43 protein-coding genes and 1 pseudogene (1 of these 44 running past the window's edge) are annotated in these 57,671 nt (G+C 61.1%); 26 read left to right on the plus strand and 18 right to left on the minus strand.

Features of this window, described 5'->3' with window-relative positions; genetic code table 11:
• Positions 1-206: 206 nt before the first annotated feature.
• Positions 207-1,463, plus strand: coding sequence for a 3-phosphoshikimate 1-carboxyvinyltransferase (aroA, locus tag HX823_RS18590; RefSeq protein WP_177075919.1), 1,257 nt, complete (start codon positions 207-209; stop codon positions 1,461-1,463).
• Between the two features lie 32 nt (positions 1,464-1,495).
• The gene (locus HX823_RS18595) at positions 1,496-1,885 is read left to right on the plus strand and encodes a hypothetical protein (RefSeq protein ID WP_177075922.1); all 390 of its coding nucleotides are present in this window, start codon (positions 1,496-1,498) and stop codon (positions 1,883-1,885) included.
• A gap of 1 nt (position 1,886) precedes the next feature.
• Here the strand turns inward: HX823_RS18595 and HX823_RS18600 are convergent, their stop codons facing one another.
• Positions 1,887-2,486, minus strand: a complete 600-nt coding sequence (locus HX823_RS18600) for an NAD(P)H-dependent oxidoreductase (protein WP_177075923.1) — start codon at positions 2,484-2,486, stop codon at positions 1,887-1,889.
• A gap of 69 nt (positions 2,487-2,555) precedes the next feature.
• Between HX823_RS18600 and HX823_RS18605 the strand changes: the two genes are divergently transcribed.
• Both HX823_RS18605 and HX823_RS18610 read left to right on the plus strand, forming a co-directional pair.
• Positions 2,556-3,149, plus strand: coding sequence for a TetR/AcrR family transcriptional regulator (locus HX823_RS18605; RefSeq protein WP_038850161.1), 594 nt, complete (start codon positions 2,556-2,558; stop codon positions 3,147-3,149).
• A gap of 111 nt (positions 3,150-3,260) precedes the next feature.
• Entirely contained in the window at positions 3,261-3,638 is a 378-nt protein-coding gene (locus HX823_RS18610) for a hypothetical protein (protein ID WP_177075925.1), read from the plus strand.
• Between the two features lie 20 nt (positions 3,639-3,658).
• Here HX823_RS18610 and HX823_RS18615 read toward each other — a convergent pair whose 3' ends face one another.
• Both HX823_RS18615 and HX823_RS18620 read right to left on the minus strand, forming a co-directional pair.
• A complete protein-coding gene (locus tag HX823_RS18615; protein ID WP_177075927.1) occupies positions 3,659-4,327 on the minus strand; it encodes a GNAT family N-acetyltransferase in 669 nt (222 codons plus the stop codon).
• A gap of 20 nt (positions 4,328-4,347) precedes the next feature.
• On the minus strand, positions 4,348-5,256 hold the full coding sequence (locus tag HX823_RS18620; protein WP_177075929.1) for a LysR family transcriptional regulator: 909 nt from the start codon (positions 5,254-5,256) through the stop codon (positions 4,348-4,350).
• 112 nt (positions 5,257-5,368) lie between these two features.
• Here HX823_RS18620 and HX823_RS18625 point away from each other — a divergent pair, with 112 nt between their 5' ends.
• From HX823_RS18625 to HX823_RS18635, 3 genes are all read left to right on the plus strand, one after another.
• Positions 5,369-6,583, plus strand: a complete 1,215-nt coding sequence (locus tag HX823_RS18625) for an MFS transporter (protein ID WP_177075931.1) — start codon at positions 5,369-5,371, stop codon at positions 6,581-6,583.
• Positions 6,584-6,665: 82 nt separating this feature from the next.
• Entirely contained in the window at positions 6,666-7,517 is an 852-nt protein-coding gene (locus HX823_RS18630) for a CAP domain-containing protein (protein WP_038850168.1), read from the plus strand.
• Between the two features lie 152 nt (positions 7,518-7,669).
• Complete coding sequence (locus HX823_RS18635; protein ID WP_177075933.1) at positions 7,670-9,859, plus strand: GAF domain-containing protein; 2,190 nt, start codon at positions 7,670-7,672, stop codon at positions 9,857-9,859.
• A gap of 3 nt (positions 9,860-9,862) precedes the next feature.
• Here the strand turns inward: HX823_RS18635 and HX823_RS18640 are convergent, their stop codons facing one another.
• Genes HX823_RS18640 through HX823_RS18655 form a run of 4 tightly spaced genes read right to left on the minus strand, consistent with a single transcriptional unit; the run spans position 9,863 to position 18,672 of the window.
• Positions 9,863-11,029: a diguanylate cyclase gene (locus HX823_RS18640; RefSeq protein ID WP_038850172.1), complete on the minus strand. Its 1,167-nt coding sequence runs from the start codon at positions 11,027-11,029 to the stop codon at positions 9,863-9,865.
• Between the two features lie 51 nt (positions 11,030-11,080).
• Positions 11,081-13,318 (minus strand): 1,4-alpha-glucan branching protein GlgB, encoded by a 2,238-nt coding sequence (gene glgB / locus HX823_RS18645; RefSeq protein ID WP_038850174.1) that lies wholly within the window; start codon positions 13,316-13,318, stop codon positions 11,081-11,083.
• On the minus strand, positions 13,315-16,662 hold the full coding sequence (treS, locus tag HX823_RS18650; protein ID WP_177075935.1) for a maltose alpha-D-glucosyltransferase: 3,348 nt from the start codon (positions 16,660-16,662) through the stop codon (positions 13,315-13,317). The genes glgB and treS overlap by 4 nt, the downstream gene beginning before the upstream one ends.
• Positions 16,663-16,692: 30 nt before the next feature.
• On the minus strand, positions 16,693-18,672 hold the full coding sequence (locus tag HX823_RS18655) for an alpha-1,4-glucan--maltose-1-phosphate maltosyltransferase (RefSeq protein WP_177075937.1): 1,980 nt from the start codon (positions 18,670-18,672) through the stop codon (positions 16,693-16,695).
• A 204-nt stretch (positions 18,673-18,876) separates the two neighbouring features.
• Here HX823_RS18655 and HX823_RS18660 point away from each other — a divergent pair, with 204 nt between their 5' ends.
• Complete coding sequence (locus HX823_RS18660; RefSeq protein ID WP_177075939.1) at positions 18,877-19,053, plus strand: hypothetical protein; 177 nt, start codon at positions 18,877-18,879, stop codon at positions 19,051-19,053.
• On the opposite strand, the gene HX823_RS18665 is transcribed toward HX823_RS18660, so the two are convergent.
• Complete coding sequence (locus HX823_RS18665) at positions 19,031-19,522, minus strand: MgtC/SapB family protein (protein ID WP_012723945.1); 492 nt, start codon at positions 19,520-19,522, stop codon at positions 19,031-19,033. The two genes, HX823_RS18660 and HX823_RS18665, sit on opposite strands and share 23 nt — an antisense overlap.
• Positions 19,523-19,657: 135 nt before the next feature.
• On the opposite strand from HX823_RS18665, the gene HX823_RS18670 reads away from it, so the two are divergent.
• The 4 genes from HX823_RS18670 (at position 19,658) to HX823_RS18685 (ending at position 23,482) form a co-directional block, all read left to right on the plus strand.
• Complete coding sequence (locus tag HX823_RS18670) at positions 19,658-19,897, plus strand: DUF3203 family protein (RefSeq protein ID WP_033901481.1); 240 nt, start codon at positions 19,658-19,660, stop codon at positions 19,895-19,897.
• Between the two features lie 184 nt (positions 19,898-20,081).
• The gene (gene ccoG / locus HX823_RS18675; RefSeq protein WP_038850182.1) at positions 20,082-21,491 is read left to right on the plus strand and encodes a cytochrome c oxidase accessory protein CcoG; all 1,410 of its coding nucleotides are present in this window, start codon (positions 20,082-20,084) and stop codon (positions 21,489-21,491) included.
• A 25-nt stretch (positions 21,492-21,516) separates the two neighbouring features.
• The gene (gene mapR, locus HX823_RS18680; RefSeq protein ID WP_177075941.1) at positions 21,517-22,926 is read left to right on the plus strand and encodes a GntR family transcriptional regulator MpaR; all 1,410 of its coding nucleotides are present in this window, start codon (positions 21,517-21,519) and stop codon (positions 22,924-22,926) included.
• A 91-nt stretch (positions 22,927-23,017) separates the two neighbouring features.
• Positions 23,018-23,482: a hypothetical protein gene (locus tag HX823_RS18685; RefSeq protein WP_256350163.1), complete on the plus strand. Its 465-nt coding sequence runs from the start codon at positions 23,018-23,020 to the stop codon at positions 23,480-23,482.
• A gap of 11 nt (positions 23,483-23,493) precedes the next feature.
• Here HX823_RS18685 and HX823_RS18690 read toward each other — a convergent pair whose 3' ends face one another.
• The 8 genes from HX823_RS18690 to HX823_RS18725 all read right to left on the minus strand — a co-directional run bounded on the left by HX823_RS18690 (position 23,494) and on the right by HX823_RS18725 (position 36,786).
• Entirely contained in the window at positions 23,494-24,240 is a 747-nt protein-coding gene (locus tag HX823_RS18690; protein ID WP_177075943.1) for an SDR family oxidoreductase, read from the minus strand.
• Positions 24,241-24,294: 54 nt separating this feature from the next.
• Positions 24,295-26,391, minus strand: a complete 2,097-nt coding sequence (locus HX823_RS18695) for a bifunctional diguanylate cyclase/phosphodiesterase (protein WP_177075945.1) — start codon at positions 26,389-26,391, stop codon at positions 24,295-24,297.
• Between the two features lie 152 nt (positions 26,392-26,543).
• Positions 26,544-28,013 carry an efflux transporter outer membrane subunit gene (locus HX823_RS18700; RefSeq protein ID WP_038850191.1) on the minus strand — a complete coding sequence of 490 codons (1,470 nt, stop codon included), beginning with the start codon at positions 28,011-28,013 and terminating at the stop codon, positions 26,544-26,546.
• On the minus strand, positions 28,010-31,117 hold the full coding sequence (locus tag HX823_RS18705) for an efflux RND transporter permease subunit (protein ID WP_177075947.1): 3,108 nt from the start codon (positions 31,115-31,117) through the stop codon (positions 28,010-28,012). The genes HX823_RS18700 and HX823_RS18705 overlap by 4 nt, the downstream gene beginning before the upstream one ends.
• Entirely contained in the window at positions 31,114-34,215 is a 3,102-nt protein-coding gene (locus tag HX823_RS18710; RefSeq protein WP_177075949.1) for an MdtB/MuxB family multidrug efflux RND transporter permease subunit, read from the minus strand. Before HX823_RS18710 ends, HX823_RS18705 begins: the two co-directional genes overlap by 4 nt.
• On the minus strand, positions 34,212-35,513 hold the full coding sequence (locus tag HX823_RS18715) for an MdtA/MuxA family multidrug efflux RND transporter periplasmic adaptor subunit (protein ID WP_061436701.1): 1,302 nt from the start codon (positions 35,511-35,513) through the stop codon (positions 34,212-34,214). Before HX823_RS18715 ends, HX823_RS18710 begins: the two co-directional genes overlap by 4 nt.
• Positions 35,514-35,744: 231 nt before the next feature.
• Positions 35,745-36,245 (minus strand): thiol peroxidase, encoded by a 501-nt coding sequence (gene tpx, locus HX823_RS18720; protein ID WP_016980349.1) that lies wholly within the window; start codon positions 36,243-36,245, stop codon positions 35,745-35,747.
• Between the two features lie 145 nt (positions 36,246-36,390).
• A complete protein-coding gene (locus HX823_RS18725; RefSeq protein WP_177075951.1) occupies positions 36,391-36,786 on the minus strand; it encodes a hypothetical protein in 396 nt (131 codons plus the stop codon).
• 246 nt (positions 36,787-37,032) lie between these two features.
• Between HX823_RS18725 and HX823_RS18730 the strand changes: the two genes are divergently transcribed.
• The 14 genes from HX823_RS18730 to HX823_RS18800 all read left to right on the plus strand — a co-directional run bounded on the left by HX823_RS18730 (position 37,033) and on the right by HX823_RS18800 (position 56,219).
• The gene (locus HX823_RS18730) at positions 37,033-38,322 is read left to right on the plus strand and encodes a glycosyltransferase (RefSeq protein WP_177075953.1); all 1,290 of its coding nucleotides are present in this window, start codon (positions 37,033-37,035) and stop codon (positions 38,320-38,322) included.
• 72 nt (positions 38,323-38,394) lie between these two features.
• The gene (locus HX823_RS18735; RefSeq protein ID WP_177075955.1) at positions 38,395-39,300 is read left to right on the plus strand and encodes an AraC family transcriptional regulator; all 906 of its coding nucleotides are present in this window, start codon (positions 38,395-38,397) and stop codon (positions 39,298-39,300) included.
• Positions 39,301-39,399: 99 nt separating this feature from the next.
• Positions 39,400-43,149, plus strand: coding sequence for a hypothetical protein (locus HX823_RS18740; protein ID WP_177075957.1), 3,750 nt, complete (start codon positions 39,400-39,402; stop codon positions 43,147-43,149).
• A 671-nt stretch (positions 43,150-43,820) separates the two neighbouring features.
• Positions 43,821-45,092 (plus strand): sugar ABC transporter substrate-binding protein, encoded by a 1,272-nt coding sequence (locus HX823_RS18750; RefSeq protein ID WP_371317970.1) that lies wholly within the window; start codon positions 43,821-43,823, stop codon positions 45,090-45,092.
• A gap of 154 nt (positions 45,093-45,246) precedes the next feature.
• The gene (locus HX823_RS18755) at positions 45,247-46,137 is read left to right on the plus strand and encodes a carbohydrate ABC transporter permease (RefSeq protein WP_032864136.1); all 891 of its coding nucleotides are present in this window, start codon (positions 45,247-45,249) and stop codon (positions 46,135-46,137) included.
• Positions 46,138-46,147: 10 nt separating this feature from the next.
• On the plus strand, positions 46,148-46,978 hold the full coding sequence (locus HX823_RS18760; protein ID WP_177075959.1) for a carbohydrate ABC transporter permease: 831 nt from the start codon (positions 46,148-46,150) through the stop codon (positions 46,976-46,978).
• A 22-nt stretch (positions 46,979-47,000) separates the two neighbouring features.
• Positions 47,001-48,104 carry an ABC transporter ATP-binding protein gene (locus tag HX823_RS18765; RefSeq protein WP_177075961.1) on the plus strand — a complete coding sequence of 368 codons (1,104 nt, stop codon included), beginning with the start codon at positions 47,001-47,003 and terminating at the stop codon, positions 48,102-48,104.
• 18 nt (positions 48,105-48,122) lie between these two features.
• Positions 48,123-49,604 carry a mannitol dehydrogenase family protein gene (locus tag HX823_RS18770; protein ID WP_177075963.1) on the plus strand — a complete coding sequence of 494 codons (1,482 nt, stop codon included), beginning with the start codon at positions 48,123-48,125 and terminating at the stop codon, positions 49,602-49,604.
• Positions 49,605-49,745: 141 nt separating this feature from the next.
• Positions 49,746-51,227, plus strand: a complete 1,482-nt coding sequence (gene xylB / locus HX823_RS18775; RefSeq protein ID WP_177075965.1) for a xylulokinase — start codon at positions 49,746-49,748, stop codon at positions 51,225-51,227.
• 12 nt (positions 51,228-51,239) lie between these two features.
• A complete protein-coding gene (locus HX823_RS18780; protein ID WP_177075967.1) occupies positions 51,240-52,178 on the plus strand; it encodes a carbohydrate kinase in 939 nt (312 codons plus the stop codon).
• A 142-nt stretch (positions 52,179-52,320) separates the two neighbouring features.
• Positions 52,321-54,924 carry an autotransporter outer membrane beta-barrel domain-containing protein gene (locus HX823_RS18785; protein ID WP_177075969.1) on the plus strand — a complete coding sequence of 868 codons (2,604 nt, stop codon included), beginning with the start codon at positions 52,321-52,323 and terminating at the stop codon, positions 54,922-54,924.
• A gap of 93 nt (positions 54,925-55,017) precedes the next feature.
• Entirely contained in the window at positions 55,018-55,287 is a 270-nt protein-coding gene (locus HX823_RS18790; RefSeq protein ID WP_038850212.1) for a DUF2790 domain-containing protein, read from the plus strand.
• A gap of 193 nt (positions 55,288-55,480) precedes the next feature.
• Positions 55,481-55,738 (plus strand): DUF2790 domain-containing protein, encoded by a 258-nt coding sequence (locus HX823_RS18795; RefSeq protein WP_177075971.1) that lies wholly within the window; start codon positions 55,481-55,483, stop codon positions 55,736-55,738.
• A gap of 82 nt (positions 55,739-55,820) precedes the next feature.
• Positions 55,821-56,219 (plus strand): hypothetical protein, encoded by a 399-nt coding sequence (locus HX823_RS18800; RefSeq protein WP_038850213.1) that lies wholly within the window; start codon positions 55,821-55,823, stop codon positions 56,217-56,219.
• Here HX823_RS18800 and HX823_RS18805 read toward each other — a convergent pair.
• The gene (locus tag HX823_RS18805; RefSeq protein ID WP_033901501.1) at positions 56,216-56,485 is read right to left on the minus strand and encodes a DUF1652 domain-containing protein; all 270 of its coding nucleotides are present in this window, start codon (positions 56,483-56,485) and stop codon (positions 56,216-56,218) included. The genes HX823_RS18800 and HX823_RS18805 overlap by 4 nt on opposite strands.
• 258 nt (positions 56,486-56,743) lie before the next feature.
• Positions 56,744-57,671, minus strand: a pseudogene (ilvA, locus tag HX823_RS18810) (threonine ammonia-lyase, biosynthetic); its annotated part runs 65 nt beyond the window's last position; the annotation flags it as partial.

Here is a 57,671-nt window from a genome sequence, read left to right on the forward strand (position 1 = left end):
CGAGTGTTGGGGCAAGAGCCCTTTGCTTACTTTGGGGCTTTTCCAAAGTGAGCCGCCGTAAGGGCGGAACCCTAAGCAGCCGTTACCGAAGAAACGGATATGTACCCCAACCCCCACATTCCACCCCAAGCTCGACAAGCACCACCCCTATACCCGATTATTCAACTCCGCCCGCCGCCCGTGCCATGAATCAGGAGCCCTGTACCTTGAGTTCGCAGAAAACCGTGACCGTCACCCCGCCCAACGTCCCCCTCAATGGCAAGGTCGCGCCCCCCGGCTCCAAATCCATTACCAACCGCGCCCTGCTGCTCGCCGCCCTGGCCAAAGGCACCAGCCGCCTCAGCGGCGCGCTCAAGAGCGACGACACCCGCCACATGTCCGTGGCCCTGCGCCAAATGGGCGTGACCATCGACGAACCCGACGACACCACCTTCGTCGTCACCGGCCAAGGCAAACTGCAACTGCCGCCACAGCCACTGTTCCTCGGCAACGCCGGCACCGCCATGCGCTTCCTCACCGCTGCCGTGGCCACCGTGGAAGGCATCGTGGTGCTGGACGGCGATGACTACATGCAAAAACGCCCGATCGCCCCGCTGCTGGCAACCCTCGGCCAGAACGGCATCCCGGTCGACAGCCCCACCGGTTGCCCGCCGGTCACCGTACACGGCGTCGGCAAGATTAAGGCCAAGCGTTTCGAAATCGACGGCGGCCTGTCCAGCCAGTACGTATCGGCCCTGCTGATGCTCGCCGCCTGCGGCGAAGCGCCGATTGAAGTGGCGCTGACCGGCAAGGACATCGGTGCCCGTGGCTACGTGGACCTGACCCTGGACTGCATGCGCGCCTTCGGTGCTCAGGTCGAGGCGGTTGACGACACCACCTGGCGCGTGGCCCCCACCGGCTACACCGCCCACGACTACCTGATCGAACCCGACGCCTCCGCCGCCACCTACCTGTGGGCCGCTGAGGTGTTGACCGGTGGCCGCATCGACATCGGTGTAGCCGCGCAGGATTTCACCCAGCCGGACGCCAAGGCCCAGGCCGTGATCGCGCAGTTCCCCAACATGCAGGCCACGGTGGTCGGCTCGCAGATGCAGGACGCCATCCCGACCTTGGCGGTGCTTGCGGCGTTCAACAACACCCCAGTGCGTTTCACCGAACTGGCCAACCTGCGGGTCAAGGAATGTGATCGCGTACAGGCCCTGCACGACGGCCTCAACGAGATCCGCCCTGGCCTGGCGACCATCGAAGGCGACGACCTGCTGGTAGCCAGCGACCCGGCCCTGGCCGGCACGGCCTGCAACGCGTTGATCGACACCCACGCCGACCACCGCATCGCCATGTGCTTTGCCCTGGCCGGGCTGAAAGTCTCGGGGATACGCATCCAGGACCCCGACTGCGTGGCCAAGACCTATCCTGACTACTGGAAGGCCCTGGGCAGTCTTGGGGTTCAGTTGAGCTACTGAGGGCTCGGCGTCGGAATGGGGAGGCAAAGCACATGACCATCCGCCAACCCTGCCCACCCGGCGCCTGCGTCTGCGATCGCGAACAACTGCTGCAAGCGCCGGGCGCCGACCTGCGTATCCTCAACCTCTCGCGGCAAGAAGAAAAGAAACTGCTCGACCGCCTTGAACACCTCAAGAGCCTGCAAGACCTGGAGCGCATGCAGCAGCTGATGTACCAGCAATTGGGCATCCGTGTGCATGTCGCGCCCGGCCACACCGAGGTCAAGAGCATGCGGGGAATCCAGATCGTCATCGACGAGCTGCCGGGCCTGTGCCGCAAGACCCGCCAATCGATCCCGGCCGCGATCCGTCGAGGCCTGGAGAATCAGCCGGAAATCGCTTACCGCCTGTTGGACGCCCACGATTTGTTTCGCGAAGGTTGAATCAACCGGCGACTGTTTGCGTTTCGAACAGCCCCTCGCCCAAGGCCCTGGCCTTTTCCAGGTGCGCCTGCGCCCCGCCGCTTTCCGAATCCAGCAACAGCGCTGACGTGACCACTTGTGCGCCGCAGTAATCGAAGATTCCGTAGTCAATTTGCGTGCGCATGGACTTGGCGTAGCCATGTCGATCAAACGCGTCGTCATCGGCAGCGCCCAGGGCCAGCAGATGGACCTGCAAGTGGCGCAATTTCTTCACCACCGGAGTATCGGGGCCGTAATCGATGGCCCAACCGTTGATGAACACGCGGTCGATCCAGCCCTTGAGCAGGCCGGGCATGGACCACCAGTAGATCGGGAATACCAGCACCAGCGCGTCGGCACGGTCGATACGGGCCTGTTCAGCCAGTACGTCGGCTGGCGGCGTGGCGCGCGTGTGGTGTACCCGATGGTCGGCGGCGTTGTAGCGCGGGTCGAACCCTTCGGCAGCGAGGTCGGCGATTTCGAAGGTGTGGCCCGACGCAGCGAGGCCGGCGGCGACCTGGGCGGCCACGCTGTGGGTGAGGGATTGCGGGTCGTGATGAGCAACAACGATGTGTGCGTGCATGACATTGACTCCCTGAGAGGTTACGCTGGACTTAAGTTACGATTAGTAAGTTACTTTTGGTATATAAGCATGTCAAGCACAGCGTCCCCAGCTCCTCGTCGTCGCCTGTCCCGCGAAGATCGCCTGCGTCAACTGCTGGACGTGGCCTGGCAACTGGTGCGCGATGAGGGTACCGAAGCCCTGACCCTAGGCCGCCTGGCCGAGTTAGCGGGCGTGACCAAGCCGGTGGTCTATGACCATTTCGTCACCCGCGCCGGGTTGCTGGCCGCGTTGTATGAGGACTTCGATGCGCGTCAGGACCAGGTCTTTGCCAGCGCCATCGCAGCCAGCAGCGCAACCCTTGATGACCGGGCCTGGGTGATCGCCTCTTCCTATGTGGATTGCGTGTTGTTGCAGGGTCGGGAAATCCCGGGGGTGATTGCAGCCCTCAGCAGTTCGCCGGAACTGGAGGCCCTCAAGCGCCAGTACGAGGCGATCTTCCTCGACAAATGCCGTGACGCGCTGTCGCCCTTTGGCCGCCTCTCCCAGGCAGGGCTGCGCGGCATGCTGGGGGCGGCGGAGGCACTGTCCCAGGCCGCAGCCAGTGGCGAGATCAGTCGCGAAGAGGCACAGCAGGAGTTGCTGGCGACCATCCTGGCGATGGTCAATCGCGGCCGCGTTTAAATAATTTCTGACAGGGCAGGAATAAACCGGCGCGGCGGGTGTTTACCTGAGTACGGCGTGTGAATACAGCACAACGCCAGTACTCAAACCTATAAATACCAGGAGTTCGTCATGCTGAAAAAATTCTCCCTCGCGGCTGCCGTCGTCATCGCCTGCGCCTCCTCCATGGCCTTCGCTGCCCCGGCCAAGGTGGCCGACAGTGCCAAGGGTAAAGTGCTGGTGGACAGCAAGGGCATGACCCTCTACACCTTCGCCAAAGACAGCACCGGCAAATCCGCGTGCAACGGCCAGTGCCTGGCCAACTGGCCGGCGTTTACCGCCTCGGCGGCAGCGAAGGATGCGGACGGCTACACCGTGATCACCCGTGACGACGGCAGCAAACAATGGGCCTACAAGGGCCAGGCGCTGTACACCTGGGTCAAGGACAGCAAGCCGGGCGACATCACCGGTGACGGCGTTGGCGGTAACTGGAACCTGGCCAAGCCATAAGGTCAGTGCGGGGCTGCCGTTCAGCCCCGCTTCTGTACGAACATCTGCACCTTGCGCGCCAGTTGATCAAGGTGCCGATCCCGTTGCTTCTCGGCATCCACCATGGCGCGCTTGCCGTGCTTTTGCAGCAAGTAGGTATGAATCTGCCGCACCTCCAATGAGCGGTAGATCGCCGCCACATCCAGCACGCCCATCAAACCCTCCGTTCCGTAATCCCGCGTATTCATCAGTACCTGGGTGCCGCGCGCGCCGCGCACTTGGAAGCCCATGCCTTCGAACGCCGGCACCTTCTCCACTGAACACGCCAACTCCGCATGGGGATAACGACTCAGTACGTCGCCCATCATTGCGCGTGCCACACCCTGGCGCCGGTAGCCGACCTGCACCGCCATGAACGCGATACCGCAGGCTTCGGGATCGTCCTTCACCGGCAGGTACAGGCAAAAGCCGATCAGCTTGTCCTCTTCCATCGCCACCACCAACTCGACGGCAATGCCCTTGGCGCCATTCAGCGCTTCCAGGTACAGGTGCACCTCAAAGCCAATGGCGTACTGGTAGATGTTGTACAGCAGGTTGCTCGGCGGTAGCGCCACGCTGCTGATGTAGGTGAGGTTGTCGACCACCATCTGCAGGATCTGAGCGTTGATGGGCTCGGGGCACGGCGTGGTGTAGCGGGTAAGGCTGAACATGCAAATTCCTGGGTTTAGCGTCAAGGCAGCGGCGATTGTACCTGTTGCAGCGCGCACACCTCACGCAAACATCCGCGCAACCAGCGATGGGCCAGGTCGGCATCCAGCCTGGGGTGCCAGAGCATCGACACGCTGAAGGTGGGCAATGCCAACGGCAATGCAAAGCTGTGCAGGCCCGCGCGTTGGTGGGTCGTGTAGCGTTCGGGCACGCTGGCGATCAGGTCGGTATTGCGGGCCAAGGCGATGGCGGTGGCGAAACCGGCGACCACGGTATTGATCTGTCGCGTGAGGCCCTGAGCTTGAAGTAAGTCATCGATCTGGCCCCGGTCCTGGCCGCGCCGGGACACGTAGACGTGCTGGCCTGCGGCGTAACGTTCAACGCTGACCTCACCCTGGCTGAGGGGATGGCCACTGCGCACCACACCGACCAGGCGATCGCGAAACAGCGCCTGGGTCAGCACTTCCGGGCTGGCGGTGGGGTCGACCACGCCGGTTTCCAGGTCGACGCTGCCCTCACGCAGCAAGGTGCTGTCCTTATCGTTTTTATTGATGAAACGCAGGCGCACGCCGGGTGCGTCCTCAGCGATGCGGGCCAGCAGCGCCGGGCCGAAGTTTTCGACGAACTCTTCGCTGGTGCGCAGGGTGAAGGTACGCGCCACCTGGGCCATGTCCAGGGATTGCGCGGGACGCAGCACCGCATTGGCCTCCTGCACCAAGCGGCTGACCTGCTCACGCAACGCCACCGCCCTGGGGGTGGGCACCAGGCCGCGACCGGCGCGCACCAGCAAGGGATCGCCGGTGGTCTCGCGCAATCGGGCCAGCGCACGGCTCATGGCCGAAGGGCTCAGGCGCAGGCGTTTGGCCGCAGCCGCGACACTGCCTTCGGCGAGCAGCACATCCAGGGTGATCAGCAGATTGAGATCGGGCATCAGCACTCCTTATAAGGCGTTGCATGCATCTATTAACTGCAACTCATGCGTCTTCCGCCATGTTAGGCGACGCCGTAGATTTGTGACAATTGCCTTTACTCAAGGAGTGTCCATGTCTACCCCTTCACGCGGCAGCCTCATCAGCCTGTCCCTGTCCATGCTGCTCGCCTCGCTGGGCACCAGCATTGCCAACGTCGGCCTGCCCAGCCTGGCGCAGGCGTTTGATGCGTCTTTCCACGCGGTACAGTGGGTGGTGCTGGCTTACCTGTTGGCGATCACAGCAGTGATTGTGAGTGCCGGACGCCTGGGCGACCGGTTCGGACGGCGGCGGTTGTTGCTCGCCGGGTTGCTGTTGTTCTCCGTGGCATGCGGGCTGTGCGGCATGGCGCCGTCTCTGGCATGGCTGGTTGCAGCACGCGTCCTGCAAGGCCTGGGTGCGGCCGTGATGATGGCGATGGCCCTGGGCATGGTCGGTGACACCGTCACTCAAGAGCGTACCGGCCGCGTGATGGGTTTGTTGGGCACGATGTCGGCCGTCGGTACCGCGATGGGCCCCAGTGTCGGCGGTGTATTGCTGAGTATGTGGGGCTGGCGCGCGATTTTCCTGATTGGCATGCCATTGGGAGGGGTGGCCATCGCCCTTGCCTACCGCTACCTACCCGTTGATCGGCCCCACGTGGCATCCGCCGCCGACTCGAGTGTCTGGACATCATTAAAAAATACGTCGTTGCGCACCGGCCTGGTCATGAGTGCCCTGGTCGCCGCCGTGATCATGGCCACTTTTGTGGTGGGGCCGTTCTATTTGTCGCGAGGACTGGGGCTCGATCCCGAGTGGATGGGCCTGGTCATGGCGGTCGGGCCCTGCGTCGCGGCCATCAGCGGTGTACCGGCCGGCAGGCTCACCGACCGCCTCGGCAGCCAACGCATGACCCTCTCCGGCCTGGGCCTGATGGCCGGTGGCGCGCTGCTGTTGGCCTTCGCTTCAGGCCTGTTCGCCTACCTGGGTGCTCTGGTGATCCTGACCACCGGCTACAGCCTGTTCCAGGCCGCCAACAACACCGCCGTGATGAGCGATGTGGCGAGTGCGCGACGTGGCACGGTTTCGGGCCTGTTGAACCTGTCACGCAACCTCGGGCTGATTGTCGGCGCCTGGGCATTGGGGGCGGTATTCGCCTGGGCCAGCCCGGATGTCACCCGCGCCCTCCCCCAATCCATTGCCTATGGCCTGCACGCAACGTTCGGCGTCGCACTGGCCATGATCCTGCTGGCATGCGTGATGGCATGGCGCCGCTTCAGTGCCTTCACCCCCCTGCAGAACACCCATTGAGGCAAAAAAACAAAAAAAGGCGTTGCACCAGACCGGGTTACATCGCGCATCATGGGCACTTTCAAGCTCAAGGGTAACGTCCATGCGCGTTCTGTCATTGATGATGGGTCTTACGACGCTGGCCGCCACTACGGTGTTCTGCGCCAGCGCGATGGCGAATGAAGAAAGTCAGTTGGTACAACAGATCAACCAATACCGCAGCCAGGTGCAACGTTGCGGCGACCAGGGGTCCCAGGAACTGCCGCCATTGGCCAGCGATACGCGGCTGGTGCTGCCGGCCACCAACGTTGGCGACCTGCAGCAGGCGCTGGCGCGGGCTGCGTACCCGATGGTCAACGTGCAGGCCATCAGCCTGTCCGGGCCCAAGGATGCCGGGGCGGCCATGAAGGCCGTGCGTGAAAGCTTCTGCCGCGTGGTGCTGGACCCGCAATTTGTCGATATCGGCGTGAGTAACAGCGGCCAGGACTGGCGCATCGTGCTTGCCCGCCCGCTACTCACCAGTGGCCTGGGCGATTGGCAGACCGAAGGCAAGCAACTGCTCAACCTGATCAACACCGCGCGTTCACAGCCGCGCCAGTGCGGCACCCAGGCATTCACGGCTACTACGCCTTTGTCCTGGAATGACGACCTGGCCGGCGCAGCCAACAGCCACACGCGCAACATGGCCAACGGCAACTTCTTCGATCACCTCGACCACGACGGCCGCACCCCTGGGGATCGCGCCGAACTGGCCGGGTATATCGCGAAGAACATCGGCGAAAACATCGCCGCCGGCCTGGACACGCCACGCAAGGTTGTCGACGGTTGGCTTGCCAGTCCGGGCCATTGCGCCAACTTGATGAACCCGCAATTTCGTGAGCTGGGCGCGGCGTATGCCATGGACCCGAAGAGCGATGCCGGGATTTATTGGACAGGGGTTTTCGGCGCGCAATAAAAGAATCTGCAAATCTATCCAAATGGATAGTGCAGCTAATTGCTATCACCGCGATAATCCCGCTGAACTGCCAGCGGGCATTCCGGTCTGTTGCTTGTTGGGCCGCCCCTTTCAGGCGTTAAACAGACCGTTGCAAACAAGGTGTTTTGGCAATGATGAATTGGCTGCAAAGCAGCAGCGACATGGCTGAGCGGGTTCGCCAGCATGATTGGGCAAGTACGCCCCTGGGGCCGCTGGAGCAGTGGCCGGATGTGCTCAAGACCACCGTCGCCTTGTGTTTTGCGTCGAGCTTCCCACAATCAATCATTTGGGGGCCTCACCTGACCACGTTGTACAACGACGCGTTCATTCCGATCCTGGGAGACAAGCCCTTTGCATTGGGTCGTCCATTCAGTGAGGTGTGGCGTGAAGTCTGGGACGACGTGAGCCCCATCGCCAATGCGGCGTTTGAGGGGCATGCCACTTATATCGAGAATTTTCCCCTGCTGATCGAGCGCGGCGCTGGCCTCGAACAAGCCTATTTCACCTTTTGCTATAGCCCTATCCGCGACCCCGAGGGTAAGGTCGTGGGCATGCTGGACACCGTCACCGAAACCACCGCCACCGTGTTCCTCAACCGCCGCCTGGCGGTGCTGGACGCGGTGGGCAGCGCCGTGGCCAATGCCACTGACGCCGAAAGCATCATGTCCACCACCACGCGCCTGCTGGCCGAACACTTGCAGGTATCCAATTGCGCCTATGCCGACATGGATGCCGATGAAGATGGCTTTACCATTCGCGGCAACTGGGCGGCGCCGGGCTCGCCGAGCATCGTCGGGCACTACAGCCTGGCGTCGTTCGGCGCGCGGGCCGTGCAGCAGCTACGTGCCGGAGAACCGCTGGTGGTGCAGGACAACCGCGTCGAGTTCCCACCGCAGGAAGCCGCCAGTTATCAGGCCTTGGGCGCCTTGGCGACCGTGTGCTTTCCGCTGATCAAGGACGGTCGCCTCACCGCCTTGATGGCGGTGCACCACAAGACAGCGCGAATCTGGTCGCCCTATGACCTGGCCTTGGTCGGGGAAGTCACCGAGCGTTCCTGGGCGCATATCGAGCGGGTCCGCGCCGACGCCGCCGTACGCGAGGGCCTGGCCGCCTTCACGGAGCTGAACGCCACCCTGGAACAGCGGGTGCAGGAGCGCACCCATGCCCTCACCCAGGCCGAGGCCGCGCTGCGCCAGTCCCAGAAGCTCGAAGCCATCGGCCAATTGACCGGCGGCGTGGCCCATGACTTCAACAACCTGTTGACCATCATCCGCTCGTCGGTTGACTTCCTGCGCCAACCGGGGCTGTCCGAAGAGCGTCGTCAACGCTATATGAGCGCGGTGTCCGACACCGTCGAGCGCGCGAGCAAACTCACCAGCCAACTGCTCGCCTTCGCCCGACGCCAACCGCTCAACCCGGAAGTCTTCGATGCAGGCCTGCGGGTCAAGAACATCGGCGAGATGCTCGAAAGCGTCACCGGCGCGCGCATCCGCGTGCAGGTGCAATTGCCCGACCGTCCATGCCATATACGCGTCGACGCCAGCCAGTTTGAAACCGCGCTGATCAATATCGCCCTGAATGCCCGAGACGCCATGGACGGGCAAGGCACCCTAAGCTTGCGCGTGGCCACGGTGGACGCGATGCCGCGCATCCGTGGCGATGAGGAAAGCCGCCAGCCCTTTGTCAGCATCGCCCTGGCCGATACCGGCAGTGGCATTCCCGGCGAGACGTTCGAACGCATTTTCGAGCCGTTCTTTACCACCAAAGCCGTGGGCAAAGGTACTGGGCTGGGGTTATCCCAGGTATTTGGCTTTGCCAAGCAGTCTGGTGGCAACGTCGATGTGGCCAGCGCACTGGAACGAGGCACTGTATTTACCTTGTACCTGCCGGAGGTGGCGGCGCAGGTAATAGCCCAAGAACAAAGCCTGCAAGATCCCTTGCCGGTCCAGGACATAGCGCTGCGCCATATCCTGATCGTGGAAGACAACCTCGAAGTGGGCCGCTTCGCCAACCAGATCCTGCAGGACCTGGGATACCGCACCACTTGGGCCACCGATGCGGAACAGGCGCTCGCATTAGCCGGCGCGGATGCCATGGCGTTTGACGGGGTGTTTTCCGATGTGGTGATGCCCGGCATGACCGGCATGACCGGCGTGGCCATGGCCAAGGTGCTGCGCCAACGGCGCTCGGATTTGCCGGTGGTGCTCACCTCCGGCTACAGCGAGGAACTGGCCGAGAGTGGTTATGAAGGGTTCGAGTTCCTGCCCAAGCCCTACTCCGCCGACCAGGTCGCACGGGCACTCGCCAGAGCGATGCCCTGAGTCCTACTCCGCCACCGCCACCTGATTGCGCCCCTGGGCCTTGGCCCGGTACAGCGCCTTGTCGGCGGTGTTCATCAGGCCATGCAGGTCTTGGTCCTGAGTATGGGTGGACGCCACGCCAAGGCTGGCGGTCAAGCCATGCACCGGCTCGGCGGCCAGGCCCGAGATGGCCTTGATCAACTGCTCGGCAATGTCCCGTGCGGTTTCCAGTGACGTATTGGGCAGCAACACCGCAAACTCCTCGCCGCCCAGGCGCCCATACACGTCGGCCTGACGGAACGAGGCACTGATCACCCCGCCAATCTGGCGCAGCACCTGGTCACCGGCCTGGTGGCCATAGGTGTCGTTGATTTCCTTGAAGTGATCCATGTCCATCATCAGCGCACACAAAGGTTGCTGATTGTGACGGCACTGCGCGTACAGCAACTGGGCATGTTCGAAGAAGGCACGGCGGTTCATCAGGCCGGTGAGTTCGTCGGTCTGTGCGGCGCGGGTGGAAATATTGTGGGCACGTTCCATCTGGCGAGTCAGGCGGAAGGCCTTTTCCAAGGCATCCGACAGTTTGCGCGTGGCACTCACCACAAAAGTGGAAAACACCAGGACCGCAATGGCCACGCCCACTTGCATCGAGGACGGCTGGAACAGCAGCCACAACGTGCACGGCAACAGCACCACGGCCATGGAGGCCAGCGTCATGTAGCGATAAGCCGAGTAGCAGGACACCGCGCTGACCGACATGCCCACGGTAAACAGCATGACCAACACCTGAGACAACCGATCATCGGTGGGCATGACCGCCAAGGCGCCCAGCCCCCAGGTTGCGGCAGACAGCATCAACGTGACCCAGTAGCGGCGCTCCCACCGATCTGGCGTGCGCTCGGCATTGGGGCAGCGGAACCACTCCATGAACATCTTGATGCGAAACAGGGACGTCGCTGCCAATACCACCAGCCAGACCAGAATGACCTGATGGTCGAACCGGTCCCAGCACAGCCAGCACAGCATCACCGCGGCCAGGTAACTACCGAAAATCGCGGCAAATGACTGTCGGAACAGCTGGTGCAAACGATCGGTTCGCACCTGCTCCTCTATAAAGCAATCCTGGTCCTGCCCACGCCCAAGGCCATTCATGAAATTCGCCTGATCCGACTGCCACGACAAAGGCGCCATTGTGGCACCCTGCCACTAGCGCGGACAACAGAATCCAGCACGGTAGAGCCTTTAAAGCGGTTCCGGTCGTAAAATCAGCACGCCAAGCGGCGGCAAATTCAACGACAGCGACACGGCCTGTCCATGATGTGGCTCATCCTGGGTAAACACCTCGCCCCCGTTACCGTAATTGGAACCTGCATACATATCGGCATCACTGTTGATCACTTCGCTCCAACGCCCGCTGAAAGGCACACCGACTTTATAGCCCTCACGCGGCACCGGAGTGAAATTGGCGACCACCAGAACCGGCTTGCCGTCTTTGCTCCAACGTAGCCAAGCGTAGACGCTGTTGATCGCATCGTCACCGATCAGCCACTGGAAGCCTTGGGGCGCGTCGTCCTGTTCATGCAGGGCCGGTTCTTCGCGGTATAGACGGTTCAGGTCACCTACCAGCTTCTGCACGCCTTTGTGCTCGGCGTACTGCAGCAGGTACCAATCCAGTTGCTGATCATGGTTCCACTCGCGCCATTGGCCGAATTCGCAGCCCATGAACAACAGTTTTTTGCCGGGATGCATCCACATGAACGCCAGGTAAGCCCGCAGGTTGGCAAACTTCTGCCAACGGTCGCCAGGCATCTTGTCGATCAGCGAATGTTTGCCGTGCACCACTTCATCATGGGAGATCGGCAGGATGAAACGCTCGGACCAGGCATACACCAGGCCAAAACTCAGCTCGTTGTGGTGATGGGCGCGGTACACCGGGTCCTGCTGGATGTAATGCAGGGAATCGTGCATCCAGCCCATGTTCCATTTGTAGTTGAAACCCAGGCCGCCCTGCTGGGTCGGCTGGCTGACGCCGGGCCAGGCGGTGGATTCTTCGGCGATCACCAGCGCGCCGGGCGCCTCGATGGCGACCACATCGTTGAGGTGACGCAAAAAGTCGATGGCTTCGAGGTTTTCTCGGCCGCCATGGCGATTGGGCACCCATTCGCCGGCTTTGCGTGAATAGTCGCGGTAGAGCATCGAGGCCACGGCATCCACGCGCAGGCCGTCGATGTGGAAGTGTTTGAGCCAGTGCAAGGCCGAGGCCAGCATGAAGCCATGCACTTCGGTGCGGCCCAGGTTGTAGATCAGCGTGTCCCAATCCTGATGGAAACCTTCCAGCGGGTTGGCGTACTCGTACAGCGCCGTGCCGTCGAATTGCGCCAGGCCGTGGGTGTCGGTAGGGAAATGCGCCGGCACCCAGTCGAGGATCACGCCGATATCCGCCTGGTGCAGCGCGTTTACGAAATAGGCGAAATCCTGCGGCGAACCGAAGCGTGCCGTCGGGGCGAATTGTGACAAGGCCTGATAGCCCCAGGAGCCGCCGAACGGGTGTTCCATGATCGGCATCAGTTCAATGTGAGTGAAGCCCAGCTGCTGCACGTAAGGAATCAGGCGCTCGGCCAATTCGCGCCAGTTGTACTGACGCGCTACTTCGCCCGCCTCGTCCAGCTCGGCCTGCCAGGAACCCACGTGCAGTTCATAGATCGACAGCGGCGCGGTGGTCTTCTGCTTCTCGACCCGCGACTGCATCCATTCGTGGTCTTGCCAATCCACCTGCAACGGCTCGGCAACCTTCGAAGCCGTGTCCGGCGGCAATTGAGTCGCCAGCGCCACTGGGTCAGCCTTGAGCGGCAGGATCCCATTGGCGCCGAGCACTTCGTATTTGTAGGCCGCGCCCGGTTGCAGGCGTGGGATAAAGATCTCCCACACGCCAGAAGGATGGCGCAGGCGCATCGGATGCCGGCGCCCGTCCCAGATATTGAAATCGCCCACCACCGACACGCGTCGCGCATTCGGTGCCCATACGGCAAAGCGCACACCTTGCACGCCGTCGACGCTGGTCACCTGGGCACCCAGGCAACTGCCGAGGTCGCGGTGATTGCCTTCGGCGAACAGGTACAGGTCCATTTCACCCAGCAACAGTTGCTGGAAGCTGTAAGGGTCTTCGGTGATCTGCTCGCCCCCGGCCCACTGGATTTTCAGCAGGTACGCCTGGCGCGTGTGGAAGTGCCCGACAAACAGGCCCGGCACCTGGCTCGCCTCGAGGCTGCCGATCTGTTCGCCGCTGTCGCGCGCCAACACCTGGACACTCAAGGCCTCCGGCAGAAATGCACGGATAAACTGGCCGCCGTGATCATCATCGTGTGGCCCAAGAATCGAGAAAGGGTCGTGATGTTCGGCGCGTACCAGCGCTTCGACGTCCTTGGACGCCGGCAATGCAGTCAGTTTCGCTTGCAGCGGTTCTTTATGTGTAAAGCTCATGACGTCTCCCCACCGCGTGCAGTTTTAGATATAGGTGCAAGCCCACTCAACAGTCCGTGCAACCCTTGCAGGGGCACCGGCAACCAAGTCGGACGGTTCTCTGCTTCGTAGGCCACTTCGTACGCGGCCTTCTCCAGGCTGAACAACGTCAGCGCAGCGTCCTGGCCTTTGGCATCCTGCCAGTCATGCGCCAGTGTAGACGTAGCTGACTGATAAGCCTGGATAAATGCCTGGCGTGCTTCTTTCAGATAACGATCGGTTACACGTTTACGGGATACCGCCGCTTCGGGCGAGTGATCCACCCCTTGCACATTCAAGGCCATGGCCGCTGCGTAGTCGAAGGAGCGCAACACGCCGCTCACATCTTTATACGGGCTGTGCTTGCCCCGTCGTTCGTGCAAGGGCCGCGCAGGTTCGCCTTCAAAATCGATCAAGTAGGCGTCGCCTTTCACCACCAGCACCTGGCCCAGGTGCAAGTCACCATGCACCCGAATGCGCAACCCGCCCGCCGTGGCTTTTGCCAAGGCCTGTACATGACTGGCGATGGCTTTTTTCTGCGCCAGCAAATCACTGACCAGCGCTTGATCGGCCGGGTTCAATTGGCTTTGATGAAGTTTGAGCAACTGCAACGCGCGGTCCAGCTGCGCGCCGACGTCCTTGGCCCAGGCCTGGGTGTCCTTGGCGCTGGTGACCTCCGGTTTGAAGTCGTTGTTGGTGGTCTTGGCGCCGAGCACCCGGTGCATTTCGCCCAGGCGCTGGCCGAGCAGACCGGCAAAGTCCGCCAGCTCGCCAAGGGCATTGTAATGCTGCTCCTGCTCGGAGATGGCTTCAGCCAGCTCGTCGCGGATCGCGCGTTCCAGGTTGTTCTGGGTCCAGCTCCAGGCGTCTCCCTGGTTGCTCAAATAGCCTTGGGCAATCATCAGCAGGTTGTCCTGCCCTTCGGCGTCGTGGCGCACCATCGAGCCCAGCAGCGGCGAGATGTTGGGATAGCCGGCTTCCGTCAGGTAGGCGCTCATTTCCAGTTCCGGGTGCACGCCGGAAGCGACTTTGCGGATCAGTTTGAGCACCAGACTTTCACCCACCACCACCGAGCTGTTGGACTGCTCGGCCGACAGGTAGCGCACTTCGGACTCATCCGTCAGTTGCAGCTTGGTCAGGTGCGGCGTGGCGGCAAAGCGCAGCTCGCCTTCGTTGGTGCTGAGCACGGTGCCCGCCTGCAAACCCTGAATGACCGCGCGGATAAAGTGTTCGAGGCTGAAGGCATCGGTGACCAACCCCACCTGGCGCACCCGCCTTACGCGGGCCAACGCCAGCTGTTGCGGCAAGGCACTGGTGAACTGGTCTTCACCGAGAAAACCCAACGGCAGCTGATAACGGCTGACCTGACCACCGGCTGTCACTTCAAGCTCGCTGAGCAACACCGGATGCTGGGGATCGCCAAAGCGCGCGCCGTAGGCGATCCGTACGCTGTCGATGGCAGTGTCCTTGCCGGCGAACCAGCGCCGCTTGGGCAGCCAGGCCGGCAGCACCGTCTGTTCCAGGGAGGTGCGGCACGGTTCGTCCAGCAGTTCTTCCATGCGCTTTTTCAAAACCAATGTGGTGAAGTCCGGCATGCTCTGGGCGGGCTCCACGTGCCAGCTGGGCATCTGGTTTTCCGCCGCCAGCACAAACCAATAAAAGCCATAAGGCGCCAGGGTCAGCAGGAAATTCAGCTGGCCGATAGGTGGGAAAGCATTACCGCCCAACATCTCCACCGGCACCATGCCGGCGAATGCCGACAGGTCCAGCTCGGCCGCCTGGGCACTGCGCGACACGTTGGCCACGCAGAGGATGATCTCGCTGCGCCCATCTTCGCCGGTGAATTCACGGGTATAGGCCAGGATGCGGCGGTTGCTCGGTGAGAGCATTTTCAAGCTGCCACGGCCAAACGCCTTGGATTGCTTGCGCACCGCCAGCATGCGCCGGGTCCAGTTCAGCAGCGAATGCGGGTCCTGGGCCTGGGTTTCGACATTCACCGATTGATAGCCGTATTGCGGGTCCATGATCGGCGGCAGTACCAGGCTGGCCGGATCGGCGCGGGAAAAGCCGCCGTTGCGGTCGATGGACCATTGCATAGGGGTACGCACGCCATCGCGGTCGCCGAGGTAGATGTTATCGCCCATGCCGATCTCATCGCCGTAGTACAGGGTCGGCGTGCCAGGCATCGACAGCAACAGGCTGTTGAGCAACTCCACACGACGACGATCACGCTCCATCAACGGCGCAAGACGGCGACGAATGCCCAGATTGATCCGCGCGCGACGGTCAGCGGCGTAGTAGTTCCACAGGTAGTCGCGCTCCTTGTCGGTGACCATTTCCAGGGTCAGTTCATCGTGGTTGCGCAGGAAGATCGCCCATTGGCAGTTGGCCGGAATCTCCGGGGTCTGCCGTAGGATATCGGTGATCGGGAAGCGATCTTCCTGGGCCAGGGCCATGTACATGCGCGGCATCAGCGGGAAGTGGAAGGCCATGTGGCACTCATCGCCGTCGTCGCCCTTTTTGTCACCAAAGTAGAGCTGGGTGTCTTCCGGCCACTGGTTGGCTTCGGCCAATAGCATGCGGTCCGGGTAATGCGCGTCGATCTCGGCGCGGATCTGCTTGAGCACGTCGTGGGTTTCAGGCAGGTTTTCGTTGTTGGTGCCGTCGCGCTCGATCAGGTACGGGATGGCGTCGAGGCGCAGGCCGTCGATGCCCATGTCCAGCCAGTAGCGCATCACCGACAACACGGCTTTCATCACCTGGGGGTTGTCGAAGTTGAGGTCGGGCTGGTGGGAATAGAAACGGTGCCAGAAGTATTGGCCGGCGACCGGGTCCCAGGTCCAGTTGGACTTTTCGGTGTCGAGAAAGATGATGCGCGTGCCGTCGTATTTCTGGTCATCATCCGACCATACGTAGAAATCCCGCGCCGCCGAGCCGGGCTTGGCCTTGCGCGCGCGCTGGAACCAGGGGTGCTGGTCAGAGGTGTGGTTGATCACCAGCTCGGTGATCACCCGCAGCCCGCGCTTGTGCGCCTCGGCAATAAAGCGCTTGGCGTCGGCCAGGGTCCCGTAGTCGCTGTGTACACCACGGTATTCGGCAATGTCATAGCCGTCGTCGCGACGTGGCGAGGGGTAGAACGGCAATAGCCAAATGGTGTTTACACCCAGGTCCGCGATGTAGTCGAGCTTGGCGATCAGGCCGGGAAAATCACCGATGCCGTCGTTATTGGAGTCGAAATAGGATTTGACGTGAACCTGGTAAATCACCGCGTCCTTGTACCAGAGCGGGTCTTTGATGAAGGTGGCAGCGTTGGGTTTCTTCGCCATTGGAAACTCCTGGAAAATGCATCGGAAGGTTCAAGACGATGGGGTGATGCGCCAAATGCCAAACGGCATCTGCGGCTCCAGCCGTGTCCACTGGGTCTTGCCGTACCAGGTCCAGCGATGGCCGTTCATCAGGTCTTCACCTTGGGTCTGGGCATCGTCCGGCAGCCCCAATTCCCACAATGGCAACTCAAAGTTGGCTTCCTGAGCGTTATAAGGATCCAGGTTCACCGCCACCAGAATGAAGTTGCTGCCATCTTCGCTGCGCTTGCCGAAATACAGGATGTTGTCGTTCCAGGCGTTGTACAGCTTGAGCCCAAGATGTGTTTGCAGCGCCGGGTTCTGCCGGCGGATGCGGTTGAGCTGGGCGATCTCGGCAATGATGTTGCCGGGCGCAGTGAAGTCCCGTGGGCGGATCTCGTATTTCTCCGAGTCCAGGTATTCCTCTTTGCCCGGCACCGGCGCCGACTCGCAGAGTTCGAAGCCTGAATACATGCCCCACAGGCCCGAGCCCATGGTGGCCAGCGCGGCACGGATCAAGAAGCCAGGGCGGCCGGAGTCGTGCAGGAAGGCCGGGTTGATGTCCGGCGTATTGACGAAGAAATTCGGCCGGTAGCATTCGCGCCACGGCGACTCGTTCAGCTGGGTCAGGTATTCGCTCAACTCAGCCTTGGTATTGCGCCAAGTGAAATAGGTGTAGCTCTGTGAATAGCCGACCTTGCCCAGGCGCGCCATCATCGCCGGTGTGGTGAAGGCCTCGGCCAGGAAGATCACGTCCGGGTACTTGGACCGCACATCGCTGATCAGCCATTGCCAGAACGGCAGCGGCTTGGTGTGGGGGTTGTCGACGCGAAAGGTCTTCACGCCCTCTTCCACCCAACCCACGACGATGTCGCGCAACTCGGTCCACAGGCTGGGGATGGCGTCCGCCGCATAGAAGTCGACGTTGACGATGTCCTGGTACTTCTTCGGCGGGTTCTCCGCGTATTTGATCGTGCCGTCCGGGCGCCAGTTGAACCAGCCCGGATGCTCCTTGAGCCATGGATGGTCCTGGGAACACTGGATGGCGAAGTCCAGGGCGATTTCCAGGCCATGCTCGGCGGCGGCCTGGACTAGGCGGCGGAAATCATCGCGGCTGCCCAGTTGCGGGTGAATCGCTTCATGGCCGCCGTCCTCGCTGCCGATGGCATAGGGGCTGCCCGGATCATCGGGGCCGGCGGTCAGGGAATTGTTCTTGCCTTTGCGGTGGCTGCGGCCGATGGGGTGGATCGGCGGGAAGTACAGCACGTCAAAACCCATGTCATGGATCATCGACAAGCGTGAATGCACGTCATTAAAGGTGCCGTGACGCGCCGGATCTTCAGTGATCGAGCGCGGGAACAGCTCATACCAGCTGGCAAACAGCGCCGCCTCGCGCTCCACATCAATCGGGTAGACGGTGCTGATGCTCAGGTAGGCGCGGTGATCGGCCTGGGTCATCAGGTGTGCACTGTCTTCGTGCAAAAACAGCGCAACCTGCTCGGTTTCCAGCAGGCCGGAGAGTTCATGGTGCAACAACATGAGGCGGTCACGCAGCTCGTTGTCACTGCGCTCGGCGGCCAGTAGCACCAGGCTGCGGCCTTCCTGCAATTCCAGGCTGACCGGCACGCCGGCCTCATGCTTCTTGCGCAACTCATAGCAAAAGCTGGCGAAGGTATCGATCCAGGCTTCGATGCAGTATTCGTGAGGGCCTTGCTGGGCCACAGTAAACGCGCCTTCCCAGCCGTTGTTGCCCACGTCGGTCATGACCACGCTGTGCCAGCTTTCGTCTTGCAGCGGGCGCCAGCGGATCAGCACGGCGAGCTTGTCATGGCCGTCGGCAAACACTTTGCTGGTGACATTGACCCGCTGGCCGACCACGGCCTTGACGGCAAATTCGCCGCCATCAATCACGGGGGTGGTGCTTTCGATTGCGATCCTGGGCAGCAACAGTGCCTGGGACAGTGGTAACAAGGAGTCTGTTTCAGCAGTCATCGAGCATCTTCCCCTTACGCCCTGTGGACGCTCTTTGCTTGATCCGAATTCTGAGGCGGCCGGGCTCTTCCTGAGCAAAGCCGTAATAGGTCCGAGCCTGGGCTCCGGTTAAAAGTTCAGCTGGATGTGCCGCCATCGGGCGGGGAATCAATTCGCCTCGGCGGCTGTCCACCGATAGAGCAAAGCACAAAGGAGGCCACACCGATGAATATCCCGATCCCGGCGGAAACGCCGGACCCGAATATCGATAAACCCACCCTGCCGCCGACCGAACCGGAACCGATTCCGGAAAAAGAACCGCCTGAAAACGAACCGCCACCGGTGGAAGAACCGCCGACGACCATGCCGCCCGTGATCGTCAGTCCTTCTCAAAACGCTTGACGATCTTTGGCATCACGCTGAACACCGCCAGCGCCAGCAAGGTACTCAGCACCGCTGTCGATTCCCGGCCCAACCCGGCCGAGACCCCAATCGCAGCGGTCATCCACAAGCCGGCGGCGGTGGTCAGGCCTTTGACGTGGCCCTCTTCATCATCCTTGCCCTTGATAATCGTACCGGCGCCCAAGAAGCCGATCCCGGCAATCACGCCCTGCACCACCCGGCTCATGGCGTCCGCCTGATTACCGGACATTTGCGGCACCATCACAAACAAGGCAGCGCCCAGCGCCACCAGCATATGGGTGCGCACCCCGGCGGCCTTGCCCTTGCTCTCTCGCTCAAAGCCGAGAATGCCGCCCAGGATCGCGGCGATCAGCAGGCGCACGGTAATCTGGGTGAGCTGCTTGGCGTCGCCAATGTCGGCGAATTCAGCCTGCAGGGTTTGCCACACTTCATGCCACCACGCGTCCATCTGGGCTGTCCTTTATCTGGGTTGGTAAAGGGTGGACAGCGACGACCGCCAGTCAGTTGCCTGGAACCCTGTCACATCGCTACCCCCTAACGCTCATAGCCCTAGAACTCTTAGCCTATAAATCAGGAGAACGGCATGCCCATTCGTATCGAAAACCAACTGTGCTACTTCATGCTCGATGACAACGGACAGGAACAGAGCGTGCCAGCGACCCGGGTCAATATTGTTACCGACCTCGACAAGTCCATGTCCTACGTGGAGTTGGCCGCTGAACGGATCTATATCACCGAGGCCGAGGCCGACGCCCTGACAGTGGCCGGTGCCCACGACGGGCGCCAGCATGTGAAGGCCGAAGAACCTGGTTCGCTGATTTAATTGATCTGTGTCAGCGCCCTCGAAATAACGCTGCACCCCTGGCGCCATGGGGTGCAGCACATTGTCGCAGCGGGCACTCACCGCCCCATCTGATCCGCTTTTTATCGTCATACCTGAGTCTGTTATGCAAACAGCGCGACGCGCATAGTTCATCCGCCTGATGGAGGCTGATGAGCGAACGACCATGAGCGAACACATTCCAACCGTGGAAATCTTTGAGCCCACACACCCAAAGAAGGTGAAGGCGAAATCCAGCGACAACCTGATTCATACCCGCAGTTTCACCGGCCTGTTCCGTACCTTACGCGTGAGCGGTGCAGCCTTCCTGTTCCTGGCGTTTTTCGGCACCGTGTGGCTGAACTGGGACGATCGGCAGGCCGTACTGTGGGACCTGGCTGAAAGCAAATTCCATATCTTTGGCGCAACCTTCTGGCCGCAGGACTTCATCCTGTTGTCGGCGCTGTTGATCATCTGCGCCTTCGGCCTGTTTGCGATCACCGTGTTTGCCGGCCGTGTGTGGTGCGGCTACACCTGCCCGCAAAGCTCGTTTACCTGGCTGTTCATGTGGTGCGAAAAAGTCACCGAAGGCGAACGCAACCAGCGCATCAAGCTGCAAGCGGCGCCCTGGAGCCTGAACAAACTGGCGCGACGCTCGGCCAAGCACACCTTGTGGCTGGGCATCAGCGTGCTGACGGGGCTGACCTTTGTCGGTTATTTCACGCCGATCCGCCCCTTGGCGGCTGAACTGTTGACCTGGCAGATGGGCGGCGTCAGTTTGTTCTGGGTGCTGTTTTTTACCGGCGCCACCTACATCAACGCCGGCTGGCTGCGCGAAGCGGTGTGCATGCACATGTGCCCGTATGCGCGGTTCCAGAGCGTGATGTTCGACAAGGACACCCTGACCATTTCCTACGACGTGGCCCGTGGCGAAAGCCGTGGCCCGCGCAAACGTGACGTCAAACCCGCCGACGTCGGCCTGGGTGACTGCATCGACTGCCAGCTGTGCGTGCAGGTCTGCCCCACCGGCATCGACATCCGCGATGGCCTGCAAATGGAGTGCATCGGCTGCGCAGCGTGCATCGACGCCTGCGATTCGATCATGGACAAAATGGGCTACCCGCGTGGCCTGGTGAGCTACACCAGCGAACATCAACTGCAAGGCGGCAAGACGCACCTGCTAAGGCCGCGCCTGATCGGCTACAGTGCCGTGCTGCTGGTGATGATTGCTGCGTTGGTGGTGGCGCTGGTGGAACGGCCGATGGTGTCGCTGGACGTAACCAAGGACCGTGGCATGTTCCGCGAGAATGCCCAGGGTTTGATCGAAAACATCTACAGCCTCAAAGTGATCAACAAGACCCAGCAGCGCCAAGACTATCGCCTGGAACTGGTGGACGCCGACGGCTTCCAGTTGCAAGGCAAGACCGAGATCAGCCTGGCGCCGGGGGAAATCAGCGATGTGCCGGTGTCGGTGGCATTGCTGGCGGATAAACCGGCGAGCAGTTCGCAGACCTTGCGTTTCAAAGTCTCGGACGTGGATGAGCCGGGGATCTACAGCATTGCCGACAGCCGCTTTGTGGCGCCGTTGAACCGATAAAAACACTCACACTGACTGAGCCCCCATGAAACGCTACGAAAAATTCGCCGACGACATTGCAGAACTGATCCGCTCCGGCGTCCTCGGCCCCGGCCAGCGGGTGCCATCGGTACGCTATGCCAGCCAGACCTACGGCGTCAGCCCGTCCACGGTATTCCAGGCCTACTACCTGCTGGAGCGCCGTGGCCTGATCCGCGCGCGGCCGCGTTCGGGCTACTTCGTCAACACCCATGCGCCCAGCCCGTTTTCCGAGCCGGTGGTGAGCGAGCAGGTGCATGAGTCCACCGAGGTGGACGTTAGCGAACTGGTGTTCTCGGTACTCGACTCGATCAAAGACCCTAACACCGTACCGTTCGGCTCGGCGTTCCCCAGCCCCATGCTGTTCCCGCTACCGCGCCTGGCCCGCTCCCTGGCCAGCGCCAGCCGCGAAATGGACCCGCGCCTGGTGGTCACCGACATGTCGCCGGGCAACCCGCAACTGCGTCGGCAAATCGCCCTGCGCTACATGGTCGGCGGCCTGATGCTGCCCATGGAAGAACTGCTGATCACCAACGGCGCCTTGGAGGCGTTGAACCTTTGCCTGCAAGCCGTCACCGAACCGGGTGACCTGGTGGCCATCGAGGCCCCGGCGTTCTACGCCTGCCTGCAAGTGCTGGAGCGCTTGAAACTCAAGGCCGTGGAAATCCCCGTGCACCCGCGCGATGGCATCGACCTCAACGCCCTCGCGCAAACCCTGGAGCGCTACCCGATCAAGGCCTGCTGGACCATGACCAGCTTCCAGAACCCCATGGGCGCGACCCTGCCGGAAGCCAAGAAACAGGCGCTGGTGGAACTGCTGCGCGGACATCAGGTGCCGCTGATCGAAGACGATGTGTACGCCGAACTGTATTACAGCCAACAGGCGCCGAAACCCGCCAAGGCCTTCGACACCGAAGGCCTGGTGATGCATTGCGGCTCCTTCGCCAAAAGCCTGGCCCCCGGCTATCGCGTGGGTTGGGTGGCGGCCGGACGTTTTGCGCAGAAGGTTGAACGCCTGAAGCTGATGACCTCGCTCTGCCCGTCAATGCCGGCCCAGGCGGCGATTGCCGATTACTTGCAGCACGGCGGCTATGACCGGCACCTGCGCAAACTGCGCTATGCCCTGGAGGAACAGCAAAGCGCGATGCTGGCCGCTATCGCCCGCTATTTCCCGGCACAAACGCGGGTCAGCCAACCGGCCGGCGGGTATTTCCTGTGGCTGGAACTGCCGGAGCAGACAGATTCGTTGAAGTTGTTCCAGATGGCGTTGGCGCAAGGCATCAGCATCGCGCCGGGGCCGATCTTCTCGGCCACCCAGCGCTTTCGGAACTGCATTCGCTTGAACTACGGCAGCCCGTGGACTGAGGCGTCGGAGAAAGCCATGGAAACATTGGGGCGCATTGTTCGCTCGTTTTAAGCCGGAACCCCACGCCACCAGGCGCCACACAAAAAAGCGCATGCATCACGCCTGAACATGCGCCTTACCGAATTCTGCCTGGAGATTTCTTATGCACATGCCCGCCTCTATCACTCCTGGACAGCTACCTGTTCCACCCCACTACATGCGTGCAGCCGAACAGCAACAGGTGCGCGAGATGACAGGCCCCATGGGCCGCCCCGCTGGCGATCACCGATCGGCAGACAGAATCATCGAGCAAAGCCCTGTACTGCAGCACTTTCTCGATAACCGCAATCATGACCACCTACTGGATGAGCTGAAGATGCAGGTCGGTGACTGGACCACCGCCAAACCGGAACCGGACGCCAGGGCCAATGCGGCCTTCGACCTGAACAAGGTATTGCGTTTTCTGGACAACCTGGACGACCGCCACTTGAATGCCAGCCATAGCCGTAACGGACAGGTCGACGGCGTCGCCAGTGATGGCTACAGCACCCTCGACAATTCGGAAGCCAGCCTGCTACAGGCATTTTCCCGCAAAGGGTATGACGTGCTGCGCCATCTACGGACCTGAAAGGCGGGTGCTTAACGTCCACCGCCCAGATCGAGGAACGTCCCGGTCGCGTACGAAGCCTTATCCGACAGCAGCCAGATAATCGCCTCTGCCACCTCATCCGGGCGCCCGCCTCGGGCCATGGGAATACCGGACTCCAACTTGCTGACCCGGTCCGGATCGCCGCTCAGGGCATGAAAGTCGGTGAAGATATAGCCAGGACGCACGGCGTTGACACGAATGCCTTCGCCCGCCACTTCCTTCGACAGCCCAATGGTGAAGGTGTCGAGTGCGCCTTTGGACGCGGCGTAGTCGACATACTCACCCGGCGACCCCAGACGCGCGGCCACTGACGAAACGTTGACGATACTGCCACCCTGCCCGCCATGCTTGGGCGACATGCGCAGCACCGCATGCTTGGCGCACAGGATCGGGCCGAGCACGTTGGTCTTGATGATTTTCAGGATGCGGAATTCGGACATCTCGTCAACGCGGGACTTGTGCCCCACCGTGCCCGCATTGTTGACCAGTGCGGTGACACGGCCCAGTTCGGCGTCCACCCGGTGGAACAGCGCGATCACTTCGTCCTCGATACTCACATCCGCCCGCACGGCAATGGCTTGGGCGCCCAGTGCACGCACCTGTTCGAGCACACGGTGGGCCGCCTCTTCGTCGGACTGGTAGTTGATGCAGATGCGATAGCCCTGGCGAGCAGCCAGCAAGGCCGTCTCGGCGCCAATCCCACGACTGCCCCCGGTGATGATGACGACTCTGTCCATGCGTGCGGTCTCCTGATTCAACCTGATGTTTAGGGTTGGATCCAAGAATACCTGTCACGCACGGCTTTTGTCAGGCGCAACGGCCTCTTCGGCGCGCTGGATATCCGCCATGAAGCCCTCTGCCGGCAACGGGTGACCCAGCAGGTAACCCTGTAGGGAATTGCACCCAAGCCGTGTCAGGAAATTCTGCTGCACATCCGTCTCGACACCTTCGGCAACAATCCGTAATCCCAAGGCCTGGCCAAGGGCGACGATGGCCGAGACGATGGCCGCGTCGTCGCTGTCGTGTTCCAGGTCACGCACAAAGCCACGGTCGATCTTCAGCTCGTTGGCCGGCAGGCGCTTGAGGTACATCAGACTGGAGTAGCCGGTGCCAAAGTCGTCGATGGACAAATCGACGCCCATGTCCGACAGCTGCTGCAACACCGTCATGCTCGCGTCGGCGTCGCTCATGGCCGTGGTTTCGGTGATTTCCAGGGTCAGGCTGTTGGCCGGCAGTTGGTGCCGTTCCAGCGCCACCGCCACACTTTTGACCAGCCCGGCGTGGCAGAACTGCAAGGCCGAGAGGTTCACGGCGATGCGCCAGTCTTCATAACCCTGGGCATACCACAGGCTCATTTGACGGCAGGCTTCGTTGAGTACCCATTCGCCGATGGGAATGATCAACCCGGTTTTTTCCGCCAACTCGATAAACATCGCCGGCAGCAGCAGCCCCTGTTGCGGGTGCTCCCAGCGCAGCAGGGCTTCGGCACCGACCGGAATACCGCTGACCGCGTCGAACTTGGGTTGGTAGTACAGGCGAAACTGTTCCTGTTCCACGGCATTGCGCAGGTCCTGCAACAACTGCAATTGCTTGCGCGCGTTGGTATTCATCGACGCATCAAAGAAGCTGTAGCCGTTCTTGCCCATGCCCTTGGCGTGGTACATCGCGGCGTCGGCGTTCATCAACAGTTCCTGAGGGTTGTTGCCGTTGCCCGGGAACATCGCGATGCCGACACTGGCGGAGATCTTCAGCTCATGCTCGGCCACCTGGAAGGCGCGGTTGATCAGGATCACCTGGCGTTCGGCAAGGCCCAGGGCATCGTCCGGCTGGGTCAGTTGCACCAGCAACACAAACTCGTCGCCGCCGATACGCGCCAAGGTGTCCTGGCTGCGCAAGTCTTCGCGCAGGCGCAGGCCCACTTCGCGCAGCAACTGGTCACCCATATGGTGACCAAACGCATCGTTGACTGGCTTGAAGCCATCGAGGTCGATAAACATCAGCGCGAAGCAACCGCCCTGCTCTTTAACGGCCTGCATGGCTTGCTGAATGCGGTCCGCAAGCAACGTACGGTTGGGCAGGCCGGTGAGCATGTCGTGCAGGGCCAGATGGGTCAGTTCCTGGTTGGCTTGGGTGAGGGAATCGGCCAGCACCGCCGTACGCGCTTCCAGGCGCGCATCGAGCAACGAGGTGAGCAAGGCGATGGCCAGTACCGCCAGGGTCGTGACCAATACCAGGTTATCCAGGCCCTTGCCGCTCAAGCCGTTCAATGCAGCCCCGCAGAAACTCTCATCGGCAAAACGTGCGGCGGCCATGCCGGTGTAATGCATGCCGACGATGGCAAAGCCCATCACCACCGCTGCGCCCCCCCGTAAAAGGCGCACGTACGGTGTGTTACGGCGCAGATTGTGGGCGATCCACAGCGCCGCGCCAGACGCGACCACCGCGATCAGCAACGATGCGCCAAACAAGGCGGGGTCATAGTCGATGCCTGGGGTCATACGCATGGCGGCCATGCCGGTGTAATGCATGCACGCAATGCCGGTGCCCATGACCAGCGCGCCAAACCCCAGTTGCCAGGCGGGCAAACGCGGCTGGCTGATCAGCCACAAGGCAAAGCCGCTGGACAACACCGCGATCAATAACGACAACGCCGTGATGCCCAAATCGAAGCCCAGGGCAAACGGCAAGCGCAGTGCCAGCATGCCGATGAAGTGCATCGACCAGACGCCGATCCCCATGGCGATTGCCCCACCGGCAATCCACAAATACACGGCGCGCCCCTTGGCGGTGGCAATGCGGCCGGAAAGGTCCAACGCGGTGTAGGAAGCCAGGATCGCAACGAACAGCGAAATCACGACCAGTGAGGGGGAATAACTACCGATGAGCATGGGACTTCTCGTGCGCAGCGGGCCTGAGAAGCCCGTGCCAGGTGGCAAAGCGGGCGATTGTAGCGAGAATAATTCTTGAGCAGTTGATTAATTATCAGAGGGCCATTAGTGGCATTTTGACGTCAATCAACTGGCTGCACACCCCGCCAAAATCAATCCTTCTCGGCAATCGGTGTCTGCCCGTCCCAACCACCGCCCAATGCCGCGATCAATTGCACACTGGCCACCAGGCGCGTCTGCAAAAGGGTCAGTACCGTGCGTTCGTTGCTCAGTGCGGTCGCTTGCGTGGTGACCACATCCAGGTAAGCAATCAGCCCCGCCTTGTACTGGTTCTGGGTCAGGCGCAACGACTCACGGGCGGCGTCGAGTGCTTCATTGCTGACCACCGCCTCGTCTTCCAGCACTTTGAGTTGCACCATGTAGTTTTCCACTTCACGGAACCCATCCAGCACGGTCTGGCGGTACTTGGCGACAGTCTCGTCGTAGCTGGCCACGGTGCGGTCGACTTCCGCCGAACGCTGGCCGCCGTCAAACAGCGTCATGGCCAGCTTTGGCCCCACCGACCAGAAGCGATTCGGCAGGCTGATCCAGTCGGCATAGGTGCTGCTGGAGTAACCACCGGCCAGGCTCAGGCTCAGGTCCGGGTAGTAGGCAGCCTTGGCCACGCCGATATTGGCATTGGCGGCGATCACCGAGCGTTCGGCCGAGGCAATGTCCGGGCGGCGCTCCAGCAGTTGCGACGGCAGGCTCACGGGAATCTGCGGCAATGCCGGGATGTCCTTGCTCACCGCCAGGTTGAAATTGGCCGGCGCCTCGCCGATCAACACGGCAATCGCGTTTTCCAGCTGGGCGCGCTGCCAGATCAGGTCGATCAGGCTGGCCTGGGTGGTCTTGAGCTGGGTTTGTGCCTGGGCTACCGCATCCTTGCCGGAAACCCCGGCGCGGTACTGGTTTTCGGTCATTTGCAGGGAGCGCTGGTAGGTCTCCAGCGTGGCTTGCAGCAAGCGCGTCTGTTCATCCATGACCCGCAGTTGGAGGTAGCTTTGCACCAGTTCGGACTGCTGGCTCAGACGCATCGCCGCCAGGTCCGCCGAGCTGGCTTCAGCGCTGGCTTCGTTGGCTTCCAGGCCCCGGCGCAATTTGCCCCAGATATCCGCTTCCCAGCTCACGCCCAACTGGGCATTGAGGGTGTCGCGGATACCGCTGCTGGAACTGCTCAGGCTGGCGTTACTGCTACCGGTGCCCTGGCTGGCGCGGGTTTTCCCTGCGCTCAGGTCAACGGTGGGGTAAAACGCGCCACGGGAGCTGCGCACCAGCGCCTGGGCCTGGCGAAAGCGCGCTTCGGCCTGCGCCACGGTTTGGTTGGACGTGTTCAGGCGCACCACCAGGTCATTGAGCTGACGGTCGCCGTAAAGCTCCCACCAGGCGCCACGGGCCAGGGAATCGCTGGGAGTGGCCTGGCGCCAGCCCTGGGCTTCCTTGAATTGCGCCGGTTCAATGACTTCAGGGCGCTTGTAGTCAGGGCCGACGGCGCAAGCGCTGAGCAGCACGCCGCACAGCACCAGGCTCGCCACACGGGAGCCACGGAACAGGGCCAGTCGGGCAAAGGTTGAATCGGTCATAGCGCAGTGTCCAGGGCAGCATCGGTACGCACGCCGCGCCATTTATTGAAGCGATGGCGCGCGCGGTCGAGATAGAGGTAGACCACCGGAGTGGTGTAAAGGGTCAGGACCTGGCTGAACACCAGACCGCCGATAATCGTCAGGCCCAACGGACGGCGCATTTCAGCACCATCGCCCGCACCCAGCAGCAACGGCAAGGCACCGAGGATGGCGGCCAGGGTGGTCATCAGAATCGGGCGCAAACGCAACAGGCAGGCGCTGCGGATCGATTCCAGCGGGCCCAAGCCGTCGTGGCGCTCCAGCTGCAAGGCCAGGTCGATCATCAGGATCGCGTTTTTCTTCACCACGCCGATCAGCAGGAACAGGCCCAGCAAGGAGATCAGGCTGAACTCGCCCCCGGTCAGGTAGATCGCGAGCATCGCGCCGACACCGGCCGACGGCAAGGTCGAGAGGATGGTCAGCGGGTGAATGTAGCTCTCATACAGAATGCCCAGCACCAGGTAAACCGCCACCAGCGCGCCGAGGATCATGAACGGCTGGCCCTTCTGCGTGGCGGCGAAGGCATCCGCGGTGCCGGCCATCTTGGCGATCACGTCTTCCGGCAGGCCAACCTTGGCAATCGCCCGTTCGATGGCGGCCGTGCCCTGCTCCACCGTCACGCCGGGCGCCATGTCGAAGGCGATGTTTTCCGAGGCGAACTGGCCTTCGTGGCTGACGCGGTCGTCGGCCAGGCTGTTCTCATAATGGGCGATGGTCGACAGCGGCACCCGCGCCCCCGTGGAGGTGATCACCTGCATCTGGTTGAGGGTGATCGGGTCCTGGGCGTATTTGGGATTGACCTCCATCACCACCTGGTACTGGTTGAGGCTGTCATAGATGGTGGAAATCTGCCGCTGGCTGTAGGCGTTGTTGAGCACCGCCGTGACCATGTCCATGTCGATGCCCAGGCGCTTGGCCTGGTCGCGGTCGACAATCAGTGTGACCTGCGCCGCGCCCCGCCCTTCACGGGCATCGATGGCGGTGAGTTCCGGCAGCTCGCGCAAGGCCGCCACCACTTTCGGGTACCACAGGCGCAAGGCCGCCAGGTCGCCGCTTTGCAGGATGTAGGAATACTGCGCGCTGGTCTGGTCGCGGCTGCCGCCAAATTGCAGGTCCTGGTCAGCCATCAGGAACAACCGCCCGCCGGGCACCAGCGGCACGTCCTTGCGCAGGCGCTCGATCACCGCCTGGGCGGAAACCTTGCGCTCGCTGATGGGCTTAAGGCGCACCAGCATCACCGCATTGTTGGTGCCGTTGTTGCCGCCGATGAAGCCAGCCACGCTGAGTACCGCCGGGTCCTTGAGCACCGCTTTGCGGAAGGTTTCCATCTTCGGCTGCATCACGCTGAACGACAGGCCGTCATCACCGCGCACAAAACCAATCAACTGGCCGGTGTCCTGCTGGGGCATGAAGGTCTTGGGCACCACCACATAAAGCGCGACGTTCATGCCGATGGTCAGCAACAGGCTGAGCAAGGTCAGGCGTCGATGGCGCAGCACCCAGTCCAGGCTGGTGGCGTAGCCGGCGACCATGCGGTCGTTGACCTTCTGGCTCCAGCGCTGCAAACCGGTCATTTCACCCTTTACATGCGGTTTGAGCCAGCGCGCACAGAGCATCGGGGTCAGGGTCAGCGAAACAATCAGCGACACAATGATCGCCGCCGACAAGGTGATGGAAAACTCGCGGAACAGGTTGGTGACGATCCCGCCCATGAACAGGATCGACAGGAACACCGCCACCAGCGACACGTTCATCGACAGCAAGGTAAAGCCGACTTCCTGGGCGCCCAGGTACGCCGCTTTCATTGGCGGCACGCCTTCGTCGATATGCCGGGAAATGTTCTCCAGCACCACGATGGCATCGTCCACCACCAACCCGGTGGCCAGGATCAACGCCATCAACGAGAAGTTGTTCAGCGAGAACCCATACAGGTACATCACCGCAAAGGTGCCCACCAGTGACACCGGCACCGCCAGGGTCGGGATCAGCGAGGCGCGGAAGTTACCCAGGAACAGGTACACCACCAGGATCACCAGGCCCACGGCAATCAGCAAGGTCATCTCGGCTTCATGCAAGGTCGCGGTGATCACCGGCGAACGGTCCATGGCCAGGCTCAGCTTGACGCTGGACGGCAGCACCGCCTGCAACGCCGGCAACTGCGCCTTGATTTGCCGGACAGTTTCGATGATGTTGGCGCCAGACTGGCGGTTGATCACCAGCAGCACCGCCGGCTCGTTGTTGAAGAACCCGCTGTTGTAGCGGTCTTCCACGCCGTCACTGATCTTGGCCACATCGCCCAGGCGCAGGGCCGCGCCGTTCTGGTAGCGGATCAGCAGCGGCTCGTAGTCCTTGGCCTTTTCCAACTGGTCGTTGGCCTGGATCTGCCAGTTGCGCTGGCTGTCTTCCAGGGAACCCTTGGGCCGACGCTGGTTGGCGTTGGCGATGGTGTTGCGCACATCGTCGAGGGCCACGCCGTACTGGTCGAGGGCCTTGGGTTCGAGTTCGATGCGCACCGCCGGCAAGGAACTGCCGCCGATCTGCACTTCACCGACGCCAGGCACCTGGGACAGGCTCTGCGACAGAATAGTCGAGGCCAAATCGTACAACTGGCCCTTCTGCAACACGTCCGAGGTCAGCGACAGCACCATGATCGGCGCCTGGGACGGGTTGATCTTCTTGTAGGTCGGCATGCTGCGCATACCACTGGGCAGCAGGTTGCGCGAGGCGTTGATCGCAGCCTGCACTTCCCGCGCCGCGCCGTTGATATCGCGGTCGGAGTCAAACGCCAGAATCACCCGCGTAGAACCCTGGCTCGACGAACTGCTCATGGTGGTGATGCCGGCAATCGCGCCGAACGAGCGCTCCAGCGGCGTCGCCACCGTGGATGCCATCACCTCGGGGCTGGCGCCGGGCAAGCTGGCCGACACCACGATCACCGGGAAGTCGATCTGCGGCAGCGGCGACACCGGCAACAGGTTGAAGCTCACGCCGCCCAGCAACAGGATCGCCAGGCTCAACAGCATGGTCGCGACCGGCCGGCGGATGAATGGTCCGGACAGGTTCATGACTCAACCGGCTCCAGGCTTTGCGGCTCTTTGCGCCAGCGACGGCCCAGGCGATCGAAGTACAGGTAGATGACCGGCGTGGTGAACAGGGTGAGCACCTGGCTCACCAGCAGACCACCGACCATCACCAGGCCCAGGGGCTGGCGCAGTTCCGCGCCGGAACCCGTGGCCAGCATCAACGGCACCGCGCCGAACAGTGCGGCCAGCGTGGTCATCAGGATCGGCCGGAAGCGCAGCAGCGCCGCCTGGTAGATCGCGGTCTGCGGGTCGAGGCCCTGGTTGCGTTCGGCGTCGAGGGCGAAGTCGATCATCATGATCGCGTTCTTCTTGACGATACCGATCAACAAGATGATGCCGATGATCGCGATCATGCCCAGGTCATTGCCACTGAGCAGCAACGCCAACAACGCTCCGACGGCTGCCGACGGCAAGGTCGAGAGAATGGTGATCGGGTGGATATAGCTCTCATAGAGCACACCCAGAATGATGTACATGGTGACCACCGCCGCCAGGATCAGCAGCAAAGTGCTCGACAGCGAGGCTTCGAAGGCCTGGGCCGCGCCCTGGAACTGAGTCTGCACGCCCACCGGCATGCCGATGTCTTTCTGGGTCTGGTTGATCAGCTCCACACCTTTGCCCAGCGCAACGCCGGGGGCCAGGTTGAACGACATCATCACTGCCGGGAACTGGCCGATGTGCGCAATCGCCAATTGCGCCTGGCGCTGCTCCACACGGGCCAGGCTGGACAAACGCACCTGGCCGCCGTCGGTGGTTTTCACGTGGATCTGGTTCAGCGCATCCGGGCCGAGGGTTTCGCCGGACTGGGCCTGCAGCACCACGCGGTACTGGCTGGCTTGGGTGTAGATCGTGGAAATCTGCCGCTGGCCGAACGCGTCATACAGTGCGTCGGTGATGGTCGACACGCTGACGCCCAGGCGCGACGCCGCGTCGCGGTCGATCACCAGGTACACCTGCAAGCCCTTGTCCTGCAGGTCGCTGGCGACGTCGGTGAGTTCGGGCAACTGGCTCAACGCGTGGACCAGTTTGTCGCTCCACAGCGCCAGCAACTCGGCATCCGGCGACGACATGCTGAACTGGTACTGGGTACGGCTCACACGGTCTTCGATGGTCAGGTCCTGCACCGGCTGCATAAACAGGCGGATCCCCACCAGCTTGTCGATTTCCGGCTGCAAACGCGTGATCACCTGGGCCGCGCTGAGGTCACGCTGGCCGTGGGCCTTGAGGTTGATCAGCAAACGCCCGCTGTTGAGGGTGGCGTTGTCTCCGTCCACACCAATGTAGGAAGACAGGCTTTCCACCGACGGATCGGCCAGGATGATCTTGGCCAGTTCCTGCTGGCGCTGGCTCATGGCCGCGAAGGAGATCGACTGCGGCGCTTCGGAAATGCCCTGGATCACACCGGTGTCCTGCACCGGGAAGAAGCCCTTGGGCACGATCAGGTACAGGAACACGGTGAGGCCCAAGGTGGCGATGGCCACCAGCAGGGTCAGCGGCTGGTGCTTGAGTACCCACTGCAACATGCTGGCGTAACGCGCGATCAACCAATCGATCCAGGCGCCGCTGGCCTTGTAAAAGCGGCTTTGTTCCTCTTCCTTCGGCTCACGCTTGAGCAAACGCGCGCACATCATGGGCGTGAGGGTCAGGGAAACCACCAGGGAAATCAGGATCGCCACCGCCAGGGTGATGGCGAACTCTCGGAACAGGCGCCCGACTACGTCGGCCATGAACAGCAGCGGAATCAGTACCGCGATCAGCGACAGCGTCAGGGAAATCAGGGTAAAGCCGATCTGCTTGGCGCCCTTGAGCGCGGCAGCCAGCGGGGTCTCGCCCTCTTCGATGTAACGGGAAATGTTCTCCAGCATCACGATGGCATCGTCCACCACAAACCCGGTGGCGATGGTCAGGGCCATCAGCGTCAGGTTGTTGATGGAGAACCCCGCCAGGTACATCACGCCAAAAGTGCCCACCAGGGACAGCGGCACGGCGATGGACGGAATGATCGTGGCGCTGACCCGGCGCAGGAACAGGAACGTCACCATCACCACCAGGGCAATCGCGATGAGCAATTCGTGTTGCACGTCCTTGACCGAGGCGCGGATGGTCTGGGTGCGGTCGGTGAGTACCGTCACGTCGAGGCCGGCTGGCAAGTTATCAGTGATGCTCGGCAGCAGCGCCTTGATGCGGTCCACCACCTCGATCACGTTGGCCCCCGGCTGGCGCTGGATATTCAGCAGCACGGCCTGGTTTTCGTTGGCCCAGGCGGCAAGGCGTTCGTTTTCGGCGCCGTCCACGATCTGGGCCACGTCTTTGAGGCGCAGCGGCGCGCCATTGTTGTAGGCCAGGATCAGTTCGGCGTATTGCTGGGGCGAGACCAACTGGTCGTTGGCGTCGAGCATCGACACACGGGTGGGGCCGTCGAAGTTGCCCTTGGGCTGGTTGACGTTGGACGCGGCGATCAGGGTGCGCACGTCCGACAGGTTCAAGCCATTGGCCGCCAGGGCCTCGGGGTTGACCTTGATGCGCACGGCCTGGCGCTGGCCGCCGGCGATGCTGACCATGCCGACGCCGCTGATCTGCGCGATCTTCTGCGCCATGCGCGTGTCGACCAGGTCATTGAGCTTGGGCAGCAGCATGGTCTTGGACGTGATTGCCAGGGTCAGCACCGGGGTATCCGCCGGGTTGACCTTGTTGTACACCGGCGGCGCCGGCAGGTCCTTGGGCAACAGGTTGGTCGCGGCGTTGATCGCGGCCTGCACCTGCTGCTCGGCGACATCCATATTGATGTCGAGGTTGAAACGCAGGGTCAGCACCGACGCACCGCCAGAACTGGTGGAGGCCATCTGCGTGAGGCCGGGCATTTGCCCGAATTGGCGCTCCAGCGGCGCGGTGACCGCACTGGTCATTACATCCGGGCTGGCGCCGGGGTACAGGGTCATCACGCGGATGGTCGGGTAATCCACCTGGGGCAACGCCGACACCGGCAACAGGCGATAAGCGATGATGCCGGCCAACACAATGGCCAGCATGCTCAGCGTGGTGGCGACCGGGCGAAGGATAAACAGCCGCGACAGGTTCATGAACCGACCTTTTGCGCCTTGCCGGCGGTGGTGCCGGTCTCCCCTTTCGCCGCTGGCTTGCCTTGCAGGTGTTCAGTCGGGGTGGTCGGCACTTCACTGCTGTCGTTGACCACTTCGATTTCGCTGCCGTCCTTCAAGCGGTCGGTGCCTTCCAGCACCACGCGGTCGCCGGCCTTGAGGCCTTCCTTGATCACGGTGTTGTCGCCGTCGGTATCTCCCACCACCAGCGGCTGCACCTTGACCTTCTTGTCGCCGTCGAGCACGTAGACGAAAGTACCGGTGTTGCCGAACTGGATCGCCGCCGACGGCGCCAGCACCACGTTATGCAGGGTGTCGGCCAGCAGGTGCACATTGACAAACTGGTTGGGGAACAGCGCCTGGTCCTTGTTATCGAAACGCGCCTTGAATTTCAGGGTGCCGGTGGTGACGTCGATCTGGTTGTCCAGGCTCTGCAACACGCCGACGGCCTGTTGCTTCACATCGCCACGGTCCCAGGCTTCCACGGGCAGCTTGTTGCCGGCGTGGTAGCGGGTGAGCACGGTTTCCAGGGTATTTTCCGGCAGGGTGAAGGCCACGCTGATCGGCTGGGTCTGGGTGATCACGGCCAGGAACGTGGTGTCGTTGGCCGCCACCAGGTTGCCCACGTCAACCTGACGCAGGCCGACCCGACCGCTGATTGGCGCGCGGATCTTGGTGAATTCGAGGTTGAGCTTGGCGTCATCCACCGCGCCCTGGTTGGTCTTGACCGTGCCCTGGTATTGCAGGACCAGCGCTTCGGCGGTGTCCAGGGTCTGCTTGGCGATGCTGTCCTGGGCGTACAGGTCGCGGTAACGCTGCACATCGACCTGGGCGTTTTTCAGCTGGGCCTGGTTCTGCATCAGCGTGCCCTGGGCCTGGAGCAAGGCGTTCTGGTAACTGCGTGGGTCGATTTCTGCGAGCAGGTCGCCAGCCTTGACCATCTGCCCTTCTTCAAAGGCGATCTTCACCAGTTCGCCGCCCACCCGGCTGCGCACATTGATGGTGTTGAGCGCGGTCACCGTGCCCAAGGCCTTGTAGTACACAGGGAACTCGCCCAGCACCGCAGGCGCCACACGCACCGGCACCGGGCCGGTGGAGCCACCGAAGCCTGGGCGCATCATCCCCGACTTGCCGGCGCGTCCGGCTGGCGCCTGCGCAGCATCCTTGTGGCTGCCGGGCCAGAATTTCCAGCACAGGCCGGCGACAACCACCAGCACAAGCAGGGCGAACAGCCAGCGGCGGGACTTACGGGGGGAGGATTGCATGGAGTGATCAACCATTGGGCGCGAGAGCTTCTTCTTTGGGAGGCTGAAAGATAAGCACTGGGGCGCATTTAGAAAAGCGCCTTTACCGGCTATTTACCTTGGGCTTACAACTTTTAACTTCTGACCTTAGTTCATCGACCGTTTCGCTAAGCATCTGAACCACAAATAAAAACGGCCTGGACTAGGCCAGGCCGCAATCATGCATCAAGCGTGTTACTGCAAAACGACAGTAACGTACCGAAACAGTTACTTCAAAACAGCCAGGGCTGCTTCGTAGTTCGGCTCTTGGCCGATTTCGGGCACCAGTTCGCTGTGCAGCACGTTGTTGTTCTCGTCCAGCACCACTACGGCGCGGGCGGTCAGGCCTTGCAGAGGGCCGTCGGCCAGCGAAACGCCGTAGTCCACTGCGAAGTCGGCGTTGCGGAAGTCCGACAGGCTCAGCACGTTGTCCAGGCCTTCGGTGCCGCAGAAACGCTTCTGGGCAAACGGCAGGTCAGAGGAGATGCACAGCACCACGGTGTTGCTCAGGTCGTTGGCCTGGGCGTTGAACTTGCGTACCGAAGTGGCGCAGGTCGGGGTGTCAACGCTTGGGAAGATGTTCAGAACCTTGCGCTTGCCAGCGAAAGTTTCCAGGGACGCTTCCGACAGGTCGACAGCAACAAGGCTGAACTCAGGAGCGGTGGAACCGGTTTTCGGCAATTCGCCTTCAACCTGGACAGGGTTACCACGAAGGGTGACTTGAGCCATGAACGGAATCCTTATGCTGGGTTTGATGAAACGAATTCGAGAGGCGGAAGTTAACCACAAAGCTCGAATAGCACCTACCCGCAAACAGATTCTTTTGCGAAAACATGGGCCGTCGATACAGCTCGGCCATACGGCCCATCGCATTTCAAACGTCGAACTCCTTGGTTATCGTGGTCCGGTCATCAATGCCTGGCTGGTCAAAGACAATCACCACTTTGACCGTGATGCGTACTGCACTGCCAAGATCGAGTGTCCCGTAAGCGTCCCAATCTTGAAACGTTCCATCCTGGATACAGTTGTTTTTATTTAGCTTCCATTCCTTTCCGTAGTGGGCATGTACGATGATATTGATGTTGCCGCTCTTACGACTGCCATCGCCACTGATCTTGTAACGCAATACGTTAATATCCAACGTACTCCCCGAACGCCGCCAGCGCATCTGCAACTCGCCGGTATCCCCGCTGGCGCTGCCGTTGAAAGTATCTCCTACCCAGTCTGCCGAGGGCTGGGAGTCGGTCGGGTCAGATTTTTGTTTAGTCATTTGAAATGTTCTCCACAGAGACGTGACAGAACTCCCGGCTGAATTTTCATAGGGAGATAGCCGCCAACATAGCAACACGAGCCTCACTTAATAACTGGTACAAATGACAGTGTTATAGGTTTTTTCGCAATCAAACCGCTGAGATTAATCGCTGCAATGCGCCATGGGCTAACCGCCTCCAACCTGTGATTTAATCCTCAGATTTATCGGCATTGCAGCCGATGCCTTCGCAAGGATCTCCCCCTCATGAATCACCCCGCCACCAAAGTCCTGGTCATTGGATACGTCTGGCCGGAACCCCGTTCCTCGGCCGCAGGCGGGCATATGATGCAAGTCCTTGAGAGTTTTCTTACGCAAGGTTGGGACATCACCTTCAGCAGCCCCGCCACTATTGGCGAACACAAGGCCGACTTGCCTGCGCTGGGCATCGCCGAATGCGCCATCGAACTCAATAACAGCAGTTTCGACGACTTTATCCGCGAACTGGCCCCGGACATCGTGCTGTTCGACCGTTTCATGATGGAGGAACAGTTCGGCTGGCGCGTCGAGAAATGCTGCCCCAACGCCCTGCGCGTGCTGGAAACCTCCGACCTGCAGAGCCTGCGCGACGCCCGTCACCAGCGTTTCAAGGATCACCTGAAGGCGCACCCCGACAGCGACGATTTCAGCGCACTGTTCTCCCCCGCGCTGCAGGCCGAGTTCCAGCTGATGGCCGACACCGACCTGGCCAAACGCGAGATCGCGGCGATCTACCGCTGCGATATCAGCCTGATGATCTCGGATGTGGAAATCCGCTTGCTCACCGAACATTTCAAGGTGCCGGCCGCCCTGCTCCACTGGTGCCCACTGATGCTGGAGCCGCCGACCGAACCGTTCGCACCGTTTGAAGACCGCGCGCACTTCCTCAGCATCGGCAACTTCCGCCACGCGCCCAACTGGGATGCGGTGCTCTGGATGAAAAACAGCCTGTGGCCGTTGATCCGCCAGCAATTGCCGGGCGCGCAGCTGCATATCTACGGTGCCTACACCCCGCCCAAAGCCACCGCCTTGCACAACCCGGCCCAAGGCTTTCATGTGATGAACTGGGCCGAAGATGCCCTGCAAGTCATGACCGCCGCGCGTATCTGCCTGGCGCCCCTGCGCTTCGGCGCCGGCATCAAGGGCAAGCTGGCGGACGCGATGCTCTGCGGCACACCGAATATCACCACGCCCATCGGCGCCGAGGCCATGGGCGACGAGCAGCCCTGGCCGGGCGTGATCGAACACAGTGCCCCGGCGCTTGCCGCCGCTGCGGTGGCGCTCTACCAGGACCGCGAACGCTGGACCCAGGCCCAGGAAAACGGCCGCCAGCTGTTGACCCGCCGCTATGACCAGAACATCCATGGCCCTGCGCTGGTGGCCTGCCTGGAACAGTGCCGCAGCACGCTAAATGCCCACCGCCGCGATAACTTCACCGGCAGCATGCTGCGCCATCACGCCCATAAAAGTACGCAGTACATGTCGCAGTGGATCGAGGCGAAAAACCGCATCGTATAAACACCAGCGCTGGCGAGGTGACGCGCGACGGGGCATTATCCTACGTAGCAACCACAATAAAGCGACGGCAGCATGACCCGAGCAACGCGCATTACCGACCCTTCCTACGAGTTGATGGACGACCACAACGGTCTGTCCATCATCTATCGCCAGCACGGTTTTCCCTGCCCGCTGGTGCGCTGGCACTTCCATAAGGAATACGAGCTGCACCTGATCGTCGCCAGTTCCGGCAAGGTGTTTATCGGCGACTACATCGGCAACTTCTACCCGGAAAGTCTGTTTCTCACCGGCCCCAACCTGCCCCATAACTGGATCAGCCAGGTGGAGGAAGACGAGGTGGTGCCCAAGCGCGACATGCTGGTGAACTTCACCGATGATTTGTTCGAGCACGGCAGCCACATCTTCGCTGAACTCAAAACGCTCGCGCCGTTGCTGGAGCGTGCACAGTACGGCATCGAGTTTCGCTGCAAACGCACGATTGCCCAGGCAATGACCCTGATGCAGCGCATCGAGGACGCCCAAGGCATGGCGCGCCTGGGGCATTTCTTTATCCTGCTGGAGGTCCTGAGCGCCTGCGAGGACTACCAGCTACTGTCCGGAGTGACCACGCCACAACTGGCGGACGAACACAGCATTGATCGCACCAACCGCGCGGTGGATTACATCTTTGCCCACTACGCGCGCGAGTTGCCGCTCGAAGAGGTGGCGGATTACCTGGGGATGAAACCCACCTATTTTTCCAGGGTGTTCAAGCAGGCCACCGGGCGTACCTTCGTTGAATTCGTCAACCGCCTGCGCATCAGCAAGTCGTGCGAACTGCTCGCCGATGGCGAAAAACCCGTGACCGATGTGTGTTTCGAGTCGGGCTTCAACAATATTTCCAACTTCAATCGGCGCTTCCAGCAGCTCAAGGGCATGACGCCGTCGCACTACCGTCGGTTGGCAGTGCAGCGCTTGACGGAGCAAAACCTGGCCTGACCATCCGTCGCTACTGTCAACTTTGACAGCTATACGCAGCATCTTGAGCGGTGTGTGATTTCCTTGCCCGGTTTCTTCCCTGCACAAGGAACGCCTCCCATGAAACGAATCACCTCATCCCACACCCCCTGTCCAATCTGTAAACCACATCGCCACCAGCCACCACGCCCGAACACCGTGGACGATCTGCTCCCACCCATCGTCAGCGACGCAATACGCCCGATAACAGGGGCTGAGCGCGGGCTGGGCATTCGAAATATCAAGCCGTGGCTCATTGTTCATCTGCTGCCGTGGGTGCAACTCAAAAAAGGCGACATTTACAAGGTGTACATGGGTAGCTCTACGTTTGCCCTCGCTTCGGACGAAATCAGGGACGGGGATCTGGGCAAAACCAGTTACTCCCTGGTGATCGATGGGGACCTGGTGCCGACAGGTTATGTTTACCCTTGTTTCGCCGAAGTCATTCGGTTTGGTACTGGTACTTCCAGCAGGTCGCCCTGGCAAACCTGGTTTAGCAAAACCACCCGCCCAGGCGGACTTAGCACCAACCCCTACTATCACTCCAGGCTGGTCATCCATCTACCGCCTGATCTGGTGGGGGGTGTACTCGATCCCGAACGGGCTAAGGACGGCGTTGACTTGACGGTTGATCCTTACCCGAACATGACGTTGGGAGACACCCTCGAGGTGTGGTGGAACGGTCACCCAGTGTTCCTGGAGATTGATCAAGACCACCTCGACGGTATCAAGCCGATTGTCGTGCATGTGCCAGAGTCAACCATCATCGACGGGGGCAGTGGCTGGGTGGTGATTTACTTCCGGGCCTTCGACATCGTGTTCAACTATTCGGGGGAAGTGCCGCAGTGGTCGAAGCCCGTGAATGTGGAAGCTGACCTGGACCCCTATGCGCTCGAACAGCCACACTTGGTGGTCAACGGGAATTCAGTGACCGAAGTCAATGTCGACCTTGATGGTGATGGTCCCTATAAAGGGGAGGTCTTCGTTCCCAGGCGGCTACCCAATGGCACGACCACACCTGTCGGCACGCTGATCCACCTGACAGTCGTCGTCTTCGATGATGACGGCGGGAATACCGCCACCCCATTACCCGCGTTTCCCGCTCGAATCGGCCTGTCGGCCACCACTGATATTGACCCTAAATATATTGAAATGGCGGTCAATGGCCACGTCCAATTGTTCTACACACTGACCACCGCCACTGGAAGTCTCCTCGGAACCTCGCGACGCTTGAACGTTCCGGTTTCCGGCACGAAAAAGTCGATGCCTGCAATGACCATCGATAAAAACGAAGGTGGTTTTATTGACCCATCAATCTCCTATTTCCAGGCCTTTTTCCCAAAATTTACACCCTATGACGCTGACTGGAGCGTGACCTTCCGCATGGAAGCCCTGGACTCGACAGGCAGGTTGGTCGAGTACGAAGAAGAATTGCTGGCTGGCGCGAAAGAGCCGCCTCCGCCCCCGCGCACAGTGCTCCAGGAGCAGTTCTCTCCTTTCATCGGACTGGGACTGGTCCGTGTGTTCTACCTCGTCAACGATGGCCGGATGCGGATCATGGGCCCAGGCATTCAGACGGTACGCAAGTCCGAGGTTCTGGAAGTGACCTTCGGCGCAGCCGTACGCTCAATGCCCGCACCAAAACTGCAATATGTAGACCTGTCCAACAATTTGGACCCTGCCAGCATTATCGGCACCACGCTCAACTTGACCTTGACCGAAACGCGTACGGCGCTCGGCGACATTTTTGAATGGTTTTTGAGAGGTTCTGCCAGCAACGGTTCCACCAGTGATGACATAAAACTGAACTCATCGACGGCAGGCAGGCAGGTCGTGGTTCCGGTAGACGCGAAATATGCCATTGCCAATAACGATGGGGAAATTCGTCTCAGCTACACACTGCAACCGGCGGATAACAGCCCGAAACGCTTTTCCGATGTTCTGCTTATCACTGTAGGAAAAGCGCTCACACTGATACGACCGGAGGTCGCAGAAGCAACCCGCTACCCCGACCAACTGGCGGCAGTTGCCGCAACAGGGGGAGCGACCGTCGTGGCCAATATTGCGCAATTGCGGCCCACCGACCAAGTCGAGACCTGCTGGAGCGGAATCCCGGGAATTGGTACCTATTGCGAAACCCAGAATGGCAATACATCGAAGGTCGTGTACACCGCCATCGACCCTGATGTAGTGGGTGCCAACATCCAGGAGAAGGGGCACTTTATCCAGGTGCAGTACTTCGTAATCCGGGGCCTGCACAAAACGCCATCGCCGGTGTTGAACCTGGAGTTGTTACCACCGCCATTCCCCAAACCCTATCTGGAAGGCCATGCGTTGGATGCGGTACTCGACCTCAGCACACTGAAGGGCACGGAACGCGCCCTTGTCGATCGCTGGTTCTTCATCCATCACTTTCAGCGGGTGTGGTTCGAACTGTTCGGCACCTACGCAGACGACAATCAGTTCTACCATGCCTTCAACTATGGTGACCTGGTAGGACTGGACGGCGAGCAGAACGGTCTTCATCCACTGGCACCCATTGCAGAAATACGCAAGCTCAAGGACGGCACGCAATTGAGCATGCGCTGTGCCGTCACCTTCGACCAGAGCCCGGACCTGTCCAACGCCGTAAGGTTCTTGCAACGCGACTACACCGTCAGGGCCTTGCCCGCGCAGTACCCGGTGCCCATCTTGGAAGAAGCAAGCGGGTCCGGCACGTTGGTGACATTGGCGGCGCTGGATGCCCAATACGGTGCAAATCTGCGGGTGAGCTATGGTCCGATGAGCACCACCGACAGGATCGATGTGGAAGTTCTAGGCAGCGCCGGCGCCGGCTCGGCTACGATCGGGCCGATCTATGGGGAAACCGATGGCAGCGTCAATGTGCCCCTGGACGCCGCATTGATTGCTGCCAATATCGGCAGCACCAGGACCCAATTCACGATCAGGTACACGGTAACCAAAGGCGCGGATACCCGGCCCTCTGTCTTGCTCACGGTGAATCTTGATCCGTTGTCTCAAGCCGAGCTGAAAAAAACCGTGCTGCAGATCGATGAAGCCACACCCGCCGGCATAATCGATTTGGATACGGTCGGCAACGCCACAGCTCGGGCAGGGATATGGCCATTCATTGCCAAGCACCAACCCGTGTGGCTCAAGTTGTTCGGTACCGACCGCGACGGTAAGGCGCTCAACTTGACCCTGCTGGACGGTACGGTCAATGGCGAGGTAGACGCTGCCTGGATCAGCCAGCGTTATCACCTGGAAACAGTGTTGAGCAGTTACCTGCACGACCTTGGAAATGGCAGCCTGCTGACCCTGCAGTTGAAGGTGGCGCTCAACGGTATCAGGGATGAGTGGCGGGCGATTGAGTTCCCGCCAACGCGTTACACGGTAAGAAGCGTGATGATCCACGACTGCACGACGTTCACCAGCGACAACATGAATTACTGGGTTAGTGAATACGCTGATGCAGGCATTCGACGCGATCCAGACGGCAACTTCTTCTGGCACGCCTTCCCCAAAACGGGCAGCGGGGTCGGTTTGCAGAAAATCTTTGCGCCCAATGCTGCTGGGTACTACAGGGTCAAACTCAGATATCGCATCAGCAAGTTTGCCGCCATTGGCGCGCCGACCTTTGTCGAGGTTCAACTGGGCACCTTGAAAAAGCGGTTTGATGTGACCGCCATCAATACCTGGCTGAGCGCCGATGTTGTAATGGGTTATCTGAATGGGCCGTTTGAGGCCTCAGTGTCTGTCGGAAATCCTACCACCGGAGGGCTCTATGATCTGGATGATATTTGCATCGTCCAGACGCCCTATCCCATCTGATGTCAATGCAAGCGGGGATCAGTAGAAGTACTGATCCCCGCTCACTTTCTGGTTTACGCCGATAACAATCAGGTCACGACGCAGCCGTCAGGGCTTTATACATGCTTGTGCACGCTCATCGAACTCAAGCCCGCTCGGACAGGTATAAGGGTATTGAATGTAGCGTTGGATATCGGGTTTCCATACGCATCGGTGGAACCCTCCTACGGGTTTGACACTTTTAAAATAGCCCTCTCGCACACAAGCAGGCTCTCTTAATTCCAGAGGTCCTGTGGTACAGGCATTAATCGAAACAGCAATGACCACGCCCAATGCGATCTTATAAAGCGTGTTGTTTTTGAGGTTTACGCGAGAACAGTTCATAAACATCTCCTGGTTGGGTTGTGCCAAACCATTAACCCTCCGAGGCCTTTTAGCGTCTACTGTCAGAACTCACAGGTTGGCGCCCCCTCTGAGTGGTAGTGCCCGCCTTGCAACCCCAGTGCAAAAAAGTATCAGCCGCAGTGTTCCCAAGGATTTGTCACAACGCCATTTGAAGGCTGTAATCAACGCACACTCTTCCAGCTGTCGTGGAAGACACAACAACAATAACTGTCCTTCCGTAGCCCCTGGGCGCGGAGATGGAGTGCGCGATGAAGTTCACAGCAAAAGCACTAATTGCCTTTTCTTGCATGACCCTCAGCGCCGTCAGCCTTGGCGCGCAAACCCTGACCATTGCCACCGTCAATAACAGCGACATGATCCGCATGCAAAAGCTCTCGAAAACCTTTGAGGCCGAGCATCCGGAGATCAAGCTGAACTGGGTGGTGCTCGAAGAAAACGTCCTCCGCCAACGCCTGACCACCGATATCGCCACCCAGGGTGGGCAGTTCGACGTGTTGACCATCGGCATGTACGAAGCTGCACTGTGGGGTGCCAAGGGCTGGCTGGAGCCGATGAAGGACCTGCCGGCGTCCTACGACCTCGATGATGTATTCCCTTCGGTGCGTGACGGTTTGTCCGTCAAGGGCTCGCTGTACGCCCTGCCGTTCTACGCCGAAAGCTCGATCACCTATTACCGTACCGACCTGTTCAAGGACGCCGGCCTGACCATGCCCGAGCATCCGACCTGGACCCAGATCGGCGAATTCGCCAGCAAACTCACCGACAAGACTAAAGAACAATACGGCCTGTGCCTGCGCGGCAAAGCCGGTTGGGGCGAAAACATGGCGCTGATCACCACCCTGGCCAACGGCTACGGTGCGCGCTGGTTCGATGAGAAGTGGCAGCCGGAATTCAACGGTCCAGAATGGAAAGACGCGCTGAATTTCTACGTCGACAACATGAAGAAATCCGGCCCGCCGGGTGCTTCCAGCAACGGTTTCAACGAAAACCTGGCGCTGTTCAACAGCGGCAAGTGCGCGATCTGGGTCGACGCCAGCGTGGCCGGCTCGTTCGTCACCGACAAGACTCAAAGCAAAGTGGCTGACCATGTCGGCTTTACCTTTGCCCCGCACGAGAAGACCGACAAAGGCACTTCGTGGCTGTACTCCTGGAGCCTGGCGATCCCTACCAGCTCCAAGGCCAAAGACGCTGCCAAGGTGTTCACCAGCTGGGCGACTTCCAAGGAATACGGCGCATTGGTCGCCAAGACCGATGGCATTGCCAACGTGCCGCCAGGCACGCGCAAGTCGACCTACAGCGACGAGTACATGAAGGCGGCGCCGTTTGCCAAGGTGACCCTGGAGTCGCTGAAAGTTGCGGACCCGACCAAGCCGACGCTCAAGCCGGTGCCGTATGTCGGTATCCAGTTGGTGACCATTCCTGAGTTCCAGGCGATCGGGACCCAGGTCGGCAAGTTCTTCTCGGGTGCGTTGACCGGTCAGCAGACGGTGGATGCCGCACTGACCGCCGCGCAGACCACCACCGAGCGGGAAATGAAGCGGGCCGGGTATCCCAAATAAGGTGAGCCTTCCACTGTAAATGTGGGAGCGGGCTTGCTCGCGAATGCGGTGTGTCAGTCACGGATGCATCAACTGGAAGACCGCATTCGCGATGCAAGCCCGCACCCACATTTAACCGCACTCCGATTCTTGCTCTGTATTGGCCTTGAATACCATGAATACACCCGCCAAAAACCGCCTGGCCAACCCCGGCTGGTTCCTTGTCAGCCCCTCGGTGGCCTTGCTGCTGCTGTGGATGATCGTGCCGCTGGGCATGACCCTGTACTTTTCGCTGATCCGCTACAACTTGCTGTACCCCGGCGAAAACCAATTCGTCGGGCTGGAAAACTTCACGTATTTCATCACCGATTCGGGCTTCCTGCCCGGCGCCACCAATACCTTGTTGCTGGTGGGCAGTGTGCTGCTGATCAGCGTGGTGTTCGGTGTGCTGATCAGCGCCCTGCTCGAGGCCAGTGAGTTCTTCGGCCGCGGCCTGGTGCGGGTGCTGCTGATTTCGCCGTTCTTCATCATGCCCACCGTGGGCGCGCTGATCTGGAAGAACCTGATTTTCCACCCGGTGTCCGGAATCCTGGCCGCCGTGTGGAAGTTCTTCGGCGCAGAACCCGTGGACTGGCTGGCGCACTACCCGTTGCTGTCGATCATCATCATTGTGTCGTGGCAGTGGCTGCCGTTCGCGATCCTGCTGTTGATGACCGCCATGCAGTCTCTCGACCAGGAACAAAAGGAGGCCGCGCGCCTGGACGGTGCCGGCGCCATCGCGATCTTCTGGCACCTGACCCTGCCGCACCTGGCCCGCCCGATTGCCGTGGTGGTGATGATCGAGACGATCTTTTTGCTCTCGGTATTTGCCGAGATCTTCACCACCACCAACGGTGGCCCCGGCTACGCCTCGACCAACCTCGCCTACCTGATCTACAACCAGGCGCTGGTGCAGTTCGACGTGGGCATGGCCTCGGCCGGCGGCTTGATTGCCGTGGTCATCGCCAATATCGCGGCGATCATCCTGGTGCGGATGATCGGCAAAAACCTGACTGACAAGCCTTGAGGGCCGCGCCATGACGCTTCAACAATCCCGCCGCCTGCAAAGCCTGTTGCTCGGCACGTTGGCCTGGGCCATCGCGATCCTGATCTTCTTCCCGATCTTCTGGATGGTGCTGACCAGCTTCAAGACCGAAATCGATGCGTTCGCCACGCCGCCGCAGTTCATCTTCACGCCGACGCTGGAGAACTACCTGCACATCAACGAGCGCAGCAATTACTTCAGCTATGCGTGGAACTCGGTGCTGATTTCCTTCAGCGCAACGGCGCTGTGCCTACTGATTTCGGTACCGGCCGCCTACTCCATGGCGTTCTACGAAACCAAACGCACCAAAGGCACGCTGCTGTGGATGCTGTCCACCAAAATGCTGCCGCCGGTGGGCGTGCTGATGCCGATTTACCTGCTAGCCAAGAGCATGGGCCTGCTGGATACGCGCATTGCGCTGATCATTATCTACACCCTGATCAACCTGCCGATTGTGGTGTGGATGGTTTACACCTACTTCAAGGACATCCCCAAGGACATCCTCGAAGCCGCCCGCCTGGATGGCGCCACCCTCTGGCAGGAAATGGTCCGCGTGCTGCTGCCGATTGCCAAGGGCGGCCTGGCCTCTACCGTGTTGCTGTCGCTGATCCTGTGCTGGAACGAGGCGTTCTGGTCGCTGAACCTGACCTCGTCCGCCGCTGCGCCGTTGACCGCGTTGATCGCCTCCTACTCCAGCCCCGAAGGCTTGTTCTGGGCCAAATTGTCCGCCGTGTCGACCCTGGCCTGCGCGCCGATCCTGATCTTTGGCTGGATCAGCCAGAAACAGCTGGTGCGCGGTTTGTCCTTCGGCGCCGTCAAATAATAATTCCTAGCGGAGGCCCATCATGGCCAACCTGAAAATCAAGAATCTGCAAAAAGGTTTCGAAGGCTTTTCCATCATCAAGGGCATCGACCTGGAAGTGAACGACAAGGAGTTCGTGGTGTTTGTCGGCCCGTCGGGCTGCGGTAAATCCACCCTGCTGCGCCTGATCGCCGGCCTGGAAGAAGTCAGCGAAGGCACTATCGAACTGGACGGTCGCGACATCACCGAAGTGACCCCGGCCAAGCGTGACCTGGCGATGGTGTTCCAGACCTACGCGCTGTACCCACACATGAGCGTGCGCAAGAACATGTCGTTTGCGCTGGACCTGGCCGGTGTCGACAAGAAGCTGGTGGAGAGCAAGGTCAGCGAAGCGGCGCGCATCCTGGAGCTGGGCCCGTTGCTGGAGCGCAAGCCCAAGCAGCTGTCCGGCGGCCAGCGCCAGCGTGTGGCTATCGGCCGCGCGATTGTGCGCAACCCGAAGATCTTCCTGTTCGACGAACCGCTGTCCAACCTCGACGCCGCCCTGCGCGTGCAGATGCGCCTGGAACTGGCGCGCCTGCATAAAGAGCTGCAAGCGACCATGATCTACGTGACCCACGACCAGGTGGAGGCGATGACCCTGGCCGACAAGGTCGTGGTGCTGAACAGCGGCCGTATCGAGCAAGTCGGCTCGCCGCTGGAGCTTTACCACCAGCCGGCCAACCTGTTCGTGGCGGGTTTCCTCGGCACACCGAAGATGGGTTTCCTCAAGGGCACCGTCACCCGTGTTGAAAGCCAAAGCTGCGAAGTGCAGTTGGACGCGGGCACGTTGATCAACCTGCCGCTGAGTGGCGCCACCTTGAGCGTGGGCAGTGCAGTGACCCTGGGCATTCGTCCGGAACATCTGGAAATTGCTTCCCCGGGCCAAACCACCCTGACCGTCACCGCCGACGTCGGCGAGCGCCTGGGCAGCGACACCTTCTGCCACGTCAACACCGCCAACGGCGAGCCGCTGACCATGCGGATCCGTGGCGACATGGCCAGCCAGTACGGCGAGACGCTGCACCTGCACCTGGACCCGGCGCACTGCCATCTGTTCGACACCGACGGTGTTGCCGTGGCCCGCCCACTGCGCGCTGCCGCCTGATTTCGCGAGACTTTGCTGATGAAACTGAATAAACAGAACCTCACCCAGTTGGCGCCGCACGTGAAACTGCCCGCCTACGCGATTGCCAGCACCACGCAAGGCATCGCCCATATCGGCGTCGGCGGTTTCCATCGCGCGCATCAGGCCTATTACACCGACGCGTTGATGAACACCGGCGTTGGCCTGGACTGGAGCATCTGCGGTGTCGGCCTGCGTGCCGAAGACCGCAAGGCCCGCGACGACCTGGCCGGCCAGGACTACCTGTTCACCCTGTATGAGCTGGGCGATACCGACGACACCGAAGTGCGCGTGATCGGCTCGATCAGTGACATGCTGCTGGCCGAAGACGGCGCCCAGGCGCTGATCGACAAACTGGCCGACCCGGCGATCCGTATCGTCTCGCTGACCATCACCGAAGGCGGCTACTGCATCGACGACAGCAACGGCGAGTTCATGGCCCACCTGCCGCAGATCCAGCATGATCTGGCGCACCCGAGCGCACCCAAGACCGTGTTTGGCTTTATCTGCGCCGCCCTGACCCAGCGTCGCGCTGCGGGCATACCGGCGTTTACCGTAATGTCCTGCGATAACCTGCCGCATAACGGCGCAGTGACGCGCAAGGCACTGCTGGCCTTCGCTGCCTTGCACAATGCCGAGCTGCACGACTGGATCAAGGCCAACGTGAGCTTTCCGAACGCCATGGTCGACCGCATCACACCGATGACCAGCACCGCGCACCGCCTGCAACTGCATGATGACCACGGTATCGACGATGCCTGGCCAGTGGTATGCGAACCCTTCGTGCAGTGGGTGCTGGAAGACAAGTTCGTCAACGGTCGCCCGGCCTGGGAACAGGTCGGTGTGCAGTTCACCGATGACGTCACGCCCTATGAAGAAATGAAGATCGGCCTGCTCAACGGCAGCCACCTGGCGCTGACCTACCTGGGGTTTCTCAAGGGTTATCGGTTTGTGCACGAGACCATGAACGACCCGGTGTTTGTCGCCTACATGCGCGCCTACATGGACCTGGACGTCACGCCAAACCTGGCGCCGGTGCCAGGCATCGACCTGACGGACTACAAGCAGACGCTGGTGGACCGCTTCTCCAACCAGGCGATTGCCGACCAGTTGGAGCGCGTTTGCTCGGATGGCTCGTCGAAGTTTCCCAAGTTCACCGTGCCGACCATCAACCGCCTGATTGCCGATGGGCGCGAGACTGAGCGCGCGGCGTTGGTCGTTGCGGCGTGGGCGTTATATTTGAAGGGCCTGGACGAGAATGGGGTGAGCTACACCATCCCGGATCCGCGTGCAGCATTTTGCCAGGGGCTGGTGAGTGATGATGCGTTGATCAGCCAACGTTTGCTGGGGGTGGAAGAGATTTTTGGCAAGGCTATTCCCAATTCGCCTGAGTTTGTGGCAGCGTTCGAGCGGTGCTATGCAAGCCTGCGTGACAATGGAGTCACCGCAACCCTGCAAAACCTCCTGAAGAAACCGAATTAACACTGTGGGAGCGGGCTTGCTCGCGAATGCGGTCTGTCAGAGACAAATGTATCGACTGAAACACCGCATTCGCGAGCAAGCCCGCTCCCACTTTTTGATCGGGTTAACACTCCAAAAAATAAGACTGCTGAGCACCCCATCATGACCCAGCAAAACCTGTTTCTCGGCATAGACTGCGGCACCCAAGGCACCAAGGCCATCGTCCTCGACGCCACGAGCGGCAAGGTGCTGGGCCTGGGCGCTGCGGCGCACACACTGATCAGCGGCGCCAATGGCCGGCGCGAGCAGCACACCCAGGAATGGCTCGACGCCTTTACCGAAGCCACTCACCGCGCCCTGCAACAGGCCGGCGTGGACGGCCAGGATATCCTCGGCATCGGTGTCTCCGGTCAGCAACATGGTTTGGTGCTGCTGGATGACCAGGGCCAGGTACTGCGCCCGGCCAAACTGTGGTGCGACACCGAGACCACGCCCGAGAACGACCAACTCTTGCAGCACCTGGGTGGCGAAAGCGGCTCCCTGGAACGCCTCGGCGTGGCCATTGCACCGGGCTACACCGTGTCCAAGCTGCTGTGGACCCGCGAACAGCACCCGGACATCTTTGCGCGCATCGCGCATATCCTGCTGCCCCACGACTACCTCAACTACTGGCTCACCGGCCGCGCCGTCGCGGAATACGGCGATGCGTCGGGCACCGGCTACTTCAACGTGCGCATCCGTGGATGGGATGTGGCGCTGCTCAGGCACATCGATCCGAGCGGTCGTCTTGAAAAGGCCCTGCCGCAGCTGATCGAGGCCGATCAGAGCGTCGGCACCGTTCTTCCGGCGATTGCCGAACGGCTGGGCATCAACCCTAACGCCATCGTCTCCAGTGGCGGTGGCGACAACATGATGGGCGCCATCGGCACCGGCAACATTGCCCCTGGCGTGATCACCATGAGCCTGGGCTCGTCGGGCACGGTGTACGCGTTTGCCGAGCAGCCCAATGTGAGCCCACAGGCGTCAGTCGCGACGTTTTGCTCGTCCAGCGGTGGCTGGTTGCCGTTGATCTGCACCATGAACCTGACCAACGCCACCGGGGTGATCCGCGAGTTGTTCGATCTCGACCTGGCCGCATTCAACGCCCTGGTCGAACAAGCGCCGATTGGCGCGGACGGCGTGAGCATGCTGCCGTTCCTCAACGGCGAACGTGTGCCCGCCCTGCCCCACGCCGCCGGCAGCCTGCACGGCCTGACCATGACCAACCTGACCCGCGCCAACCTGTGCCGCGCGGTGGTCGAAGGCACCACCTTCGGCCTGCGCTACGGCCTCGACCTGCTGCGCCAGACCGGCCTGCAAAGCCAGAGCATCCGCTTGATCGGCGGCGGTTCGAAAAGCCCGGTCTGGCGGCAGATGGTTGCCGATATCATGAACACCGAAGTGGTCTGCACCGAGCAAAGTGAAGCCGCCGCCCTGGGCGCGGCGATCCAGGCGGCGTGGAGCCAGTCCGGCGAGTCGCTGGCCAGCCTGTGCGACAAATGCGTGAGTGTCGACCCGGCCAGCCGTACCCTGCCGGTCGCGGCCAGCGTCAGCGCGTATCAACACGCCTACGAGCGCTATCAGCAACTTGTGGCAACCCTTTAAGAGCGAACGACTATGTATCTGGTGTGTGGTGAAGCGCTGTTTGATTTTTTCAGCGAGGAAGATGCCAGCGGGCAGGCGTCCAAGGTCAATTACAAGGCGATTGCCGGCGGTTCGCCGTTCAACGTTGCCGTAGGCTTGCGCCGCCTGGGTGTCGAGGCGGGCTTGTTCGGGGGGCTGTCCACCGACTTCCTCGGCCGCCGCTTGTTGCAGGTGCTCAAGGGTGAAGGCGTCAGCGAACAGTTTCTGGTGGAATTCGCCGCGCCGACCACTTTGTCGATGGTCGCCGTGGGCGCCAATGGCTCACCGCAGTACAACTTCCGGGGTGAAGGCTGCGCCGACCGACTGCTGGAAGTCGCTCACCTGCCCGAACTGGGCGAGGACATCCGTGGCCTGCACATCGGCTCGTTTTCCCTGGTGGTGCAGCCCATCGGCGACACCCTGCTAAGTCTGGTCAAGCGTGAAAGCGGCAAGCGCCTGATCAGCCTCGACCCCAACGTGCGGCTCAACCCGCAGCCGGATATCCAGCTGTGGCGCGACCGTGTGGCGGAACTGGTCAAGCATGCCGACCTGATCAAGGTCAGTGACGAAGACCTGCACCTGCTCTATCCCGAGCAGTCGCCAGAAAGCGTGCTGCAGGGCTGGCTGCAGCACCGTTGCCAATTGGTGTTCCTCACCCGTGGCGGCGATGGCGCCAGTGTGTTCAGCCGTCAACATGGCCACTGGTCCACACCGGCGGTCAAGGTGGTGATGGCCGATACCGTGGGGGCCGGCGATACCTTCCAGGCCGCGCTGATTGCCTGGTTGACCGAGCAGCGGCTTGACTCGGTAGAGGGCCTGCAACAGCTCACGCGGGCACAGATCGATGGCATGCTGGGCTTTGCCGTTCGCGCCGCCGCACTGACCTGCACCAAGACCGGCCCAGACCTGCCTTACCGACACCAGGTGAGCTGAATTCGCCAGTAACACGACCAATGTGCCACCACGCAGGCCACGTATTCCGTGGCCTGCGCGCGTTTATATAAACATTGCCATGTAGGAAAACTGTGCTAAACCCCAACAGGAGCAGTAATTACAATAGATGCAGGACAGACCCATGCAAAAGAGCAACGGTTTTTCAACCCGCGCCGTTTTAGCTGTCGGCCTCCTCTCACTGCAGTACACCACACCGCAACACTCCTACGCCGCTTGCGTACTCACTCCCGGCCCGGGCAACGACACATTTATTTGCGACAGCGGCACCAGTGCCGGCCTGACCGATCTCCTGGGCAATAACAGCCTGACCCTGCCAGCAGGTGGCAGCGGCACCATCAACGGCAACGTCGTCTTCGGTCCGGGAACGGATGCCGTGCGGATCGATTCCGGCCTGATCACCGGCGCCGTCCAGCAAGGCGCCGGTATCGATGACTTCATCATGACCGGCGGGCAAATCCAGTCCCTGGCCCAGGGTGACGGTCGTGACACCTTCCTGATGACGGGCGGCACCATCGTCGGCGCGTTCGAGGACGGCGACGTGGCGCAGCAAACCGGCGGCACCATCGGCCGCGTTGACATGAAGCTGGACAACAACATCTACGACATGTCTGGAGGCGCGATCCTCGGTAATCTGGTCACCGCCTTCGGTACCGATACGATCATCATCTCCGGCGGCAGCGTCGGCGGCAATATCAGCACCAGCGGCGGCGACGATAGCATCACGGTCAGTGGCGGCGTGATCGAGGGCGAGATCCGCGCCAGCGTCGGCAATGACAGGTTCAACTGGCTCAATGCTGGCCAGATCAAATCGGCGGTGCTGATGGGCGATGGCGACGATACCGCGCTGCTGCGCGGCCTCAGCGAAAGCCTGCTGGCGGCCACGCCCTCTATCGACGGCGGCCTGGACAACGATCAACTGACCTTCGACGGCACCACGTCCAGCACGGCGTCCCGCTATATCGGCTGGGAAACGGTCAATCTCACCAACAATTCGCGCTTGGACCTGGCAGGAGATTTTTTCCTGGGTGACAGCGCAAGCACTACCGGCACCTTGAACATTGACGGCAGCAGTACGCTGGCGGTGACCCAAGGCAGCGTGCGGCCCTATCTCGCCGGCCAACTGGCGACCCTGAACAACGCCGGCAAGATCGACATGACCACCGGCAGCGCCACCGCCAACGACGTACTGACGGTGCATGGCAATTACGTGGGCAATAACGGCCAGCTATGGCTGCAAACCGTGCTGGGCGATGAAAACTCCGCGACGGACAAGTTGGTGGTGTCCGGTGGCACGCTGAGTGGCCATACCCAATTGGCCGTGAGCAATCTTGGCGGCGTCGGGGGCTTTACCCGCAACAACGGGATTGAGGTGGTGCAGGCGCTCAACGGCGCGGTGAGCAGCACCGATGCCTTCTCGTTGAAGCGCTCGGTCTCGGCCGGGGCCTATGAATACTTGCTGTTCAAGGGCGGCGTGACGGCCGGCACCGAAAACAACTGGTACCTGCGCTCGTCGGTGGTTGCCGTGCAACCGCCGGCGGTGCCAACGGTGCCACCGACACCACCGGTGGTAGTGCCCGTACCGCCCATTCCAGCGACACCGCCGGTGGTCGACCCCGATGAGCCGCCCGTGGAACCGCCCACTTCGCAACCCGTCGCGCCGGTCGAGCCTCCCGCCCCGCCGCCCAGCCAGGTGGCGGCAGGCAACTCGCCGGAATCCGCCGCGAGCAACCCGGCGCTGCCGACCGCCATTGCCGGTGCCGAGCCCATCCCGCTGTACCGCTTGGAAGTGCCGGTGTATTCGGTGGTGGTGCCCGCCGCCCAGTTGATGACCCTGCAAGCGCTGGGCACCTTTCATGATCGCCAGGGCGAGCAAAGCCTGCTGACCGAGACCGGTGCGGTGCCGGCAGGTTGGGGGCGTGCCTATGGCAGCGACTTCAACAAGCACTGGTCGGGCACCGTGGCGCCGAGCTTCGACGGTACGGTCAAGGGCTTTCAGGTGGGTCATGACCTGTATGCATCCGACACCAGCGGTGGGCAGACCCAGCGCTTCGGGCTGTTTATCGGCCAGAGTCGCCTGAGCGGGGATGTGAAAGGTTTCTCGATGGGCTGGCAGAACAATCGTTCCGGACGGGTCAAACTTGATGGCGATCACTTCGGCGCCTACTGGACGCTCACCGATCCGACCGGTTGGTATGTGGATCTGGTTGCGATGGGCACGCGCCTGGGCGGCGACAGCAAGTCCGAGCGCGGCATAAAGATGGACACCAAGGGCCATGCGCTGGCGCTGTCTGCCGAAGCCGGCTACCCGATTGCCGTTTCCGAGCATTGGGTGGTGGAACCCCAGGCCCAGGTCATCCGCCAGACTATCGACCTGGACACTCAGAACGACGGTATTTCCAGGGTATCGTTCGACTCCCAGGATTACTGGACCGGCCGCCTCGGTGCCCGCCTCAAAGGGCGCTACCTGGTGAATAACACCCCTGTCGAACCTTACCTGCGCGCCAATGCCTGGCGCACGTTCGGTGGCAGCGACACGGTGACTTACGATGATGTGGACCGCATCAAGAGCGATCACAAAGCGTCTACGGCGGATGTGGGAGTCGGCGTGGTTGCGCGGCTGTCGTCTTCGGTGAGCGTCTACCTCGCGGCAGACTACAACACCCACCTGGACGGCAACGCGATGGAGGGTGTCAGCGGCAATGCCGGGGTTCGCATGAGCTGGTAAACATGAAGGTTTTGTCAGCCACGCAAACATTAATCGATGGTTAATCGCGCAAGTCGAGAGTGAGGTTGTACTCACTTGTTGCGGAGAACCCTCATGAAACTGCGCACGTTACTACTCGGCAGCGCCCTGGCGCTGGCCGCAGTATCCGGCCTGGCCCAGGCCGATGATCCAGGCGCCGCTGTCAAACCGGTGCCTTACCAGTACGGCATGCCAATGAACATCGACAAGGTCCTGGCCATGAACGAAACACCCACCGATGAATGCAAGGTCATCAAGGCGGATATCAAGTTCCTGGATAAGGCGGGCAAGGTTGAGGACGTAAGCTATCGGAAAATGTCGGAGGCCTGCGACTTCCAGAACTGAGCCGTAAGCCGTCAGACTATACAGCGGGAATTCAATCCGAAAACATGTAGGACATTTCTCAAAAAACCCAATTTAATCAATGGTTAAGGTTGGGAGACAACAGTGGCTCCGACCGCACCTCGATGGCCATCGGCTGAAGGTGCGGCCGCCGACTCATCACGCTGATGAACCGGACCACTGACGGAGAAACCTCATGAAAATGCGCAACGTATTCCTGCTCGGCTGCACCCTCGCCCTCACCACTGTATCGGCCATGGCCCAGGCTGAATCCAAAGCTGTGCCCTATCGGTACGGCATGCCCATGGACATCCAGAAAGTGATTGCCATGACCGAACCCGATACCCGTGAATGCAAGGTCATCAAGGCCGAGATCAAGTTTTTGGACGGGGCCGGTGAAGTGCAGCACGTGAGCTACAAGAAGTTATCCGAGGCCTGTTTGTTCCAGAACTGAACATGATGTTGATTAAGGGCGGCGTAACGCGTGAGCACGCGGTATCCTTTTGCACCTGTTAACCGTGCCGAAAGGATTCGCCATGCCGCTGCGCTTTCATACGCTCGCCCTCTTTACCGCCGTGCTCTGTTTTGCCCTGGCGCTGACATGGGGCCTGCGCCCCGAATGGATGCTATGGCTGTGGAGCGTGGAATATTCAAATGCCACTGGCCTGGTGGCTCGGCGTAACGCCGTACTGTTTCTGGCTATCGGCGTGATGTTCTACCGCGCACGCCACGCACCACCTTGCGACACACGACGCGCCATGACCTGCGGTTTTACCATTGGCTGTTGGGTGCTGGCGGTACTGGGGTTCAGTGAGTGGATAAACGGCAATGCCGGACCCGGCATCCTGCTGGCAGTGGCAACGGAAACCGTATTGGGCCTGGCGTTTATCCAGGCCCACAGGTCTTCGGTCATCCAACCCCAGGCATCTACCTAGTAGTAGCCGCGCCCTCCCACTCTTTGCAGGGCGGGTGCATGGCTGTGCTTAAGGTCTTCACGCAACCCGGTGATCAGGTTGCAAATGGCTCGACTGCTGTCGAGTTTGTCCGCGTTGATCCCTTTTACTTCCAAATCCACCCGGTCACGGTCGCGGTCGTCGTAGACCTTGATCGTCAGCGAAGCATCTTCGGCTTTGGTGCATTCGCACCGTTTGGGCAGGAAACTTCCTTCAATAATGCTGCGAAGTTCTAATTCCGAAAGCATGGTCAACCTCTCCTTTCTTGAGACTGCCAACAGATTTTTATGTGTCCGACGAGCGCTCGCTCGTCGCGTCTTGCCGACCCTGGAAGACGCTTACAACACCCAAGCCTACTCGGCAAAATCAGCCCTCGTTGTAACTTTTCCTCATAAGCCGCGCGCCGGGTTATATATGTAAATCGGCCGTGTTTAAATCGTCGTCGAACCGCTGCGATTAAACGTTTAACTGTAGGCCTCGACGGCAACGGCGCCTTGCGCAGCCACCCTTTCAGCAACATGTCGCAAACTATCGAAGTTGATGTTCGCCCCGGAATTGATTGCCACCAGGGTCTTCCCGCGCAGTCGATGGCGGGCGACATACTTGCGCACTCCCGCCACCGCCAAGGCACCGGAAGGCTCGGTGATCGAGCGGGTATCGTCGTAGATCAGCTTGATCGCGCTGCACAGTTCATCGTTGCTGACAGTGATGACGTCATCCACCCAGTCCCGGCAGATTTCAAACCCGTAGGCGCCGACTTGCGCCACCGCCGTGCCGTCGGCAAACCCGTCGACGCTGGGCAGCACCACGCGTTCACCCGCCCGCAGCGCCGCCAGCAGACAACTGGAGCCCTCAGGCTCGACGCCAATGATACGCACCTCGGGTCGCAGGTATTTGACGTAGGCGGCGATCCCGGCGATAAGGCCACCCCCACCCACCGGCACGAAGATCGCGTCCAGGGACCCTTGTTGCTGGCGCAGGATTTCCATGGCCACGGTGCCTTGTCCGGTGATCACCTCCGGATCGTCGAAGGGCGAGACAAAGGTGCAACCTGAGGTTTCGGCCAGTTGCAGCGCGTGGGCCAAGGCAAAAGGGAAGCTCTCGCCGTGCAGGACCGCTTCAGCACCGCGGGAGCGTACGCCGAGCACCTTCAACTCTGGCGTGGTGCTGGGCATGACGATCCGCGCCTGGATCCCCAATTCCCTGGCTGCCAGCGCCACACCCTGGGCATGGTTGCCGGCCGATGCCGTGACCACGCCGCGCGCCTTTTGCTCGTCACTCAAGTGCACCAATTTGTTGTAGGCACCACGGATCTTGAACGAGAACGTCGGTTGCAGATCTTCGCGCTTGAGCAGCAGCTGATTGCCCAACAATGCCGACAACGCCGGTGCCGCCTGCAACGGCGTGCGCACTGCCAAGTCGTAGACCGGCGCG

This window comes from Pseudomonas sp. P7759, from assembly GCF_013386445.1.
GTDB classification, from domain to species: domain Bacteria; phylum Pseudomonadota; class Gammaproteobacteria; order Pseudomonadales; family Pseudomonadaceae; genus Aquipseudomonas; species Aquipseudomonas azotoformans_A.

Bases quoted from the DNA above. Each gene is read 5' to 3' on its own strand.
- HX823_RS18595 (WP_177075922.1), top strand. From the start codon at position 1,496: ATGACCATCCGCCAACCCTGCCCACCCGGCGCCTGCGTCTGCGATCGC.
- HX823_RS18600 (WP_177075923.1), bottom strand. From the start codon at position 2,486: ATGCACGCACACATCGTTGTTGCTCATCACGACCCGCAATCCCTCACC.
- HX823_RS18605 (WP_038850161.1), top strand. From the start codon at position 2,556: ATGTCAAGCACAGCGTCCCCAGCTCCTCGTCGTCGCCTGTCCCGCGAA.
- HX823_RS18610 (WP_177075925.1), top strand. From the start codon at position 3,261: ATGCTGAAAAAATTCTCCCTCGCGGCTGCCGTCGTCATCGCCTGCGCC.
- HX823_RS18615 (WP_177075927.1), bottom strand. From the start codon at position 4,327: ATGTTCAGCCTTACCCGCTACACCACGCCGTGCCCCGAGCCCATCAAC.
- HX823_RS18620 (WP_177075929.1), bottom strand. From the start codon at position 5,256: ATGCCCGATCTCAATCTGCTGATCACCCTGGATGTGCTGCTCGCCGAA.
- HX823_RS18625 (WP_177075931.1), top strand. From the start codon at position 5,369: ATGTCTACCCCTTCACGCGGCAGCCTCATCAGCCTGTCCCTGTCCATG.
- HX823_RS18630 (WP_038850168.1), top strand. From the start codon at position 6,666: ATGCGCGTTCTGTCATTGATGATGGGTCTTACGACGCTGGCCGCCACT.
- HX823_RS18635 (WP_177075933.1), top strand. From the start codon at position 7,670: ATGATGAATTGGCTGCAAAGCAGCAGCGACATGGCTGAGCGGGTTCGC.
- HX823_RS18640 (WP_038850172.1), bottom strand. From the start codon at position 11,029: ATGGCGCCTTTGTCGTGGCAGTCGGATCAGGCGAATTTCATGAATGGC.
- glgB (WP_038850174.1), bottom strand. From the start codon at position 13,318: ATGAGCTTTACACATAAAGAACCGCTGCAAGCGAAACTGACTGCATTG.
- treS (WP_177075935.1), bottom strand. From the start codon at position 16,662: ATGGCGAAGAAACCCAACGCTGCCACCTTCATCAAAGACCCGCTCTGG.
- HX823_RS18655 (WP_177075937.1), bottom strand. From the start codon at position 18,672: ATGACTGCTGAAACAGACTCCTTGTTACCACTGTCCCAGGCACTGTTG.
- HX823_RS18660 (WP_177075939.1), top strand. From the start codon at position 18,877: ATGAATATCCCGATCCCGGCGGAAACGCCGGACCCGAATATCGATAAA.
- HX823_RS18665 (WP_012723945.1), bottom strand. From the start codon at position 19,522: ATGGACGCGTGGTGGCATGAAGTGTGGCAAACCCTGCAGGCTGAATTC.
- HX823_RS18670 (WP_033901481.1), top strand. From the start codon at position 19,658: ATGCCCATTCGTATCGAAAACCAACTGTGCTACTTCATGCTCGATGAC.
- ccoG (WP_038850182.1), top strand. From the start codon at position 20,082: ATGAGCGAACACATTCCAACCGTGGAAATCTTTGAGCCCACACACCCA.
- mapR (WP_177075941.1), top strand. From the start codon at position 21,517: ATGAAACGCTACGAAAAATTCGCCGACGACATTGCAGAACTGATCCGC.
- HX823_RS18685 (WP_256350163.1), top strand. From the start codon at position 23,018: ATGCACATGCCCGCCTCTATCACTCCTGGACAGCTACCTGTTCCACCC.
- HX823_RS18690 (WP_177075943.1), bottom strand. From the start codon at position 24,240: ATGGACAGAGTCGTCATCATCACCGGGGGCAGTCGTGGGATTGGCGCC.
- HX823_RS18695 (WP_177075945.1), bottom strand. From the start codon at position 26,391: ATGCTCATCGGTAGTTATTCCCCCTCACTGGTCGTGATTTCGCTGTTC.
- HX823_RS18700 (WP_038850191.1), bottom strand. From the start codon at position 28,013: ATGACCGATTCAACCTTTGCCCGACTGGCCCTGTTCCGTGGCTCCCGT.
- HX823_RS18705 (WP_177075947.1), bottom strand. From the start codon at position 31,117: ATGAACCTGTCCGGACCATTCATCCGCCGGCCGGTCGCGACCATGCTG.
- HX823_RS18710 (WP_177075949.1), bottom strand. From the start codon at position 34,215: ATGAACCTGTCGCGGCTGTTTATCCTTCGCCCGGTCGCCACCACGCTG.
- HX823_RS18715 (WP_061436701.1), bottom strand. From the start codon at position 35,513: ATGGTTGATCACTCCATGCAATCCTCCCCCCGTAAGTCCCGCCGCTGG.
- tpx (WP_016980349.1), bottom strand. From the start codon at position 36,245: ATGGCTCAAGTCACCCTTCGTGGTAACCCTGTCCAGGTTGAAGGCGAA.
- HX823_RS18725 (WP_177075951.1), bottom strand. From the start codon at position 36,786: ATGACTAAACAAAAATCTGACCCGACCGACTCCCAGCCCTCGGCAGAC.
- HX823_RS18730 (WP_177075953.1), top strand. From the start codon at position 37,033: ATGAATCACCCCGCCACCAAAGTCCTGGTCATTGGATACGTCTGGCCG.
- HX823_RS18735 (WP_177075955.1), top strand. From the start codon at position 38,395: ATGACCCGAGCAACGCGCATTACCGACCCTTCCTACGAGTTGATGGAC.
- HX823_RS18740 (WP_177075957.1), top strand. From the start codon at position 39,400: ATGAAACGAATCACCTCATCCCACACCCCCTGTCCAATCTGTAAACCA.
- HX823_RS18750 (WP_371317970.1), top strand. From the start codon at position 43,821: ATGACCCTCAGCGCCGTCAGCCTTGGCGCGCAAACCCTGACCATTGCC.
- HX823_RS18755 (WP_032864136.1), top strand. From the start codon at position 45,247: ATGAATACACCCGCCAAAAACCGCCTGGCCAACCCCGGCTGGTTCCTT.
- HX823_RS18760 (WP_177075959.1), top strand. From the start codon at position 46,148: ATGACGCTTCAACAATCCCGCCGCCTGCAAAGCCTGTTGCTCGGCACG.
- HX823_RS18765 (WP_177075961.1), top strand. From the start codon at position 47,001: ATGGCCAACCTGAAAATCAAGAATCTGCAAAAAGGTTTCGAAGGCTTT.
- HX823_RS18770 (WP_177075963.1), top strand. From the start codon at position 48,123: ATGAAACTGAATAAACAGAACCTCACCCAGTTGGCGCCGCACGTGAAA.
- xylB (WP_177075965.1), top strand. From the start codon at position 49,746: ATGACCCAGCAAAACCTGTTTCTCGGCATAGACTGCGGCACCCAAGGC.
- HX823_RS18780 (WP_177075967.1), top strand. From the start codon at position 51,240: ATGTATCTGGTGTGTGGTGAAGCGCTGTTTGATTTTTTCAGCGAGGAA.
- HX823_RS18785 (WP_177075969.1), top strand. From the start codon at position 52,321: ATGCAAAAGAGCAACGGTTTTTCAACCCGCGCCGTTTTAGCTGTCGGC.
- HX823_RS18790 (WP_038850212.1), top strand. From the start codon at position 55,018: ATGAAACTGCGCACGTTACTACTCGGCAGCGCCCTGGCGCTGGCCGCA.
- HX823_RS18795 (WP_177075971.1), top strand. From the start codon at position 55,481: ATGAAAATGCGCAACGTATTCCTGCTCGGCTGCACCCTCGCCCTCACC.
- HX823_RS18800 (WP_038850213.1), top strand. From the start codon at position 55,821: ATGCCGCTGCGCTTTCATACGCTCGCCCTCTTTACCGCCGTGCTCTGT.
- HX823_RS18805 (WP_033901501.1), bottom strand. From the start codon at position 56,485: ATGCTTTCGGAATTAGAACTTCGCAGCATTATTGAAGGAAGTTTCCTG.